The following is a 55,285-nucleotide window of genomic DNA, read 5'->3' as shown; positions in this document are numbered from 1 at the left end:
ATTGAATTGATCATGCTGTTTTCGCATGCACCGTTTTATAGTTTTTATAGTAACTATCTCAGCCAGAATGGATTCAGTACCAGTCAGATCGGATTGCTTTGGTCGGTTGGAGTCATTGCTGAAATCATTATGTTTGCCTACGCTACATTCTTTCTGACACGCTGGTCATGGCGTCATCTGGCAATGCTATGCCTGTTAATGACTGGTTTAAGATGGTTGACTGTCGGCATATTTCCATCGTCATTTCTGGCACAGTTTTTTGCCCAGACCATTCATGCCCTGAGTTTTGGTTTATTCCATATGATTGCCATGCGGGTTATTTTTCAGAACTTCTCGGCTGGACAGCAAGGCCGTGGACAGGCACTGTATAGCACCATGTGGGGCTTAGGCGTGGCGAGTGGCAGCATTCTAGCCGGTCGTTATTGGGATCAGGTCGGTGGAACATCAATCTTTATTGCTGCTGCGCTGTCGACCTTGCTGGGCCTGTTGCTGGTATTTGGCTTACCCAGCAAAGTCGAATTGCAAAAGCAGGTTTAAGATACGATTGAATGATTAAATGCGGATTTTGGAATATTGATTAAACCAGGGCTGAGCCTGTTCTAATTGAGCGGCCAGTTGTAACAGCAAATCTTCACGGGCAAATGGTGCAATAAACTGTGAGCCCAAAGGCAGGTTATCTTCATTCCAGTATAGCGGTACAGACATTGCAGGAAGGCCGGTAATATTGGCTAACTGGGTGAATGGCACCCATTTTAGGTTTTCTTTCACAATCTGGTCGACCAGCTTACCTTGTGCCAATAAATGTGCCTTATTCATTTTTAATAAAGCTTTAAGAATCGGCTTCTGCCAGTTTGGTGTCTTGACTTCGCCATTTTTGGGTGCAACAGTGGCCGTGGCTGGTGTCAGGTAGAGATCATAATCATCAAAGAAATGATTCATCTGGGTCACATATTGTCCCCAGTTGGTCAGATTTTGGATATATTCAATTGCCGTCGTTTTGGCACCAAAAGCAGCTAGCGCCAGAGAATCCAGTTCAAAATCGCCTGATCTGGATGGATAGCCTTTCTGGATTTCGTCCAGCATATAAGAAAACTGGCTAAACCACGTCGTAATAAAATCTTTAGCCAGTTGCATGCCATCAATCTGCGGTTGATCCTCAACGACTTCATGACCTAAAGATTCCAGTAAACGGGCAGTTTGTTCTACCGCTTTAATAGCATCTTGAGAAACAGGCGTATCAATGCTGGAACGCGTATTAAATGCGATTTTTAATTTTTTTGGTGGTTGCTGAATCACTTCCAGATAATGTGTATGCGGACGTTGAATCGTAAACAGTGAACTGCGATCTTCACCATGGGTGGCATCCAGCATTGCCGCACTATCCCGAACAGTTTTGGTGAGTACATGTTGAATGGCAGCACCGTGCATTGCCTCACTCATTTGCGGTCCCCACGGCGTACGTCCACGGCTTGGTTTTAAACCAAACAGACCACAGTAGGAAGCCGGAATACGAATTGAGCCACCACCATCACCTGCACCGGCAATTGGCACAATGCCGGCTGCCACAGCAGAAGCAGAGCCGCCTGACGAGCCACCACTGTTATGTCTTAAATTCCACGGGTTTTTACAGCTTCCCCAGGCATCTGGCTCTGTAATGCCTTTAATTCCGAATTCAGGGGTGTTGGTACGGCCAAAGGTCACAATACCTACCTGTTCCCAACGATTAACAATCTCGGCATTGGTTTCAGCGATATACCCGATACGCTTTAAACCCTGACATCCATAAGACGTCGGATAACCTGCATATTCCTGAAACAGGTCTTTGACCAGAAATGGAACTCCAGCAAAGGGGCCAGACAGTTTTTGCTGGGTACGCTGCAAGGCATGCTCATGCATGGGAATAATAATGGCATTGATTTCAGGATTAATATTTGCACTGCGTTCTAAGGCAACTGATAAAAGTTCACTTGAATGCACCTGTTTATTTTTAACCAGTTCAGCCAGTCCTAATCCATCGTATTGTAAGTATTCTTCAAATTTCATCTGCATTCCCTAGCGTTGATATTGTTATAAGGTTGTAGAGGGTTTCAGTTCAGGATGCAAGCACCACCTGATTACGTCCCAAGTGTTTGGCTTGATATAAGGCCTGATCCGCGGTATTGATCAGTTGCTGTAAATCCTGAGAAAGCGGGGCATGTTGATGCGTAATCCCGAGACTCACAGTAATCGATAACGGTGATCCATCAGGTTGATACATTGGCGTTTTAGCTACCAGTTCACGAATACGCTCGGCAATAAACTGGGCCTTAGATGGTTTGGTATCCCAAAGCAAAATCACAAATTCCTCACCACCAATACGCGCAAACAGATCCTGAGAACGTAAATTGGAACGGATGATTTCAGCAAAGTGTTGCAGTACTTTATCGCCCACATGATGGCCAAAATGATCGTTTAAACGTTTGAAATGATCAATATCCAGCATAATCAGGGAAAACTGCACACTCTTGGAATGTTGCAGTAAATATTCACCTTTCTGAAAGAAAAAATGCCGGTTCATGGTACGCGTCAGACTGTCATGATTGGCCAAATACAATACCCGTTTAAACAGATCATTGCGGTTCTGACTGATGATACACAGGATCAGCGGTGATAATGCCAGCATAAATAGTCCGATCCTTAATGAGATATAAATGGTCGAGTCTGCCAACGTATCATGTGTAGTGGCATAGAACTGGGTCAGGCTGTAATACATCAAAATGATTACAAAGGCATTAATAATTGCAATCGTAAAGATGCGATAGGTCAGTGCTGCCCAGATTAAAGCTGCCAACGGATAAAGCAGGGCACCTGGACCGACAAAAATATTACTCAGGATAATACACAGGATTACCGTACCTGCTGGCAGCAGATAACTAAAAGAGTTCTGCTTCTTTCTGCGGTTTTTAAATAAATACTTGAGATCTTTGGTTCTAGGAAAGGCTAGAAAAAGCGGCAGGACAATAATGTAATTTACCATTTCGCCTGTCCACCACAGCCCGAAATCAATCCATAAATTTTCCTTGGTCATAAAGGAATGGGGAAGATTGGGTAAGGTCGCAACGGCAAACACTGCACTGGCCAGGCATCCTGCGAATGCACAGATGCCGAACATATGCACGAAAGTGAAACCAGTATTGTAGTACTTATAGTTGATCTGGAAATATCGGATAAAAAACAGCGATACAATCGTACTAATCAGGTTGGCAAGTGTTAGAAACAGGCTTTGTAATAGATTATTACCTGTTGCCAAATCGGCAAACATGAACGCACAGAAAGCACCTAGCCACCCGCCCATATTGTTTAAATGGGGGAAGCGTAAAAACATGGCCAGTAAGGCAGCATTGGCAGGCCAGAGTATGGCTAAGTAATCCTGTGTTCTGGTCATAATGCCAATCAAACAAGTCACTAAAATAATGAAAAGAATGACCAAGTAGGCATATGTTTCAGGATTCAAGTTCTGGTCTGTGATTCGAGGTATTCGCAAATCTAAGTCCTGTATCTAATTTTTATTTGTGAAATATCACTTTGTTTGGGAAATGCTTTTTACCCAAAAGTACAACTTTATTCTTGGAATAATCTGTTTTTACTTACGTTATCAATATACGTTTGTATACGAAATATATACAAAAAAATTAAAAAAGGAAATCCATGTTTTTAAACTATAATGATAAAAATTTGTTTTATTTCGGTATTTAAACTGATGCAGAGCAGAATATGATCCCGAAAAATATGATAAGTTAAAATTAATTATTAGGATTGAAACGAAGCCTGTGAATATGAAAAAAACCTGTCTTAGCCTTGTCTTGCTCATGAGCTCATCTTGGCTAATGGCAACAGAAAACAATAATCAAACTGCAAATAGTATTGCGAAACCTATCGAAGTTCCGAATACCTTTACCATTAATACCCGTCCTGAAATTGTCGGGCTATGGGGAATGGAAATTCCAGATAATAAGAAATGTGTTGAATACTATAATTTTAAAGGCAATAACAACGTAGTGATTAAAAGCGGTTCAGAATGGACCACAGGGCTGTATGACTATCAGCCTTCACAAGATCCTGCTGCACAGATTCCAGCGCTGATTATGCAGGTTAAATACGACAATAATGAAAAAGACTGTTCCGGTAATCAGGTGGATCAGTCAGGCGAGATTTCGCAGTATTTTGTGAAGTGGCAGAACTCAAATACCATTAATTTCTGTGCCAATGAAAAAGCAGAACAATGTTTTGCTGTGCTTCGACGCATTTTGCCTTGATTGAAGGCTAGATATAAAAAACCGCTGAATTCAGCGGTTTTTTTATTAGATCAATTACTGGATCAAGCTTTTTCTTTGTCTTCAGCACCTTCAAGCTGCTTCAACAAATGTTTTTCCAGATAGTGAATATCCATTGCCTGTTCACAGAAATTTTCATCCTGAAGAATCAGATCTTTGTGTAATGGAATATTGGTTTTCACACCTGTCAGAATCATTTCATCCAAGGCCTGCTTCATGCGTGCTATTGCAGTTTTACGGTCTTTACCATGGGCAATTAGCTTGGCAATCATAGAATCATAATATGGCGGGATGCTGTAACCTGGATAGATATGAGAGTCTAAACGGATACCTGCACCACCTGGCGCATAAAAAGTCTCGATTTTGCCAGGAGATGGCATAAAGTTCGATGGATCTTCAGCGTTGATACGGCATTCGATCGCATGACCTTGAACACGTACATCTTCTTGCTGGATATCCAGACCTAAACCAGCCGCAATACGTAACTGCTGTTCAATGATGTCGATACCGGTGACCATTTCAGTCACAGGGTGTTCTACCTGAACACGGGTGTTCATTTCGATAAAGAAGAATTCGCCTTCTTCAAACAGGAACTCGAATGTACCGGCACCACGATATTGCATCAATTTACAAGCATTGACACAGGCCTCAAGAATGTCAGCACGAGCCTGTTCTGGCAGGTTAGGCGCTGGCGCTTCTTCAAGTACTTTCTGGTGACGACGCTGTAAAGAACAGTCACGGTCATATAAATGGATCGCATGACCATTACCATCGCCTAGAACCTGTACTTCGACGTGACGCGGTTTTTGCAGGAAACGTTCCATATAAACCGTGTCATCGCCAAACCACATTTCAGCATCACGCTGCGCAGCTTGTACTGATTCAAGCAGGGTATCCACACGTTCTACGATACGCATACCACGACCACCACCACCGGAAGCCGCTTTCACGATGAGCGGGAAACCAATTTCTTTGGCTTCAGCAAGCGCATTGTGAATCGTCACCGCATGATCACAGCCAGGTACAGTTGGTACACCCGCTTTTTTCATGGCAATAATCGCAGAAACCTTGTTCCCCATCAGGCGAATATGTTCTGGACGTGGACCAATGAAGATAAAACCAGAGCTTTCTACGATTTCAGCAAATTCAGCATTTTCAGACAGGAAGCCATAACCAGGGTGGATGGCATCTGCGCTGGTGATTTCAGCAGCTGTAATCAGGGCTGGAATATTCAGGTAACTGTCGCTACTTGCGCCAGGACCAATACACACGGCTTCGTCACAGAAGCGTAAGTGCATCAGGTCTTTGTCAGCGTCTGAATAGACACCGACTGTTTTAATTCCTAAAGTTTTGCAAGCTCGGGCGATGCGCAAGGCGATCTCACCTCGGTTTGCAATTAAAACTTTTTGCAACATTATGAATCCCCGAAGTGATTAGGCGCGGTAACGGAAAAGTGGCTGACCAAACTGAATCACTTCACCATTTTTCACCAGAATTTCTTCAATCACGCCGCTTTGAGTTGCTTCAATCGGGTTCATGATTTTCATTGCTTCAATGATACCCAGTGTTTCGCCAGCAGAAACAGTTTGGCCAATTTTTACAAAAGGTGCTTCGCCTGGGCTTGGAGCCGCATAGAACACGCCAACCATTGGAGATTTTTCAACTGCACCACGAGGAGATTTAGCTGCAGGGACGTCAGCTGCAGGTGCAGGCATTGCAGGAACAGCTGCTGCAACTACTGGATTACGACGAGTCAGAGCAATCGACTGATCACCTTCCTTAACTTCAATCGCCTGTAAGTCAGATTCAATCATCAAATCGATGAGCTTCTTGATTTTACGGATATCCATGAGACAGTATTCCTAATTAAGATTGTTTAGAAGATTGTATTTTTTCAATGACATAGTCGAGTGCGGCAGCATAGCCTTTTGCACCTAGACCACAGATCACGCCAATAGCTTTATCGGATAGATATGAATGATGTCGGAATGCCTCACGTGCATGGACGTTAGACAGGTGGACTTCAATAAACGGGATTGCCACGCCAAGAAGTGCATCACGAACTGCAACTGAGGTATGTGTCAGGGCAGCAGGATTAATAATGATATATTGCACGCCGTCTTGTTGGGCTTGATGAATTCGGTCAACAATTGCGCCTTCCCAGTTGCTCTGGAAAGTGTCAAGTTGTAAAGTAGCTTTTTCAGCCTGAGCAGTGAGCTGCTGATTAATATCTTCTAGAGTTAAATAACCATAAACTTCGGGTTCGCGCTTTCCTAGCAAATTTAAATTCGGTCCATGAATAACCAAAATGGTCGAAGTCATCTATGGTGCTCCAGTTAAAAAGTTTCAGGATAGGTTTGCAAGATGTCTACAAACTTCGCCTATTATGGCATGAATTCCTACATTATTTTTATAATTTCTTTGAATTGACATAGAAAAGCATGTACCACGCAGTGGCCATATAATGAAAACTTTGCAAGCATTTAGCAATGTTCAAAACTACCAAATCTTCGTCTTTTACATCATTTTTATATTTTAGATGAATTGGCTGAATTGTTACATTTATGCTGTGTAAGTTAGACCTCAATGTTTATTCATAATTCTTTTAAATTGAGTGTTTATTCGGCAATGGCTGGTCAAAAATAAAAATTATTACTCGAAGTCTCTGCTCATATCAAAAATTGTGGTGATCGGTAAAAGACCGGATTTTCATTAGATTTTTGAATGAATCAAATGTTTATTCTATTCATTATTCTGTAAACTAAAATATCAAACTTGGAATAAAAATCAAAAAGTTATTTGATAAATGGTATGAAGTGAAGTTTAGTATTAAATGGGTTTTATGTCGCTAGTAAAGCAAGTCACACATTATTTTTCTGCAAAAAGAGATAGGCTCATTGCTACTGAACATTGGCTAAATGATACTGGCCGTAAAAGTAAAATTAAAAACTTATGATTCTTCATTAATCTTTTACTGGCCTCATCTAATATTGACGAATGTGCTCAATTTTCTAAAGCTTACCTTTATTTGTCATTCTTTATGTTCACTCAATAACATTGGCAAAATGGCACTTCATGTATAGGCGTTGTTATTCATCTGAATGTTGCCTATGTTTTTAAATGATGAATTTTTAAGCTTAAGAACAAGATGGTATGCGGAATTACAATGATAAATGGGATAGTTAAGTTCAGTTAAAGTGCAATATGAATAGATATTCTGGATTAAAAGCTAATGGTATCTGATTGTATTTTGAACACATATTGATTATATAAGCTATTCAGAATCACAGAATAAAACCCAAGCAGACTTGATAAGCTATAATGAAGATCCCGTCAAAATACTATCGAAGCTGTTATGACACCTGCATGCAAATTATTAAAATCTCAAAAAATTGAATATAGCATTCACGAATATGAACATGATGCCAATGCCAAAAGCTTTGGTTTGGAAGCAGCAGAAAAGTTAGGGTTGGCAGTAGAAGAAGTATTTAAAACCTTATTGGTCACAGATGAGAAGCAGTATTTTGTAGCAGTTCTTCCAGTCAACCATCAGTTAAACCTGAAAAAAGTAGCATCAGCCTTTGGTTGTAAAAAGCTACAAATGGCTGATCCCAAACAGGCAGAACGTCTAACCGGTTATCTTGTCGGTGGGATTAGTCCGGTTGGGCAGAAAAAACGCCTGAAAACTGTCATTGATGCATCTGCAGAACAGCTGAATAAAATCTATGTCAGTGGGGGTAAACGCGGTCTGGATATTGGTTTAAAACCTGCGGACCTAGCTAAGGTTCTAGATGCTCAATTCGTTGATGTATTGGATGTCTAAAGTTCAAAGCATTTTTCAATAAAACTATCTTACTTAGAAGCGTTCATATCAATGGACGCTTCAACTTTTCTGGATTCTTATCTTTCTATTCTGTCGGAAAATTCTGTCGGAAAATTCAGCATGGTTTTTTCTTCATTGTATAGTGGATGATTGAGATCCACGGCCTGACTGTGGATTGAACAAAGATAAAAACAATAAAATAGAAAATATGGAGAATACCGCATGGAAATCCAGAAAAAACGATTATCACGGTTCTGTATGAGCTTGTCCGCGATGGCCATGCTCTCAGTCTTTTCAACTGCACAGGCAGACTCATCTACCTTGCCTCAGCCACCCAATTCCCAGCAAGTTTTCTTTGTAGGTAATAACTGGGATGGAACAGTTACAGTGATTCGATCTTCAGGTGACTTTGGCAAGGTTGGTGTGATCAACATGATTCCTGATCGTAAGGAGCGCCTGAAAGAGATTCACCTCAATCCCATTAAACTGATTGCCTATACCTATATTCAAGCTACTGCGGGTGAAGGTAATGATCAGCTGGTCGACGATATGTACTCCACGCCAGATGGACAGTCAGTGGTCGCATCCCGTCCAAGTTTTGCCGATGTGGTCTCTATCAACATCAAGACAGGCAAAATTAACTGGCGTACTCCAGTTGAAGGCTTCCGCGCGGATCATATGGCAGTTTCACCAGATGGCCAGCGTGTCGCGGTTTCCGCATCTTCCGGAAATGTGGTGCATGTACTGGATATTCATACTGGTAAGGAACTTGGTCGATTTGCGACGGGTGATAAACCGCATGAAAATATCTACTTTGATAATGGCAGAAAAATTCTGAACTCGGCCATTGGTAATGTAGAAACCTCTCTTGATGCGCAGTGGCAGGATTTCACCAAGGGTAAACGCTATATCACCATTGCAGATGCCAATACCCATCAGGTGCTTAAGAAAATTGACTTTAGACCGGCATTGGATGCGTTTGGTCGAAAAGATTTATCTAATTCAGTGCGGCCGATGGTCTTTAGCAAGGATGAAAGTAAACTCTATGCTCAGGTATCATTTTTTAATGGTTTGATTGAGTATGACTTAAACCAGAATAAAGTGACCCGTATTGGGCAGTTGCCAGGTAGCGATAGCATTCCCAAAGATCGTACCAAATGGGTGAATGATTCCCGCCATCATGGTTTATCGATCAGTGCTGATGGTGAGAAGCTCTGTGTTGCGGGCACGATGGATAATTACGCCACCATTGTCGACCGTCAGAGTCTGACTGCCGGAAAATTGATTCCTGCAGGTAAGCCATACTGGGCTACCCGAAGTCCGGATGGCCGTAGCTGTATCATTTCAGAAAGTGAAACGGATGTGGTGACCGTAATTGATTTCGCGACAGGCAATAAAGTGACCAGTGTACCTGTAGGCAATCATCCACAGCGTGTCCGGATCGGTTATGCCCCAGCAGACTGGTCTACACCGTAGCAAATAATGGCTTAAAAAGAGCAATGTGTTATGAACGTTGCTCTAAGCATTGTAGGTGGCATATATGAGGAACAAAACACTTACTTTATATCTGCTGGCGGGAATGTTATTGACCGGTATTCTGGTTGGGATTGCTTATCAGGTTCATAAGGATATCTATAAGGCAGAGTTCAATATACTGAAACCTGATGATCAGATGACTTTTCCAGCAAAGTCACTGATTACTTCGAATTTAAATCCTAAAACAGCTGTACCGGCAAGAACGGCTAGACACTCGGAAGTGGATTCTGAACAGCAGGTCTTATTACAACAGAGAGACCAGCTTTATCTGGATTTTACCCAAATGATGAATGGCTTAAGTCAAGGTGAAAAGCCAGACTATCGCCAGCTAGATCATTTGCTGTTACAACAGCAGAATCTGGTGAATGCTCGGGTCGTTGCTCCGGAAGAGGCGAGAGCTCAAATAGAATTTTTGCAGAAAGTTCTGCCTGAAATCTCTCCACAGCTTGATCAAGCCTTAAATGCATTGGATCAGAAAAGTTTTTAATCTTCCGGTTTAAAGCTTTATTTAGTTGTGAATACAGATCATAGATAAGCTTAATAAGAAAAAGCCCGTAGAAACGGACTTCTTCTTCATTCATTTTTTAGATTAAAACTTATAAGCAGTTCGCCGGTTTCGGGATACCAGCCAGTCGGCTTAAATGGCGTGCCACCAGACCTGTATTAAACTTTTCCTGTAATAAGGCATTGTTAATTTCCGGGTTGACTGTCTTCATCAAAAACTTAATCAACGGACGGGTTGCAGGAGAATGCCCAAACTGCTGATAAAATTGACGGACTGCCTGTAGCACTTCAAAATGCCAAGGAGTAAGTTGAAGTTCCAGTGTATCTGCCAGTACTTGGGCAACGTCTTCATTCCAGATGGTGTAATCGACTAAATGACCATCTTGGTCCAGTTCTAGATTCATATTTGACTCATGGATTATTTCATTGAGATGCAACGACTAAATTTCAGACATAGATCTGCAAATTCGGAGTAGTCGAGTAAAGCAACATTTTCCGATAAAGGTGAGATCAGAATTTCTGCATCATTTCTTAGGATATAAACTTGCGGCAGTTGCTGTACGAAAGCATGGTCCAGATACAGCACAGATTCTCCCATCAGGACCACCTGATCATCTGAAGCATGGAGCTGTGCTAATTGATCAAGGACTGACGCCGTCGCTGCATAATCTGGCTGGATCAGGTAAAGGGTTTGATCTGACATTTATTTATCCTTTGTCCTTACCAATACAATACGTGATCAAATTTTTGAACGAATTCTGAATTGAGTTCAATCAACTCAATCTCCTGCTCGCTTTGCTTTACAAAAGGAGAGTCCTGATTTTTCTGCTCAACCAGAATTGGGGTCAGGTCATAAAATTCGAAACTATCCACCAGATTTGAAGCCAGTTTAAAGGCATGTTTAAGCTGGTCAAACTGGAGCTCAGAACGTAAAAGACTCAAGGCCGCGCCTTGGAGTAATACTTTAACTTCAGCGCCGAAGGTCGCCAGTACCATCGTGGCAGACAGGCTTTCATGCACCTGTAAGCTGTTTAGGTTGGCTTGGGTTAATATAACAAGTACAGATTTCACACAAGATTCCTTTTAAAAGCAACACATCCTGAAAAATGAAGCATCTAGAATTGAATTAGACGTTGTGAGGACTGAACAGCATCAGCAAGCTCGCCTAGACCGACCAATTCAAAACCATCAGCAAGATTATGTTGCTGAATATTGTGACGTTGAGCATTTTCCTGATCTGTAATCCCACGCGCTAAGGCTGCACTGACACAAACAGGTAAGCGGATCTTCAGATCCTGCCAGGAACGTGTGAGATGACGCTGGTCGTCGGGCACCCATTGCAATGCATTTGCGACCGACACGCCATCTTGATAGAAAAATACACGGAAAGCTTCCTGTTTATGTTGTAAAGCTTGGGCGAGTCCAAGCGCATGCCAGGCATAAATAGAAGTCGGTGCGGAGGTAACAAGAATTAAGGTGCTCATCGAAATTCACTACAGGCTTGATCAACGCGGGATGATGATCTTGGCTACAAAGAAAGTAGGTAGTATACAATGATTTTAGATGATCTTTTCTGATAAAAAAACAAAAAATAAAATATAATCAGATTTAATTATAATAAAAACAATAATTTAAAACAGTCTATTAATCCTATCCCGTCACTAAACCATACCCAAAACTGCACAAAATCCCTTCTATATCCTTCCATTTTTTTACTTTACCGATAAAATGCAAAGTAATCTGCACCAAATCTGCACCAATAAAATGAAAATACCCAAACCCATCCAGCGAGGGTCCAGCTGGCGCATCATTGTCACTTTTGACAAGCAAAGATATTCAGCTACCCGAGACACAGCGAAGGAATGTGAACAGTGGGCCTATAATAAATTGCTTGAACTTCGATCTGGTAAAAAGGCAATAGAACAAGGCGAAAAGCCGAATTATCCATTTAGGGAACTTTGTGCTAGATACTATCAAGAGCATGGTCGTCACATGCGATCTGCACGGACTATCAATTTTAAAATTAAAAACCTTGACCGGATTGCACCAAATTTAGCTGACAAGTCTATTTATGATTTCAAGCCTGCTGACATTGCAGAATGGCGAAATAACCGTAAAAAAGAAGTGAAGATAGCAACACTCAGGAATGAACACGCCATTTATTCAGCCGTGTTTACCTATGCCATGAAAGAACTGTTTTTGATTGATTCTAACGTCTGGCATGCGGTCACCATGCCGAGCAAGGAAAAATCCAGAAGCCAGCGTATTACAGAAGAAGATCAAGAATTGTTGCTAAAGGCGTTAAGTTGGGATGGATCCACAACACCAGAAACGTCACGTCACTATGTAGCATGGGCATTTCGATTTGCTCTGGAAACTGCTATGCGTCAGGGTGAAATACTGGCAATGCGTAGGAAGGATATTAAAGAAGGCTTTGTGCATTTACCGATGACAAAAAATGGTGAATCCAGAAACGTGCCTTTATCTGGTGAAGCCAAAAGACTGCTTTCTTTATTACCTAAAGGAACAGATAAACTTCTGCCTATTGATAAACAGATATGTTGTGCTACATGGATGAGAGCAAAAAAAAGAGCAGGGCTTACACATATTAACTTCCATGATTCACGACATGAAGCCATCACTAGAATGGTGAAGGTGAGAAAATTACCGGTTGAAGTGCTGGCCAAAATTACAGGCCACAAAACTATCTCAATGCTGGTGAATACTTATTACAATCCAGATGCTCAAGATTTGGTAGAAATGTTTAACGACAGTGAGAGCTAATTAGCTCTCGGTCTGCCTACTTTAACTTTGGTTGTCAGCAGGTCATGGGCCAACTTTGGATTGTATAGCGCCTTGCCTTGTGTGCCTTGATTGATCGAAACTAATTTTTCTCTAATCGTAGTCACTGACAGATTGTATTTTTGAGCCAGATAGGAAGCTGAAACCAGTTCAACTTCAACCTCTTTAAGCTCCTTCACCGTTGCACCACCGATAGTCTGACCCAGCATAATTTGAGGCGGTCTTTCGGCTTCAACGGTGATGGTGTATCGAGCCATTAAGTTACCTCTTTTAAACTTTGTTGTACTGATTCCGGTAAACCAAACACATCCTTAAAAGCCTGATCAAAACCACCGCTTGCAATGAGTTGATCGATGTTGTTTGCAGGTTGTTCATGCTTTGCGATGTAGCTGCTCAATGCCTGATATATACCGTTTGAATTTCCCTTTGTTACACCGACATGAATCTTGTCACCGATGTTTTTAACTGAAAATTCAACATTCAGATTTGAAGCGTCAATGATTTCCATAAATGGTAAGAATTCGTCCTGATTAAAAATCAGATCAAATGGCATTTCTTTATGCAGCTCATCACACACATAGTTAGCCAATTGAAGTTTGGTTAATTGAATTTCAGTCATTGGCTGGCTCCTTATGTTCAGTGCGAATATCAACACCACAAAAAGGGCAGTGATTCAAAACCACACGGTTTTTCTTAAATCGACCTGCAACAATTTGAAGTCGGGCAGAATTTATTTCACGATGACTCATGCGCTGTGCTTGAATATCACCATATTCATTGCGAGTGACTTCACTTAAGGCATCGCACATATTTAGCCAGTTCCCTGTATTTACGCATTTATCAGTCATTGGCTGGCTCCTGTGGTGCATCTGGTAAAGGCATCCAATGGGTTACATCTGTTACCGACTTGAAAGACCATACAGGCACAAGGCGCACTCCACTAACTTTGTCCCATGTAAGCACTTTCTCATCAGAATCGTTTTCAACTGGTTTTATTTCTTTAGCAACAAACCATTCCGGCACTGCTTGGGCTTTGGCCTCCTTCCATGCTGACCAGCTAAAAAGAAGAGCTGTGATTAATTTTCCACACTTCTTTTCAATATCAGCAGGAACATCAGTACGTTTGATGTATGCTCCAAATTCAAAGAAGGTGTATTGCGCAACATGCTCAAGGCGTTTAAAGCATTCAGACTGCTCAAATTCAGCTTTTAATTTTTCAATATCCATCACGCCACCTTCATAATCTGATTAGCCACAATCTTTGCTAAGTTTTCGCTGGTTTCATTCGAAACATTCGGGCAGCGCAGATGCATTTCATATTCATCAAATAGCACCTGACATGCTGCATTACCTGTTAAATCATTCTTTAAAAACACATAGCTCAGTGATTTGCGTGTACCTTTGCCTGAGAAAGTAGAGCTACCATCTGCAAGTTCTTTCTTGGAATAACCCAGCTTTTCGAGCCACAGCTTAAAACCAGCTTCATGTTTCTTTTTAATTTTGAAAATCATGCCGCAGCCTCCAGTGCTTTACGTAAATAAGGGTCAATATCAGTGGTAAGCATCCATTTCACATAGTCCTTTGGAACCTCTTTTAATGGAGTACCTTTATGTTTGCCATAAGGCATTACATTTGGAGTGCGTACCTGTTCAGATAGGACATGCAATGAATTCATGTCTTTGATACCCAACTTTAAACAGATGTTTTTCAGGATGATGTATGTGAACCAGATGTCATACTTCGCACTGTGAGCATTACGCAGGTAATTACATGCTTTTTCCTTGTCTGAGCTCACAAAATAGAACAGGGCGCTCAGGGTGTGAGTTTCCAGTTCTGGCCATGTGAAACGAGCCAGAGCTAAAGTACAGATCGATTTTTCAGGAACATCCGTACCACATTTACGGATCGCTTCAATGTCGTAATTGATGTTATGGCCAATCAAGCAATCCACATCTTTAGGCAAGCGGAAAGTATCAAAGCTTGGCTTGCCTTCGATGTCAGCTTCCAGGATGTGATGCACTGCCATTGCACCGTAAGCGATTGGCTCAGGACATGAGTAGAACTCATCAAATATCTGGCTTTGATCAAACCCCAAGTTACCTTGCTCAAAAGAGCAAGGTGCGTATGCGATTTCAATAGGGAAACCATTAATCGTATGAGTTTCCGTGTCCAAAATTATTGCTTTCATGCGTTAATAGTTTCCTTTGCTAATTGTTCAATTTCTTGTTGTACAGCTGCCAGTTTGCTGGCTTCAATTTGATTAAGTGCATCAATACCGAGATGCTCACATACGGTTTTTGCATCTAGGCCACGTTCATCGATAAAGGCCTGGAGGTCAGCCAGTTGCTGGTCATTAATGCCAAAGAACTCAACAGGATCTACCCAGACCTTGCGTTCTTTATGGAATTCGCACTTCATTTCCTTGGCACGTTTGACCAGTTCAGCCCGCATGTTTTTGTAATAAATATGCTGGTCATCAATTGACTCAGTAAGCTGGTTTAGATCGCTGGCATACTGAGCCTCAGCACAGCTCTGGATCCAGTTATCTAAATCTTCCTGAGCCTTCATTGATGCCAGTTGTTCAGGTGTCATGGTATTGATGTGGTCCTTGGCCTGCTTGATGAGATCTGCCAGGAAAGACGGATTCGCTTTTAAGTCTGGAACCCATACCTCACCAGTTTCACCGCCTAAACCACCTGCATTTTTGGCATGGTGAGTAGGGCAAGGTCTAAAGCTGATCACACGTTCATGTTTGCCTTCACCTGTTTGCACAGTGGTGAGATAACCCATTACATCTGCAATGCGGTACAGCTCATTACGGTTCTTACCACCCAGATCTGGTCGGTAAATTACCTGGTCACCGTTCTGATCTTCTGATGCATGGGCAATGAAAACGACGTCTTTACCTGAAGCAATTAATGTGTTCACGTATTGCTTGAAGATGTTATTGGCCAAGCCTTGGGCTTTAAGTTTTAAAGAGCCATCTTTTTGCTTGTTCGTGCTGTTTAGCAATAGATGGGTTTTAATGCTTTCAAGCATTGCACCTACCGTATCAATTACAATAGTGTTGAACGGAGCTAAATCGCCAGGTGTTAAATTTGCTACATCAGCCCACTGATTTACTTGAACTACAGCACCGCGACGCAGTTCGCCAGTACGGTGAGAACCTTTATCGAAGTCGAATGAAATTGCTTTTTCACCGGTGAAACCAATAGATGTTTTACCCAAGCCCGGATCTGCGTACAGATAAACGATAATGGCTTGAACCAATAGCGGTTGATCCGCTGGAATAATATTAATCGCCATCTCAACGCACTCCTAGCTGACGGTTTTTGCGTTTAAAGTTCTTATAGTCCTCAGACCCAAAGAAGCCGGTACTTTCTAAAACTTGATGTCGTTTATTTTTGCGCATGGCGACTCGCGCATTTTCCAAACCATCTAGAATCCACTGTGGAGCTGTAGACTTATCCATCTTCTTCAGAGAGCCGTCAGGCTGGATAGAGTAAATCAACGTATTGCAGAAATAGTCAGCAATAGTTCCTGAGCTTTTGATACGTAAAGCGAAGTAGCTCACCCGATTTTTACCAACCCTGTAAATCTCAAGTCCTTCAAACGTCTTGATGTATTCAGAGAAGTAACGATGAGTTGAGCCAAACTCTACTGGCATTGGAATGACAGGTAGTTCATCTGCTTTGAATTGCAGGAAACCAGTGTAAAGATCAGCAAAATTAACTTGTGCTTGGTCATTAAGCGGGGACCAATCATCAGAGCCATATTCACACCAGTAAACCAGCTGGCCATTCAAAAGTGCTTCAAAGATTTGGTCGGCAGATTTAAGAATCATGACTGCACCTCCACCAGACGGTGTTTCATGATATAGCCAGCGATCATTGCGTTGATTTCGCGGTGATCCTGATAATCAGTGAAGTCGTTATAAGAATTGCCATTGGCATCGAATACCTTGATTTCACCCAGTTCTATCACTTCTACATTAGTGAACTCGGAACCCGGCACACCGTAGTCGTCTGGATGTGCTGCAACTTCAAACGAAGTGATTTCCAAACGAAAGCCATCAAGATTCAAGATTGCTTCACCGCGTACATCGTCCAGCATTTTTAAAGAGACTATGCCGTATTCAGACTGAATGTTTTGAGCTGGAGCTGCTTGGCTAGTGCCAAAGTCAGCATGCCAACCAAACGCTAATGCGCTTACAGTTAAGGCAGTAGCAACAAGAGTTACCTTGAAGCTATTGTGTGGAGTCAATTTTGCATTCATAATAATTTCACTCACAGTTAGGTTGTGGGTCATGCTCCAGGTTGTTAGCGCAACGCTGGAGCTTTTTGTTGTCTGTGAATGTAATTTAGTATTTACTAAATAAACTGTCAATAGTAATTACTAAATAAATTTGGTGAAAATTAAGTCTTTGCTAATTTTTATGTTTTAATAGACAAAAGAAAACCCATCACAGGGATGGGTTGTTTGGAGTTTGTTATGGATAAGCTAAATTACTTGACAGTAGAAAGCCTGCAGCATGATCCGCGTGCTCATATGGTTAATCGTTTAATTTTTAATGGCGTTACAGAAGCAGAGGTGCTGATTAGTGTTACTGATAAGCTCTTAAATTTTATCGGAGAAAGTGGATTGTTTGATAAAGCCACACAGGATGAGAGGGCTTTATCAAACTGGCGCAAGGATATGGTTGATCGCTTAATGCTTCAAGGTCTTACAGACGCTGAGGTTATAATAAATACCGTAAATAAACTTTATGTTTTTTTGGTTAAGCAATGAATTAAGCGTGATTGATATTTAACTTATTTAAGGTAGGTGAAAATAGTCGGATCTTTTTCAAAGTATAAGATGCTGTACTTGTTACCACGTGATTGTAAATAATTCTGAATATCTGCCAATAAATTAGAGGACTCACTTAAATTAAAAATAAATGAATTTAAGCTAATGCGCTCAAAACCAGAAATTTCTCTCCTGTTGAAACTTTTAATTTCCTCATCAGAGATATTGAGACCATTAATTATAAGCAAGGCTTTCATTCTTTTCTCCACCCGATCCAAGAGCCGCTCGGGTTCGCGTTTTTTATTAATTAGTCTCAGGTGATTTGCTCAGGGCTTTATCCTGATACATTTTTTCATCTGCCTCTATGATAGCTGCTGATAGACCGTATGTGGGATTTCGCATTGCAAAACCAATTGCAGCACTAATGCCAGCTTTTGCAATAGCAGTTTGAATTCTGGTTGCAAGTTTATCCGCATTTTCTCGGTTGGTTTCAATACTGAGTACAGCAAACTCATCACCACCTAGACGAGCGACAATATCATTATTGCGTACAGTGTTTTTGAGGGTTAAAGCCATTTTTTGAATGAGTTCATCACCTGCAGCATGCCCCAAAGTATCATTGGTGATTTTGAGGTCATTAAGATCAATCATGAGAATAGCAACAGGGTGACCATATCGCTTGCAGCGCTTTTCTTCTAATACAATTAACTGGTCCCAAGCACGACGGTTAAAAAGGCCAGTCATGGGATCGGACAATGCCTCCATTTCAAACCGTTCAGCTTTACGTATGTACTTAGCGGCTTTTAATTCAGCTTGAATATTATAGCTAAGCACTTGTGCTAGCAGCTCAAATAATGGAGCTTCCTCGACCAGATTTTTAGATTGAGGTTCAGGATCGATTGCACAGAGAGTGCCAAAAAGGGACCCATCTTCTTTATACAGAGGTTGGCCGATATAGGCTTTAATTGGGACTAAGTGATTTATAGGTGCGTCTACGTAAACTTGAACATCGGGCGAGTAAGGGGCAATGCGGGGCGCATTATTTTGTACCATGTGTGAGCAGAACGAATCTGCCCATCGAAATACTTGTCCTGGCTTAACGTTATAGCCATTATCTTCACTTAGTAACACAATCCAGTCATCACCTTCAGTACGGGTAATCATCCATAACTTAAATCCAAATCGTTGAGATAAGAATTTTAAAATAGCTTGGCCAGTCTCTTCGAAATTCTTAAAGTTAATATTATTCATTAAGTTAGTCCGTATTTGCACTAAGAGAGATATGGAAAAACAATTTTTAGACTACAGCGTCATATATTATAATTTTAAACTGATTAGCTCACTAATTATTCAAAAATTTAATTCACTTTACTTAAAATTTCTAGAAATTCCATCGGTTAATAAATAGAAATATTACTTCATATAATAAAAAGACAACCCACCAATGGGGTGGGTTGTCCTAGAGCAATAATCTTATTTTTTGTATTCAGTAATACTGATAGGTTTGTCTTTCATAAACTCTACAATACCTTCACCAGCTTTGAAGTGAATTGAAACGCCGTCATCATTGGCCAAACGCATACCACTTCCTGAAATAGCTCGTTTAAGGTGATAAACCTTGCCAGAATTATCTGTCATTTCTGCAGTTTCAAAATTATCTGAAGATTTCAATTCAACTGTAAGATCCATTGGACCAGTAAAGTTAATTACCTGAGTTTCAGCTGGAGTATTGCTCACAACTTTTTCTTGCACCACTTCGTTTTTTGGATTTGAAGTACAGCCAGTAATTGCTAATCCTAACAATGCTGCGCCTAACAGATATTTCATTGAGACTTACCTTTCTATTTATGAATCATAGGTGTCTTTATACTAATTGTTATAATGTAGCGTTTAAAGACAAGGTTACACTTACCTTACATAAAGAAAAAACCACCGCTGGGGTGGGTTAGTAGTGCTTTACTTTGTTATTACAGGCCTTGCCATGGTTGGCCTTGAACCTAGTGTAGTAGGGCGATATTTCAGTAGGAAGAAACGTCTAACATTGGATATTGCTTGTCTGCTTGTAGTGATCTAGAACTAGATCCATGTCAGCCAAGAGCACTGTCTCACTGTATTCACCTGGTGATAGCTTAAGTAAATTAGGCATATAGTTGTTTTTATATTCATGCGGATAGTCCCTACAAAGAATCTTTACCCGTACCTCTTGAGTGGTGAACTCTGAATCAAGCTTTTCTATGTATTTACTAAGAATGTTATCTGAGTTCTCAAGAGCTGCTGTGGTTGTGATTGGGTCTATATCTTGACTTGGTTGCTTCTGGCAGCCGGTAAAAGCTAAAGACAAGAGTAAAGTGATAAGTGTAATGTACTTCATAGTTATAGTTTTATTGTTATTGGAGTTCGAATTATAAGTCAGTCTGAGAAAAAGAAAACCCACCGCTGGGGTGGGTTATGGAAACAAAATGAAATTATAATTTTGCTTTAAATTTCTCAATTTCTTGTAATAGGTTTGATTTCAATGCTGGATTATCTAAGGACTGTGTAAGTATTTCAATCATTTCAAGCAGGGAAGCTGTAGGCATTATAAGAGTTAATTTTTCATTTAATTGCTGGAGATGTGGCTCTTCTAAGCCGAAAGTTAAACGAGCTACATTCGCACCCATTGCCAAACTACTCATTTTATCAGCATAGATTGTTTGATGATCTATACCTTTTTTATGCTGAAGATTTTCTACTTTTTCAAGTTTTATGTTTTTACTGGACACGAGAATATACCTCTACAATACTTTTGTTTGTTAGTACATCAAAATTAATTGCAATACTATTAAATTCATTAATACCACTTAGAGTAACGATAGGTTCAGTTACTGATTCGCTTTCCGGGAATCGAATAAGGCTAGTTGAAATTGCAGGTTGCTTAGATGGTAACAAAGTAATATTTCTAGCATTAGCTAAATCCCTTATCCCGCTCGGATTAGAGCGTGCTAATCGTAACGCGGAATCCATTGGAATACTTTGCATCAAGTCATCATTCTCATACTTGGAAAATGCGACAGGGCCTCCACCAAAAATTGCACCAGCATCTTTTATTGAAAGACCGAGCAACAAACGAATTCGCTTAACCTCTATAGAACTCAGTAAACCATCTACTTCTTTTTGAAATTTAATCATTGCACGTTTATTTTGACGAAGCTGATGACTTGTAGCGGTTTGAGAAAAACAAACGTCACATTCTGAATAACAAAGATCAAGCTCTGCTGAAGTGTGCTTATAAGTGTGAAGCTCTTTCTCAACTTTAGTCTTGAGAGTACCCATTTCACATATTGGGCATACCATTTTTCTATTTGTCATTTACGTGTACCTAGTAGCTTAAGTGACATGAAAAAGTACATATTAGTTTCCCAGCTTTATTTATACAGAACTTCAAGAAGTAATATACATCCAGATCCTTGTAAGAGGATTCATTATATTCTTTCCGGTTAAGCTCATAACTATCACATGCGAACCATGGGCTCTCAGGGCTAGTTTCACACCATTCAGAGTCAATATATCTACCTTTTTGTAAGGTATCCATAATCAAAACTTTTAAATCTTGGTCATCAAAACCTAAACGCTGGAGATCAGCGATACTCTTACGAGTCATCGTTTTAGGTAAACTGCGTTTTAAAACCTCAAGCACTTCATCCGGTGGATTCAAAGGTCCTTGGGTTTGAATTTTCCTGCTTGATGATGAGTCACTTGGAGGTGAATCACCATATTTGCTTAATACAATTCTTACCATAATGGTAACTTACCCATAAGATAACATTAATTTTGATTTAAGATAACTATTTTTTGTATTCCATTTTTCAAGGAAATTCTATAAAAATAGAAACTTATGATTTATTTCACTTTAATTTATATATTTCTATACAAACTAACAACCTTACCCAAGCCGCATATAGCGGCTTTTTATTTCCACAAAGTCACCGGTGACTTACTTTTTTATTAATACTTAAAGTCTTTATGGTGCTGAACCACGACACCAATGATTGAAATTTCGATCTGAGATGAATTGTAAGTAGGGAAGTCTGGGTTTAAGGGAACCAGCTCAATAATATCCACCCCATGCTCATTGACCCCAACAACACGGTATTTTTTAAATGTAGTCATTGCTACACCATGCTGAATTTCCTGAGCAACGACTAATGAACCAGGTTTTGGATCTAAGGCTGCATCTACAACAATTTCATCACCTGGCATAAATTCAGGTGCCATGCTCAGGCCATCAATTTCTAACGAAAAAACGGCGTTTGGATCTTTGCCTTCATAACTTGTATATGTTTCATCTTTTGGATGAACGCCGTCGTATACAACTTCCCGCCATATACCAGCTTGGACAAAATCTAATACCGGAATCTTCCTTAGTTTTCTTCTAGAGGGTCTTACATTTGAAACTGGCGCAACTTCTGTAGCTTGTGTTTCTGCCGACTCCCTATCTAATGAACCCGGTTCCCATCCAACCTTTTTCTCAAGATTACGAGCCGCACGCTCACCAAAACTCCCATGACCTTTCACAAGTTGAGATATATAGCTTGGATTAAGGTCGTAATGCTCACAGAAAGCAGCATCCGAAGAAAAACCCTCAGATTTTAATTTGGCATCAATAGCCTGGCGCAAATTAGCGCGTCTTAAAGAAATTATGTCCATTTAAGTATTTCACAGACTTTTTAGTAAAAAGTAAATTCGCAAACACTAAATGTTTATTGACTTATTAAGTGATAAAAATTAGTATTTACTAAATTAATTAGTAAAGGAGATTAAAATGTCTTCTTCTCAAACAACCGAACTAAAAAACTATCTAAGTCAATTAACTCTCAGTGAGCGAAAAGCATTCGCCAAGCGCTGCCAAACATCAATTGGTTACTTAAATCAAATTATGTATGGCAACAGCAAGTGCGGGGCTTCTCTGGCAATCAAAATTGACAAGGAAAGTAACGGTCGAGTGAGTTGCGATTTATTGTGCCCAGATGTGGATTTTGACTACATCCGAAATCAAGCTTTATCGCTCACTGCTTAAACCAATTATCAACCAGTAAGCGTTTTTAATAAACGTGAACTTAATCAAGGTGTTCACATGGATATATCCAAGGAAAGTAAAACCGCGCTACACAAGATGATTCACCAATCAAATGGGATTACACCTAAAGAGATTGCTGATGTTGTTGGTGTGTCTCATAACACCATTTTGAATTATGCAAATCCAAACATGGAAAACCATTTGCCGAGCCTAAAGGCATTTGAAGCAATGCTGACCTATACACAAAACCCGGCTTCTTTAAAAGTGTGGGCGCACAAATTAGGTTTTGCATTAATGCCGGTAGAGCAAGCGGAAGGAAAAGATCATCAACTAGGTGTTCTTGAATCACTGCTTGGTATGAATGTTGGGAATGGTGCAGCAAATAAGCAAGTTTTATCTGCTCTGGAAGATGGTGTGGTGACACCTACTGAAATGGATGAGACAGATCGCATCCTGGAAGAAATTGAACACAAAATTCAATCTTTGCGTAAAGCCATGAAAGGCGAGTGTGCAAAGTATTTATCAGCTCTACAAATGGAAAAAGCCTGATGGTCTAGATCAGGCTTTTCCGGTTGTTCACTAACGGTCGAGGAAAGTAAACATGAATATGTTAGCACAAGGAAATTTTAACATAAACGAAGTAACGATGTCATCACTTGAGATTGTTGATTTCATTAATGAATATCGCGCAAAAAGTGAAACCAATCCGGTGCAACTTCGCCATGATCACTTTATGGCAAAAGTGCCGAAGGTTTTGGGTTTAGAGGGTCTCCCAAAATTTAGGGATACCTACATTAACCAACAAAATGGACAAACCTATCCATGCTATCGCTTCCCAAAACGCGAAGCCTGCCTTATGGCTATGTCATATAGCTATGAGTTACAAGCTCAAGTCTTTGATCGTATGACTGCAATGGAAGAAGCACTTAAGGCAAAAAATAGCTTTGACATCACCAATCCAGCACATCTGCTTCAAGCAATCGAAATTCAAGCCAAGCTCAATATTGAGTTAAGTGAAAAAGTAGCAGTACTCGCACCTAAGGCTGAGGCACTGGAGACCATTGCTGATACTTCTAACACTTATTGCTTACGTGAATGTGCCAAAACAATCGGCATTAAAGAATCTGAACTCATCCAGCTACTGATTAATAAGAAATGGATCTACCGTGATTCAGATCGCAAGCTCCAGCCACATGCCCAATATGTCTTAAACAAGGTTTTCACCAATCGTACGTCACCAGTAATTGTTAATCGCAACGATGGCAAAGAACGAGTGTTCCTGCATATGCGTGTCACTGCGTTTGGCCTGACTCGTATCACTGGCTTGGTAAACAAAGTACGTAATACAAAGCAGGTGGCGGCATGAGCGTGGAAGTCAGAATTTCTAGTATAGATCGTGATAATAAAACGGTCATCGTTGAGGCATACAACGGTAACTCCAAAATATTCAGAAGCCCAATGAAATACAAGCAAGAAACCAAAAAGAACTTTGAGTCAATCTTAAAGAGAGAACTTAAGGCTTTTAGTTCTGCTGTCTGGGGGGGGCGAGGGTTTCACATAGTTTATTTATTCAGGTTGGAGGGTGAGTAATGCATAAATATTTACACCATATTGGTGACTTCATGCGTGACACCGTGCATTTAACTGCTCTGGAAGAATGTTTTTACCGTCGAGCACTTGATTTCTATTACCTGAATGAAGGTCCTTTACCTAAAGAAACCCAGTCGGTTTTTCGTCGGTTACGTGCATTAACCGATGAGGAAAAACAGGCAGTCTTAAATGTGTTAAGTGATTTCTTTACTGAAGAAGATGATGGATTTCACAACAAGCGTTGTGACTCCGAAATCAAAGGTTATAAAGAAAATGTTCAAAAAAACCGTGAAAATGGGAAGAAAGGTGGTCGACCTCCTAAAAAAAAGGAAGATAGCAACCCAAATGAAAGCGATTTTGTTGATTCTGAAAACCCAGAAAAAACCCAGTCGGTTATTTTGGGTTGTGAAAATGAAACCCAAAAAAACCTTAACCATAAACCATTAACCAATAACCAATTTATAGATAGTAGTAGTAATACGCGCGAGCAAGATTTTCCTTTGCCACCAATTCGGTTTTCTCAATATCAACCTGAGGATCACAAACGCTATTCAGTTCTTGAATGCGTGAACGTGTATCCAATTCATTACGACTTCATTGAACTCGGAAAACAACGCAATCCTGAACTACCAGAACAGGATCTGATTTCCATGTTTACCAACTTCGGTGATTTCTTTTCAGCGAAGGCGGATAGCAAAAACACTCCAAGCCTATGGCTGGTGAAATGGTTTACCTGGATTCAAAACAACAAAGACGAAGTACGCCGTCAGCGTGAGGCTAAGTCTCAACCTCAAAAACCAAAATCTTTTTCAGGTGCAGCAAGCCGTACTCAAAACGAAGTTAGCGACTGGATATCTGAAATTGGCAGCAATGATCAACCAGCAATGCGTGATGTGCATGAAGTGGAGGGTGTGAAATATGCTTAACGAATTATCTCAACAACAAACTACTCACGCTGTACAGCAATTCAGTGAAACGGATGCACGTAAGCTGGTTGAAGACATGCTTCTGATGTATGGCAAGAAGTTCACGGATCAGTGGTCAGGTTTGAAAAAAAGCCAGGTGATTGAGAAGTTTGTCGAAAAGCTTTCTGAGCTGACTTATGAGCAGTTTCTACGTGGATTGAAACGTCTGGATACAGCTGAATGGCCGCCATCGATTCCTGAGTTCAAAAACTGGTGCAAAGGTGTTTATGAATATCAGACTCCGGATGAAGCATGGCTACAGGCACTGAACTATGAAAAATCAAACCGTGTTTGTCGCATCAATCGCATTGCCCGGGAAGCATTCTATGCAGTGGTGGGTCCATACGGCAGCTTAAAGCCTACCGATACTGTGCATAACGTATATTGCAGTGTGTACAAGCGACTGATCACAGAAGCCAAAGAACGCGGTGAGCCTGATGAGAAACTGCCAACAGTTAAACAGCTGGCTGAACCAAAGCAGCCTGATGAGATAGATCATCAACCTGTTCCAAACGAAGTAGCTCAGCAAGCGCTTGAAGAACTTAAAAAGCGCATGAATGTAAAAAACCGTCATGTGCCAGCACTCCAGCGTTTACAGGTGAAGCTGACTCCAATAGCTGATCCATGGCCAGATCCTTTCAATGATCCTGAAGCGTACTTGGAGAAATGTGAAATGGATGGGGTGAAGGTGCCTAAGGTTATTCGTGAGCAGTTGGGAGGTGGGGTGTGAACATACCTAGCATCCAGCGTTTCGAAGAAATCAAAGATATTCTGGTGTATGTGGCTTTCTCTAAACATGAAGTCACATCAGCAGAGCTTGAAGAGCATGTATGTGACAAAACTAGATCTTCTTTAAATCAAAAATTGCGCGGTCTGGTTCAGGCAGGCTACTTGGCTTTTAGATGTAATCACTGCACCAGATTGTATGTGGCCACAGAAAAGACCAAACAGCTATTTGGAGTGCGTGCTGTGGGGGATGCATGACCAGCTACTCAATCGCTGAATACAAAAAAATGGTTAAAGCCACTAGACCGAAAGGGCGCTCCACACGCCCTAAGGTGAAAGGCGAAAAAGTACCGAATGAGTTTGAAGCGAAGCTGGCTAGAGAATTAAAGACATTAAAAATTAAGTTTGAGCAGGAGTTTTATTTTCATCCTGATCGCAAGTGGAGAGCAGATTTTCACTTAATTGATAAAAAGATTCTGGTAGAGATTGAAGGCGGGATATGGAGCGGAGGAAGGCACACAAGGGGTAAAGGCTACCTTGGGGACATGGAAAAGTATAACGCAGCAACAATGATGGGTTTTCAGGTAATACGGTTTAGTACAGATCAAGTGAAGTCAGGTCACGCGATCCAGCAGATAGAGAAGATGGTAGGGGAAATACGATGAATGCAGCAGTAACGATTATGCAGGCGACGAATTGGGGCAAGTTTAGCTTTGAAGACTGGTCACGTCAGCTTGGGGCTTGGATTAATGGTGATAGTGAAGTAATGGTGATGGTTGTAAAGACTATGCCAACCAAGCGCATTACCCAGAAACAGCGTGAAGATTTGCTTGCGATGTATATGCGTGATGAATCACTGATTGATCGTCTACGTGTGCGCCGTACAGGTACATGCTGTCAATTAGACAATAATGAGGCACGTGCAATTCATAAGCTATTTTTGGATTTGCAATCTATTGATGATGAGATTGTTCAGGAATGGATTAGTGTCATCTGGTCACACTATGTGATGAGTAGTTCTATTCGGGATATTGCTGAGAGCAACGATACCCACATTGCACAGATTCAACAGGATATTAAGTGCGGATTGGCCTTTATTAAATCGCGTTATCCTCACTTTAAATTTGACAAATTTGCCAAGAAAGAAGCGAGTGAAAAATGTGCTTGACGTGTATATACGGGGTATGCGATATTCGTGATATAGTGACCGAAGTGTACATTGATGCATTAAGTTGATTTAAAAGCTCGCCAAATGGTGGGCTTTTTTATTGCTTAAAATTTCATAAACCAACAACAGGAGACAGCCATGAAAGACGGTTACGGCTTAGGCTGAACATTTGATTAGGTGTGCGCGCACATTTCAACTATACGCCCAGCGTGCTCACCAGATTTTAAAAGAAAGCAAATCTGTCATAGATAGCGCATTACCGGAAATATTGCGCTGAGGCATCCGGTGGTTTGCTTTACTTATGAGATCACAAGGAGATCCACATGCTCCAATTCCTAAAACGCCTATTCTGCTTTCATCACTACGATTACCAGTCTGATATTTTCGTTCAGGTTGAATGTAGGAAATGTGGCAAATACAAGAACGATTTCACAAATTAATAATTAGCCATGTTGGCGCAAAGACCCTGCTGTATTAGCGGGGTTTTCTTTTCTTATTGGTGATATCCATGACAGACAAGGTACAAGCTAAACAAGACTTAGAATTTTGCAGTGCTGAGCTGTCTAAGTATCAGAACCTCAGTAGATCAGGATTAACGCTCAGTGAACTACATGCAATTGACGGCATCATGATTAAGCTGAAAGAACGTATTAAGAATCTGCGGTTCGCTTTGTATGGATCCTAAACACTATAAAAAATTAACCGATAAAGACCCAGTAAAAAATAAACCTCGTAACAGACCACTACCTAAAGCTGGTGAGAAATACTTAGAAGCATTCGATCGACTGAAAGAAATTCTTGATCGAATGGAAATCAAATATGAAGAGTATTTCCATTTTAAAACCACTAAAAACTGGCGCTTTGATTTACACCTGGTTGGCTACCTTACTTTGATTGAAATTGCTGGTGGTCCATGGTCTGGTGGACGTAAAGGTAAGTTGGCGACTAAAGCTTGGAGCATAGATCGCTATGACCATGCTGAAGAAATGGGATATCGGTATACACGCTTCGAAGTATCAGATATCTCATCATCCAACAGGGCTATACAGTGGCTTAGAAATTTAAAGGCATCACATGGAACAGTTCAGACCATTCCCACCGACGGATCTGATTGATCAGGCCGAGGCAGAGGAAGCTATTCGCTTGGCACCTGCACCAGAGCTTAAAGAATGGGTTGTGAAGAATTGGCTCACTTTAGGTGGAGAATTGCATAACCCAGATCATGATCATATTGCTGAACTACTTCACGACAATGATGAGTTCCTTGCATTCGCCTGGGCTTCATCTGCCGCTCTAGCGAAAAAACGTATGGTATTAGGCCAGTGTGAAAAGGTTATGTTTAACGTGGGTGGCTGGAAGAAAGCACGCCAAGAACAACAGATGCGAGACTGGTTTAGTTTCGTACCTCAATATCTGATTACCGTTGACGCTACTTATTGTGAACAAGCTACAGATCGAGACTTCTGCCGGTTGATTGAGCATGAGCTTTATCACATCGGTGTAGAGCGTGATGAAGATGGCGAAATCATTTATAGCGATGTAACTGGGCTGCCTAAGCATTACTTGGCTGGCCATGACGTGGAAGTGTTCTTTGGTGAGACTAAACGATGGGGAGCTGATGATTCAGTGAAACGTCTCGTTGAAATTGCCAAGAATGCGCCGTTTGTATCTGAAACAAGTATTGCTGCGTGTTGTGGGAACTGTGTCATCGGTTAAATTTTTTTGCCTACTTTGCATGACGTAGCATGACAAAAGGGGGATTTATGGCAGCACTTAAAGAGCCTGTAAAAATATTTATTGTTCAAGCTCTTGCATGCCGTGATACCCCTCAAGAAGTTGCGGAGTTGGTCAAGCAAGAGTTCAACATCGAAATCGATCGTCGTCAGTGTGAAAACTATGATCCGACTAAATACGCGGGTCGCAATCTCGGGAAAAAACTTGCAGATCTATTCAACCAGACTCGTAAGAAATTTGATGAAGGTTTGATAGATATTCCAATTGCCAGTAAGTATTACCGGCTTAAGCAATATCAGAAGCAACTTGAAAAAACCAAGAATGCAAAATTAGCACTCAAGATTCTTGAACAGGCTGCTAAAGATGTAGGTGGTCAATTCACTAACAGACAAGAAATTACGGGTAAGGACGGTGAAGCATTACAGACTACAGTTGTCCATGCTACTCAAGAACAGGTTGAAGCTGCGGTGAAGAAGGCCCAAGAGGAATATTAAATGGATCTGCAAACACAGGTTGAAAAGAAGCTGTGTGAGGATGAGCATTTATATTTCACCCGGCGATTCTTTAAGCCCCGTATGGGCTTTAAATTTACGGTGAATTGGCACCATGTTTATATCTCATGGATTATTGATCAGGTGATAGCTGGTGAGATTGCGAACGTGGTCATCAACGTTCCACCAGGCGCGGGTAAAACTGAACTGACAACTAATTTAATCCCGCGAGGTTTGGCTCTAAATGCTCGATCACGGTTTTTGTATTTATCCTTTTCTCAATCACTAGTTGAGGGTGTATCAGATACGGCGCGTGACATTGTGAAGTCCAAAGACTATCAGATGATGTGGGATTTAACGGTTTCCAATAGTACTGACTCCAAAAAGGAATGGAAAATTACAGTTGAGGACTACGATGTAGGTCATGTCTATGTGGCCTCCATGGGTGGACAGGTAACAGGACGGCGCGCAGGAACACTGGCTGATGATGGCTTTACAGGTTGTATCATTATCGATGACCCATTAAAGCCAGAAGATGCTTTCAGTAAGATCAAACGAGATGCCGCCAATCGCAAGTTACTTAATACGGTGAACTCACGTAAGGCCAAGTCTGATACACCCATCATCATGATCATGCAGCGCCTGCATACTGAGGATCCAACCAATTTCGTCATGACAGGCAATTTACCTGGTGAGTGGACTCAGATATCCATTCCGGCTTTGATTGATGATAAGTACATTGAAACACTGCCAGAGCATATTCAAAAACTGGTACCGCGAGATGCAGAGCGTGATGAGCAGGGTCGCCAAAGTTACTGGCCAAAGAAGGAATCACTTCAATCCTTATTACAGCTTGAAAAGGGTGGTAAGGATAAAGAAGGTGCCACAGTATCCCGTTATACATTCTCCAGTCAGTACATGCAGCAGCCTAAGAAATTAGGCGGTGACCTGATTAAATCTGAATGGTTTGGATTCTATAAAGATATTCCAGAACTTCAGTGGCGTGCTGTCCTTGTCGATACCGCTCAAAAGACCAAAGAGCACAATGACTATTCCGTATTCCTACTTGTAGGCATGGGGATTGACGGCAAGCTGTACTTGCTAGATCTCTTGCGCGGTAAATGGGAAGCACCAGAACTTAACCGCCAGGCTAAAGCATTTCTGGATAAGCACAAAGAGTACACCTGGCATACCAAACCTATCCGCTACATGAAAGTAGAAGATAAGGCATCTGGTACCCAATTAATCCAAACACTCGGCACTTACTCCGGTGTCGCTGTGATTCCAGTCCAGCGTAATACAGACAAGCTATCCCGTTTCATGGATGTGCAGGTCCATCTCGAAGCAAACTATAAGGATAAACCGGAAGATCGTTTTGTGATGGTACCTAAAGATGCTCATTGGATCGGTGAATTCTTTGAAGAATGTGAAGCATTCAATGCGGCATTTACCCATGATCATGACGACCAAGTAGATACGCTAATTGATGCGATTGAAGATGCAGTAATTGCGATTAATTACAGCCCTCCGGCTGCATAAGGTTGAGTTATGTCTAAGAAAAGGAAAAAACCTGAGAATGCAAAACCTGAAGCTGGTGCACTGTATTCTCATGAAGCTGAACAGGCTTTAATCAGTTATCTGACCAAGATGCCAGACGGCGATGAAGTACTTCGAAAAGCCGGGGTCACACGTCCACGATTGAAAGTCATGATGTATGACGATGAGATTTATCAGGCTATTGAAAAACGCCAGGATAAACTTGAGAGCGCATCATGGCGTGTAGAGCCGATGGACCGACCGGAATCTAAAATCATTATGGAGCATTTACGTGAGTGGTGGTCTGAGATTCTCTTGGGTGCGCAGAATGCTCGCTGGTACGGATATTCTGTATTAGAGGCAATCTATACCAAGCCTGAGGAACCGAGCCTACATATTGATGGCAATACCATTACGCCGTTTATTGGTTTTAAGTGGATTGGTGAAAAGCCAATGCAATGGTATGAGCCTAAGAATGATGGTCGTCTGATGCTGCTGGCTAACTACAATACAACTCGGCAGGATCAGGAGGTTGATCAGCGCTTCAAACACTTTTTGACACGTTGTAAATCTACTTATGAGAATCCATTAGGTGAGGCTCTTTTAAGTCGACTGTACTGGGTCTGGTTCTTCAAAACGTCTGGCTTTAAGTTCTGGGCCAAGTTCGTTGAAAAGTTTGGCTTACCAATGCTGGTTGGTAAAACTGCCGGCAAGACGACAGATATGCGTGATGCACTACTTAGAGCACATGCCAGTTCGGTAATTGCTTTAAGCGGTACAGATTCGGTAGAGATCCAGACAGCCAATACCAATGGCAACGCATCACAGACATTCGAAACTTTTGACAAGAACCTTGAGCGCCGTATTCAAAAGGTAATTCTGGGTCAGACTCTCACATCTGGTACCGATGGTTCTGGATCTCGTGCCTTAGGTGATGTTCATCTTGAGGTTCAAAACTCAAAGTACAAGGCCGATGTGCGAATGATCATGCCGACGATCCAAGCCATTATTAATGCGCTATGCGATATCAATGGCTGGGAACGACACCGGGTCATCATTGGTGAAGAGAAGTCACTGGAAGAACCTAAAGCGGATCGTGATGTGAAGTTAAAGAATGCCGGTGCAGTCTTAACGCCACAATACTTTAAGCGTGAATATGGTCTGGAAGATGGTGATGTGATTGAACAGCCTCAAACTGGCTTCAATCAATTCACTGCACTACCTCGCCAGGCATTCAACTTCAAGGCAACAGCAAACAAGCTTTCACCTGAACAGCAGGAAGTTGAAGAGCTCACAGATGGCCAAGATGAATTGCAGCTACTTAAGCCGGACCAAGTCAAGGAATTGATATTCAAGTCTGATAGTCCAGAAAGTCTGGCTTATAACCTGATGCAATTAATACCTGATGCAACTCAGACACAGTTCACAGCTAATCTGGATCAGGCTTTATATGCTGCAGATGTGTTGGGATATGTGACGGCTCAAAACGGGAAGTAAGCTATGCAACCAGTCACGTTTCTTGAGGCACTTCAGTACGCCCACAGTAAAAAGATCGTGCTGCCTGATGAGTTTTATTCAATGGACCTTAAGACCCGACAGATGGCAACCACGGTTAGCTTTCTATCGAGTCTTGAGCAGGTTGAAACCGTCATCAAGGCAGTGAATAAATCCATTGCCGACGGTGGTACCTTTAAGGATTTTCAGAAGCTAATTGAAGAATCTGAAATCATTCTGCCAAGGCACTACCTGGATAATGTATTTCGTACCAATATTCAAAGTGCTTATGGTCATGGCCGTTGGCAGCAACAGCAACGGAATAAGGTTAAACGACCTTACCTGATGTACTCGGCGATCAATGATAGTCGAGTGCGTCCAAGTCATTTGGCCTTGAATCGGATTGTATTGCCGATTGATCATCCATTCTGGCTGACACATTACCCGCCGTTGGGTTTTCGTTGTCGCTGTACTGTAGTTGCTCTGACTGAGAAGCAGGCATTGAAATACGGCATTACGCCAGATGATCAGTTGCCTGAGATAGCTGAAGCCTTAGATTGGAGTTCTCATCCATTGCAGTTTGGTGAACTTGAATTGCTGGTAGATAAAAAGATCAGCACTTCAAGTCTGGATAAAGAATATCTTCTCGAGCAGAAAGAGGTAATCAAGGCTGAATGGACGGCGAGTAAAAAACTCACAAGACTATTTGCTCCAATGGATGATAAAACTCGGGACCTGTTCGATACGGTGGCTAATACGGTTATTCCACTTGATCCCAGCATTCGACCAAGTGCGATTCGGACTTTCCTTGATTATGTACAGGGGAATGATTCAGCACTGACCAGTTACTTAAACTCTGCTACAAGCTCTCTGGCTGATGATGTGCTTAAACGCTGGCTTAGTACCGATATGGCAGCTATTCAGACTGTGGCAAGCAATACGGCTTCAACTGTGGTGGGTGCTGCGACACTTCAGCAGGTAGCTGCGTATCAGGTAGGGCAGACAATCCAATTGAATGCGCCGTTGCTGATGGCTGATACAGCTTCAGATATCGCAATTAAGATTGAGAATGCCAAAGGATTAGGTATTGATCTGGATATGCTGAATGCTGGTAACGGTGTACTGATTCCGATGGGATTATCATTTGAAGTGGTTTCGATTGAAACAGTTGAAGGGCGGGTGGTTTATACACTCAAGCCTTTGTTGAATTAGTTTTTAAAATGAATATGACCGCCTTCAGGGCGGTTTTTTTATGGAGCATGAAAAATGCCAAAAGAAGAGGAACATAAGCCGAATCAGTATTGCTTCCAAGTTGGAAACTTAAATGTCGATCAAGCTGAAGAAGGCAAGAAGAAGCGGACTTTCTCCGGTGTTGCATACAGTGGTGAAGTTATTACCGATCATTGGTATTGGGATCGAATCATCTTTGATCTTGATTCTATGCAAATTAAAGGTCGAATTCCTGCGTTACTGGATCACTCAACCCGGCAACGTGCTGGAGCCATCAATAGCCACAGCATTGATCACCAGAACGGCCTAACAGTTTCAGGCGATCTAATGAGTAATGAATTTGGTACTCAGGTTGCTCAGGACTCTGACGATGGCTTTCCGTGGCAGATGTCAGTGCGAATTGAACCCTCTGCGGTCGAAGAAATTCAAGCAGGTGCATCAGTCACTGTAAATGGAAAAGTGCATCAAGGGCCTATCACGGTTTTCCGTGGTGGTCGTATTCGTGAGGTGTCTTTCTGTGCTTTGGGTGCGGATGACAATACAAACGCAGTGGCGGCAAGTCACTCTCCAAAACAATTTAATCAACCAGAGGACACAAACGTGACCGAATTAGAAAAGGCTCAGGCCAAAATTACCGAATTGGAAGGTCAGGTGAATACTCTGACTGAACAAAACAAACAATTCGCAGCAGCAAAACGTGAAGCTGAAATCACTGCATTAGGTAAAGACCTGGGCAAAGAATTCAGCGCTGAAGATATTGAAGAAATGAAAAAGCTTGATGATGGTGCATTTGCATTCTCAGCTAAGCAACTTCGCCAATTTTCTGCAGGTAGCCAGCAGCCACCAGCTACACCACAAACACAACAAACACCAAGTGTGAATCCGGCATTTGCTCACTTGTTCACTCATCAAGCCAATCCGGGGCAGGGTGGCCAGTCGAATAATACCGACACTCACAAATTCACTTCTGGTGCACAAGCATTCGCAGAACAAAACAAGGGGAAATAATTCATGAGCCAGGTTATTCCAAACATTACGGTTCAGTCTAAAAAGCTGGTCCTAGACAATGAAAAGTTACGACGTGCCAATGCCAAAGTAACTACCGCTACAGCCTATAAAAAAGGCGACTTACTTACACTTTCAGATGCAAATGTACTCACACACGCTACTGATGAAAAAACATGGGATGTGATTTGTGGCCAAGACGTTACGGCTGCAGAAGCCACAATCAAGGCCGCTGATGGAATCGAAATTCCGGTCTACTACGGCGGGGTTTTCAGTATTGAAGCTGTATCGCTTAATGGGACTTTGCTTGCTGCTGAAGAATATGATGCAGCGCGTGCACAGGCAACTAAAAACAAAATCGAACTTTCTAAGGTGTAAACAACATGCCACAGTCTTTTAATCTTGAGGGCACTCCGCTCGAACTTCTTGATGTGGGTGAACTCGCACTGATTCACTCGAATTACCGTCCGATGGATACCTGGCTTTTAGACAGGCTTTTCCCAAATCGCCCGTTATTCACCCGTGATGATGTACCTTTGGCTGAAGTATCAGCTGAACATGATCTGGCACCACTGGTATCACCGCAACAGCCTGGTAAGCCATTTGATACTACTCAATCTGGTGAAGTACGCCACGTTAAACCGGCTTACTACAAGCCAAAGAACCAAGTCACTCCGGCAGAAACTTTTGAAATTGCCTTGCTTGAGCGCTTACGTACTGCAGGTATCATCTCAACTGGTAACCAGCGACTATCTGAGCAAGAGCAAATGATCATTGCTCAAATCTCAGTGATGAAGCGCAACCATGATGCGATTGATAACTCAGTCATGATGATGGCTATCGATTTACTGAAAAATGGTAAATACACGCTTCACTCAGATGATTATGAGCTCAACCTGGTGGATTACCGTCGTGATGCGTCTTTGACATATACGCCGTTGGTCAAATGGAATGAAGCGGGTGCCAAGCCAGTAACGGATATTCGCACCATGCTTGAACGTCAATTGGCTGCTGATGGTGGTGAAGCTAAGCTGTCTGTTATGTCTGGCTTGGTTTGGGCGGCTCTCTGGAATAATGAAGAATTCAAAAAAGAATTCATCACGCCATATGCGGGTATTTCTGTTCCAGTGAATCCAAGCTTTGGTGTAAAAGAATCAGCAACCTTCAAAGGAACCTTTGATGGAATCGAATTCTGGGTATATGACGCAACTTACCGTAACAAGGGTCAGGTGAAGCGCTTTATTCCTAAGGATTACTTCTCATTGATCTCCGATACCAATGGTTCAGTTGCTCACTGTAAGATCAAAAATATGTTGGCCAACGGCGTTGCTCAGCAGTACTTTGACCGTCAATGGTACTGTGAAGATCCAAGCGGCATCATGCTGATGACCGAATCTGCTCCACTGGTTGTGCCGTCTAATAAGAACGGTGTCGTTGGTGGTACTGGCTTTATCACTCTATAAGGAGCAAGACATGCCGAAGTACACAGCAAAACAATCCATCGGGCATTTTATGCCAGGTGATGAAATCAAAGGGCTTGAAGCTAAACAACTTCAGGCCCTTTTAGCATCTGGGGCTATTGAAGAATATCAAGAGCCGGAAGAACCTAAGGCGGATGGTTCCGCTGCACGTTTAGCTGAACTTGAAAAAGCCAATGCTGAACTAACCGCAGCAAATAAAACCTTAACTGAAGCCAATCAGGCAGCAGTTGCGGACAAGGCCAAGGCTGATCAAGAAGTTGCTGAGCTAAAGGCAAAAGTGGCTGAACTTGAAAAGGTGAAACCTGCCGCAAAACCTAAAGCCGGTGAAAAACCTGCTGACGATGCCAAGTAGGTGATTTATGTATGCAACACGAGAGGATTTGGTGGCTCGGTTTGGTATACATGAGATGGAAAATTTAGAAGCAATGCAATCAACTAATGACGCGGTTGAAAATGCATTACAGGATGCTGCAGAGGAAATCGATAGTTATGTCGCGGTTAGATATGAGCTACCGTTACCAAGTATACCAAGCACATTAAAACGAGTAGCGTGCAACATTGCACGCTATCGTCTTTACTTTCAGCGACCCACGGAAGAAATTGAGAATCGCTATAAAGCAGAGATTGATTTTCTAAAGCGGGTAGCTGACGGTAAAGCTATTCTAAATATCCTTAATACTGAAAACCAAGTGACTGATGAAAAGCCAGTAAATAAACCATCAACAGCACCCATCGGCACAAGTTACACCGGTGGTGTATTTGGTGATGCCATTTTAGACATGATGCCCAGTATGAAGTGAGGTGCTTATGGCTTTTGCGATAACCATTCAAGCTGATAGTTCACCGATTGAAGCAATACTTAATCAATTAGGTAACTTTGAATCATTAAAGAACCAGCTGTTTGATGAGATTGGTGCTGGACTTGTGGATAGTGTGCAGCATCGTTTCTTAACAGGTACTGATGTAGATGGGAACCCGTGGAAGATTTCATGGCGTGCACGTATGCAGGGTGGTGAAACGCTTCGAGATACTGGCCGCCTGATGAATTCCTACACACACAATGTTCTTTCAAATGGTGTGGAGGTGGGTACAGATGTTGCGTATGCACCCCATCTGCATTACGGCGCAACAATCCTACCCAAGAATGGCCAATACATTACATTCGCAGTTGGTGGCCAGTATCGAAAGGTTAAGCAATCCATTATTCCACCTCGGACTCAGCTTGGTATTGATGCTGAAGATGAAGTCATGGTTTTAGACATTGTCGGGAGTTTTATCGATGAGCACCTTCTTCGCGGTACGTGATGAGATCGCAAACAAGCTGAAGGAAATTCCAGAACTTCTAAAGATCTATACGCCGTTGAATTCAGTTATGGTCACCGAGATGTCACAAGTCACGCCATCTGCGCATGTCAATTTTGTCCGTATTGACAAGAAAGCCAGTGCAGGTCGTGGAAGTATCAATCAGATCGGTCAGCAATGGGCGGTCACGGTGGCATGTCGTAATGCTCAATCTCAGATGACTGATGGCCGAGCGGTGAGTGATGAAGCTGGGTTGTTAACCGAGAAGGTCATTCAATTACTTTCCGGCTGGCAGCCTCAGGCATCACGAACGTCACTAGAAATGATCTCGGTTCGAGATGGCTACAGTCCAGGCTTTGCATACATCACGATTATTTTTGAATCGCAAAAATTCATTTAGGAGCCAGTCATGGCAAAACAATACAAAGCATTGCAGCCTGTAGGCCGCTTTCAAAAAGGCGATGTGGTCGGTGGGCTGAGTGATGCACAAATCAAAAAATTACTGGCAGATGGTGTCATTCAGGAACTACCTGAACCTAAAGCTGCTCCAGCCAAAAAAACTACAGGGGATGAAAAGTAATGGCTAAAGAATATATTTCGCTGCAAGGTAAGTTTTACCTGTCAGAACTTGTGAATGGTGTTGCTAGTGCAATGCGCCATTTGGGCAACGTGCCAGACTTTGAGTTAGAAATTGGTGCTGATGTTGTTGAGCATAAAGAATCAACCTCTGGTCAGCGTACTACTGACTTCACCATGATCAACGCAACGTCAGTGAATTTCACGGGAACGCTGGAAGAAACTGATCCAGAAAACCTTCAATACATCCTGTCTGGTATGAATCACGCCGTAGCGACCACTACAGCGACAGATGTATCACTGGGTACTGTGGTGGCCGGTAAAGAAATCAAACTGGATGGTTATAACCTGAAAACGGTTTCATTCAAGGATTCAACCACTGGCACAGCTAAGACTGTTGATCCAGAGAATTACACACTGGATGCTGTATTTGGTACTGTGGTTTTCCATGATGTATCAGATCTGACCATGCCGATCTTAGCCACCTACACCACTGGTGCAGTGACTAATACCACTCTGGCATCCGACTTTGAAAAAGAGTATGAGCTTTTCTTCAAGGGCATCAATACCGCAAATGGTAAACACATGGCTGTACGTTTATGGCGTACCAAGAAGTCGCCAGAAACCACTTTCCCACTGATTCATGAAGAACTTGGTCAGTATGAAATCTCTGGTCAGGCTTTATCTGATGTAACGAAGCAAGCAGATCCGGCATTAGGCTTATATGGCCATGTTGTGACGATTCCGGCAGCGTAATAACCTCATGCAGGCACAAAGAACTCCACGGCGCTATGCGTCTTTTTTTGTGCCTGTACTTTTTATCAATGTTATAATTTAGGCAGAATTATAAGCATTGGTGAGAAGAATGAATAAACTAAATTTCGACAACATTGACCAGATACCCGTTGTACACGTAAGTGTGAAAAGTGCAGGTGACGAGACACTTATAAAATATGAATCAAATGATGAAAAGCTTCTTGAAGAAGTTGTAAGTAGTATTGATAAGAAAGTTTTTATTGTTGATGACCTTCTGCGCCACTGATAAAAGTACAAGTAGATAACCACTCTCCGGAATGGTTTTTTAATACCTCATGTTTTGTAATATTTTGTTAGTTTAATTAGCGCTCAATAGGGCTATAAAAGATATTCAGTTCACGTTGAGAATAAAACTGCTATGACTAAAATAGAAATATTTGTCTCCATCCTAGCCGTAATAATTATTTCTACTTTTATTTATCTTGTATGTCAGTAAGTTAGTAAGCTAAGAACCGCCTTTAGGGCGGTTTTTTGATAAGTGGAAGTTCCACTTGGCTATATAGGGTCAATTTTAAAAAGACTTAAAATAGTAAAACATAACTTTACAAATCCACTCTCCCTAGGCTTTAGATAAGATTGAAAATTAATGTAAAGTGCTGCCCTTAATACATGGGGATATTATGAAAAATTTAAGCTTATTCTTTTTTATTGTGATTTTAGCTGGGTGTGGACACAAGGGATCTAACGGTCAGCATCTTGATTTAGAAACAAGCAAAAAGGAACAGCTTGAATTTGCAAAAGAAGCTACAAAAAAATTCATTCCCAACCCTGATTCGGCAAAGTTCCGCAATCAAATAGGAGAGTGTGGAGAGGTAAGCTATAAAGAAGCAGATAGTGATTATGTTCCCTTCCAGCGTTTTATTGTGCTTTCAAAGGATATAGTACTTGTAGAAAATCAGACGGATCAAAAGCAATTTGAGTTGTCATGGAAGAATGGTTGTACGCCAAGCTGGAAGTAATTAAAAAGCCCTTTAATTAAGGGCTTTCTTTTATTCACCAGATGATTCAGATTTTTGATCTTTTTCATTTCCATACTCTAAAGCAACCTGTTGTGCTTCAGCTGCGGCAGTGGCTTCTATTGGAATCGAGTCAGCTGCGATAGCCACGGTACCAGTAAATCCCATTAAAGCTAAGATTAGAATTTTCGAATACTTTTTCAATTGAATTTCCTCTACGTTTCTAAGACTTAATTTCAGTGTAGAGAATGATTTAAATCACGGATGTATCAGCTATGTCGGGATATGTAAGATACTCAGGTCTAAAGTTATAGGTTTCTAGGTTTGCGTAAGAATGCTTTTCGGTTGAAACTTTTTGTTGAGTTGCTTAACGAAATGTTTGAATGCTTCAGTAGGTAGTTACACTCTAAAGAAACTTCCCTAACTTCTAAATCTTTGTAACATCCAATAATTTTTTTGTAATCTTTATGTTATTAATTGTATGCTTTGCTTATCATATGAATGATGAAAAGTGGAGCTCCGAAAATGCTGACCAAAGCCGAAATCGTTGTTGTCGTTCTAATGATAGTAGCCTTAATTCTCATCGTTTATGAGATGGGGCAAGGTCGTAATTGGGCTTTATAGAATTCAGCCTTTATTAAAGTTAAAAGAAAAGCACCTCCGGGTGCTTTTTTAATGCCTAAAATTATCTCGAGACCCCATCATGAATGATTTTTTCTTAGCAACAAATCGCAGCATCCGGATTAATGATATCGAAGTCCGCCAGATCCAGATAAAAGACTTTGACACCTGGGCAATGCATGCTGAAGTATTGAAGAATTTCATCAAAGACCAAAATCATTCAGATGAAACTTTGACGGCGCTATTTAAAGCTCACGGCGTGCAAGTCATTTCGACTATTGGCTGTGTAACTGATCTGGATAATGAATCACTGGTAGAACTTGCCGCTGATGAACAGGTATTTAAGGACCTACTTAAAGCTGTGCTTCTGATTAACCAGGCTTATTTCAAATACGAAAAGCCAAAACGCGGCATTAAAAAGAAAGATGACTCTACTTGGTTTGATTCATTCCAGTTTCTGGTATCAATGGGCCATCAGCATAGTGAAATCATGGAAATGACCTACGGTGCATTCCAGGGCTATGTTAAGGCAGCAAATAAGCTGTATAAGCAGGGAGTCTTCAATAACGCTGTTGCAGCACGTGTTGCTCAATCCGACAAAAAAGGCTTTGAGTCGTTCAAGAAAGAAATGGTTTCTGATTGATCAAGTAGCACCCTAAAGTTATGATAGGAAAATAATAATTTAGGGGTGAAATGTGAAATATTTATTATTAGCTTTGTGTTTAGTGTCGGGGTTTGCTTTTGCTGAGAGAACAACTACCAGTATTCGTACTCCATCTGGTGACCTGGTAAAAATTGGTGATAGTCATCAATCTCTAAAAGACAAATTAGAAGTTAGGGGCCCAAAACACTATGTGCTTGATGATGGCAAGCTATATTGTGCAGCTACTGAGTATGTAAAAGAAGTGGATTTGCAGGAATACACCATCATTTTATGTCGCGACAGAATTGTAAAAATCTTATGGCGTAATATTTAAGAGGGATGCCCAATGAAATACTTAATCATTGGCCTTTTAGTTTTGGCATCCGGTATGTTTTATTTTATGCATCAAAGTAATAAAGCATCGGCTGAAAGATTAAAGCAGGCGGAGATTGCTCACCAGCAAAAATTAGAGCGGGAAAAGATTGATGCCATTAACGCTGAAAAGGCTGCTGAAACAAGAAGGATAGAGGCTGAAAAAGCTAAACTCTTAAAGGCTGAGGAAATTAAACTTATTTCTGAAAAAAGCGATAATGAGTTCAAACAACAACAGCAAGCTAAACAAAAAGAAATCCAGAATAAGAAAGACATGCTGGAAAAGTACATGAAAATTACTAACAACTGGACACGTGCAGATCTAATCGCTGGGTCTACAGCTAGAATATCACTTGGTAATCAAGTAACGGAATTAAGAAAGATAAGAGAAGAGCTTGTAGAAGAAGAGTTTTATTCATGCCTTGATCCAGCTAAAAAGGATCTTTTGGAGGCTATGGACTCAGCAATTTTTAATTATGTTTATTTTATGCAAAATGAGATAAGACTATGGGAAAAGCAGGCTAAGGAAAAGATTAATTACTATAATAAATTAGCATCTTCTCTTGAAACATATACTGCATGTAAACAGGCCATATAAGAAAAAGCACCCTAGGGTGCTTTTTTAATCCCCAACTCACACCCGCTTCGGCGGGTTTTTTATCGCCTAAAATTTAGAGGTCAGCATGTCTGGTAAAAACTTAACTTTTAAGCTGGTGATGGATGCTGACACAAAAGCATTTGTTTCTAATATGCATCAGTCAGAAAAAGCAGCAAAAGAAGCATTTGCAGCACTTAAAGAAGGCTCAGCCAGTGTTGTAGGTGATACCAGCAGTGCGACAAAAGAGGTAGACCAGCTTGGCAACCAATCCCAAGAAACCGCCCAACAAATAAAGCAGCTTGATAAAGAATTAGAGGCAACATCACAAGAATTACAGCAAACAGAGCAAGCATCTAAAGGTGTCTCGGGAGAGTTACAGGGCTTAAAAACCGGCTTTAATGCTCTAACCGGGGCTTTAGCTGCTCTTGGTATTGGCACCACGGCAATGGAAATTGCACAGACTGCCGATGAGTATAAAAACCTATCTGGTCGTCTATCAATAGCAATTGGAGAGCATGGCAATCTACAAAAAGCCATGAATGATGTTAAAAATGTTGCCATTAATACCAACTCCAATTTAACCGCAACTGGTGATCTATATTCTCGACTAACCAAGATCGGCCAAGAGATGAAATGGCCTCAAGAGTAGGCGTTAGCATTAACTGAAACAATTAACAAAGCCATTCAGGTGGGCGGTGGATCTGCCACATCCAATGAAGCAGCTATTACCCAGCTTAACCAAGCACTAGGTTCAGGTGTACTTCGTGGTGATGAATTCAATTCAATCATGGAGCAGTCGCCACGATTAGCTCAAGCACTGGCTGATGGGCTTGATGTAACTACCGGTAAATTGCGCGAAATGGCTGGTGAGGGGAAGCTTACAACTGATGTGGTAACGAACGCTTTGTTGAGCCAAAGTGAAGCAATTAGTGCTGAATTCGCTAAATTCCCCACAACAATCGGTGCATCAATTGAAAACTTAAAAACAGCTTGGACTATCTACATTGGTGAGGCTGATGCAGCAACTGGAGCAAGTGCAAAAGTTGCTGAGGCTATTAAATTTGTAGCCGAGAACCTAGATACGATTGTTTCTACATTGATGTTGGTTGGACAGGCATTTGTTGCTTACAAAGCTTTAAACATCGGCCTGATGTTCTTGGATAAAGCGAATAGCGTTAAGGCTGCATCATTAGCCATTACTCAAGAAACAACTTCGGTTGTAGCCAATACACAAGCACAAATAGCTAACGCTAACGCAACTAGAGCCACAGCAGTGGCTAAAGGGCAGTTAGCAACATCAACAGCCACAGCGACCGCTTCTGCCGGTACAAGCTTGATGGGCTTGGTAGGTCGTCTAGGCACATTGGGTATTGCCATTACCTCTCTTGGTGTGATGGGTGCGGCAACAGTTGGTATGCTTACCCCGCTTGGCGAGTGGATGGGGGAAGCAGCTGCTAAAGCCATGGGTTATGGTGAGGCTATTGAGAAACTTGAGAAGCAACAGCTTCTTGAGACAGCACAAGCCAAAGTTGCAGCTGAAATTAAGGCAGAGCAGGCAGCTGCCGCAGAGAAAGCGCGTGATAAGACCTATCAACTCACAGAAGAGTCAAAAAAACTAATCACTGAATTTGATGAGTTAATCAAAAAGGGGGAGCCAACTAAAGAGGCATTGGAAAAAATTTCCAATGCTATGAAGTTTGACTCAACTAAAGGTATTAATGACTCTATTACAGCCCTGATCGCATTGAAGGATCAGGGTAAAATTACAGCTGATGAGTTGCAGGTAAGTTTAGGAAAAGCACTGGATGGCAAAGACCTGCTTGTGTTTGAAACCAATGCACGTGCAGCCTTTGCTGGAACTTCAAAAGAAGCGGAAAAGAATGCTCAAATTACTGAAGCTGTAATGAAGGCAGCCTTGGAGCGAACAGGCTTAAGCACAGAGCAGCTACAAGGTAAATTTTCACTTGCTTTTCAGGCCGCGTCTAATGATGTGCAAATCATCCTGAATAACCTTGATTTATATAAGCAAAAGGGTATCGATACTGGTTTAGCTTTAGCATCCAATCTTAATAAGGCTATTGATACAGCCCAGACCCGTGCTGAACTTGATTATGCAAAAAGCTCATTAATTGCACTTGAAAAACAAGGTTTGATCACCGGCGATCAAGTGGCTCTTGGCTTAAGCAAAATTGAACAGAAAGCTAGTCAATTGCCAGCTGCATTAAATCCAGTGCTGGCTGCCTTCGCTGCTCTAGGGCTTAAAACTAAAGACCAACTTAATGATGCTGCCATTAGTGCTCAGCGAAACTTTGATGTTGTAAGTAAAAGCGGACAAGCCACTGCTGATGCTATCAAGCAGGCTTATACACAAATGTTGAATGCTGCGCTTGCTACGGGTGACAAGGCTCAGATTGCATTAGTGCAAGCAAGAGCAGCAAGTCATGGCTTGCAAGTAGAAATTAGCGAAAATGGCAAGGCCACAGTCAAAGCAATGGACGACTGGGAAAAGGCCAATCACCGTGTTAAAGACTCTGCACGTGGTATTGGTGATGGTTACCGCCATGCAGGGCAAATTGCACGTGAAGAAGCCAAATCTTCTACCGAAGCCTGGGCAGATGCAGTTTCTAAAGCCAAGAGTGATTTCAATAAGGAAATGAAGCGTCAAGGCGAAGCATTGAGTAAAGGAATCTACGAATATGATTCTTACACCAAGTCTGATGTGATTTCACAGCTGAAAAGCAAAGGCTATGACGATAAAGAGGCTGAAAAATTGGCTTCTACCATCTGGTCCAAGGCTATGGCCGCTGATCGTGATGCTAAAGCTGAAGGTCTTGGAAAGGAAAGCAGCGTGGCAATGAAAGCATTGATCAATGCTGAATTTGATCGAGCTGCAGCCAATGGAATAACCACTCAGCACGGAACCAACAAGATCAATGAATTGCTTCGCAGTATCAATGTGGCTTCAACTGGTTCCAGTAGTTTGAGTGACTATGCGCCGTCAATTCCTTCTGTGTCATCAAATGCTGCTACACAAAGCATTAAGGAAAGTGTGAATTACAACATTCAATTCGGAGGTCAAACCCTATCCCTTACAGGTGATGCAAGCCAAAAGGATGTAATGACCAATCTGGTAAATCAATTAAAAGGTATAGCGAAATCAACATGAAACTTATTCGCTTAGCAACATCAGAGACCGTCCCATTAGAGGACGGTTTTTTATGGTCTGATGAATTCTCATGGAAGGCCATTGAGCAGAATCAAGCCTATACGATGGATGGTTCTCTGATCATTCAGGAAGGCAAAAAGAAGTCTGGTCGACCAATCACCTTGCAACCGGCAAATCCGGAAATGGGCTGGATCAAATTGCGTGAATTACGGACTGTTCGAGAATGGTCCATGTTGCAGAACGAAGTTTTCAGACTGCAGTTTGAGCAGCCGCATGACAATCGAGAATTCATAGTCAAATTTAACCACCAGGATGGAGCTTTAGAGGCTGCACCGGTGAAAGGGATTCCAGCGGTATCACTGGATGATTATTACAACGTGACATTACGCTTTACGGAGTTAAACGATGGCGATTGAAACTAAGGATTTAGTAATTTACAAGTCTGAACGCTTGACTGACAACTCAGATGGCGGTGGTAAATACTCTGGCGTAGTAGTTCAGGATGGTATCAGTAACAACCTGTTCAATGATGTGTCTGAGATGGATCGAACCATGGGCGATGTATCCATGCTCAAGATCTTTCCTGCTGTCACCACTGAAGACACTGATCTATTAATGGGTGCCACTGTTTTTGTATCTGAGCTACCAGAAGATCCAAACGTATCGGCATTGCTTTTCAGTACCAAAAACTGGACGGATGAACGCCAGTCTGCCCAGAACCGGGTGGAAAACTATCTAGCCAAAGGCGGGCAGATTGCTGGCACACCACTCGATACCCATTGGCAGGGCATGTCATCACTGCAAGTAGCCATGTTTCCGCAAGAAACTGAGTCATCAGTAGGTGACACGATTGTTCTGATTAGTGATGAAGGTAAGGCCTTAGAGCGTGAGCAGTATGTGCGTATTACCAAGGTTGAAACCCGTACTGCAATCATGGTCATCGATGGTAAAAATGTTGAATACAAGGTTGCCACGTATTCCTTGAATGATGCTCTTGAAGTTGATTTTGTGGGCCTTTCAGCACGCCAGTGGTACAACGGTGAGAAATCAAAAACCATTATCCGCGATACTATTGTGGCGGATACCGGCCTGTACTATTCATCTACAGCGCTGGCATCTGATGCCAATGTGGGTGAATTTACGGTCAATGCGAAAAGTATCTTTGCCCAGCTGATTCCATCAGCCCAGACAGAAACTCCAATTATTGATGTGAATGCTGCAGGTGAAAGTGTGGTGCTGGTTGCAGGTAACGAAGGCACCATTACAGCCAGTTATCCAAACATGGTAATTGGTGTCAGTCAGAATCTGTATATCGGCTCAGCTGTGATTCCTTCCAGTGTTTCTTTCACGGTGCAAGGTCAGCAGATTACTGATCAGGGTGGTTTACTCAAGAATACGCAAGGCACACAAGTTGGCACGATTGATTATCAACGTGGTTTGATTCAGTGGACTGCGGCAGCACCGGCTGGAACCTCAAGTTTAAATATTACGTTCAAGCCAGCCGCTGCACCGAATCAGTATTATCAAAGTCATGCAATACCAGTAACTCAAAATAATCAAAGTACCAACTGGACCGGAGTTTTAATTCCAATTCCTGCACCTGGTGCACTTTCGATTTCATACATGTCGCAGGGCAAGTTCTACGAACTTAAAGATGATGGATCGGGTCAGTTAAAAGCTGCCAGTCCGTCTTTTGGTTCGGGCATGATCAATTATGAGACCGGTTCGTGGTTATTGACCACTGGCGCACTGCCGGATGTAGATACGCCGATCCTGCTGAACTGGGGTACACCAATTGTCACCTTCGTACGCTCAAATTTGAGTGTGGAAAAAGCTGCGTTTGATTTTGAATTGCTGCCTGGTGTTTTACCTGGTGTGACAATCAGCTGGGTTCTTGAAGGTGTTTCAAAAACAGCCACTTCAAATGCACAAGGAAAGTTCACGGGTGATGCTGCAGGTGAAATTAACTATTCATCCGGCAAGGGTAAAATTATCCCGCACAAGCTACCGCAAAAGGGCACTAGTTTTCAGATCGTGTTTAATTATGGTGAATCACTAAGCCAGACAAAAATGGATGTTGCGCCAACTGGGAATCAAAAATTGACATTCACCATTGGCACAGGAGCTTCAATTCAGCCAAATAGTGTTGAACTTGAAATCCCAGTCAAAAACATGAGCGGGTCAATCACTGGGTTAGTTAAGGTGACAGATATTCCAGTAAATGCTTCATCTGGAAATTTGGTAAATGAACGCGGGGTTGTTCATGGAGTGATTAACTATGCAACGGGAGTTGTTGAAGTCACCCCTATTGGTACCGGTTATAAGTTTGTCCAGCAATTCCAACCAATGTTATCAGCTACCTATACCGGATCCTAATTAAGGGGGGCATTATGTCTTTTTATTCACCACAACCAAGCAGAATTGAAAGCACAACAGAGGAATTGAGGGCTTATTCACCTGTCGATGTGATCGTTAAGTATCGCGATACATCCGGATCTAATTCATCTACTGCAACCATTACAGCAGATAAGTTAAAAATAGATCTTTCCTCTGGCTTTGATGAGCAGATCTTGACAGGCTCAGCGCGCTTCAAGTTGGGTACCGACACCTTTGTGGATCGTACCGGTTTACTTTACCGTAATGTGAACCCATCTAATAATAGCGGCATTCAATCAGGCGCTATTCAGTATGGTACCGGTATTGTTGAAATCGATTCCTGGACACCGAATACAGATAACACGATTACCCTGGAATCCTTAACTACCACAACCGACTTGTTGCCAGTCAATAAGATCAGCTTTAGAACCCCAATCATGCCGATCCGGCCACAATCGTTAACCGTGGTGGTAGGGACGATTGAATTTGGACAGCTGACACTGACCGCTGACGAAAATGGCGTGATTGAGACCAGTCGGGCGCATGGCCAGGTCAATTGGGAAAATGGTTTTGTTTCGATTTACTTTTACACCAAAACCAAAATCACTGAAACCAACCGGGCTGAGATTGAGGCGAATGACTGGTATGACCCGTTGCTGGAATACCAAGAGGGGGCTGATACTTATATCAATGTTCCGGTCTGGGTCGATGCTTCATCAGTACGTTATAACGCCGTAGCCTACACCTATATTCCGCTAGATTCCGAGATTCTAGGTCTGTCCGCAACACGATTACCGATTGATGGCCGGGTGCCGATCTTTCGTGTTGGTGGTATTGGTATTATCAGTTCAAGCAAAGCGCAAGAGCTGCCAAGTGCGATTGCAGGTACTACATACGATCTGAATGATCAGCGTATTTCATGGGCGGAACTTGAAGATACCAATGGAACGAAAGTAGCCTTCGATTTGTACACGGTTGATTATGATTATGGCCGTGTGACATTGGGTGGTGACTTCGCACTGGGCAATCTGGTTGCACCACTGACAGTGAAATACCGCTATCAGGATATGGGTCTGATTCGTGACGTACAGATCAATGGTCAACTGACATTCACTAAACCTTTAACGCATAACTATGATGCGGTGGATACTATTGTTGGTTCTGCCTTAGTCATTGGTGATATGCAGGCGCGTTACACGCGAAAATTTGTGCAAGGCTCCTGGAGCAATGCTTGGGCAGATGAGCCAAGCTCGAGCATTTTGGCGAACTACAATGATTCGCTCTATCCACTTCAGGTCACCAATAAAGGTGCGATTCAAGAGCGTTGGGCATTGATCTTTACTGATGCACAATCGTTTCGATGCATTGGAGAATACTCTGGCCAGATTGGTACTGGCACCATCAATGCAGATTATGCTCCGATTAACCCAGTGACCGGTGTGCCTTATTTCACGATTAAGAAAGAGGGATGGGGTGCAGGTTGGGCAAACGGTAACGTCTTGCGCTTCAATACAGTGGCAGCAAACTTCCCGGTCTGGGTGATTCGTACAGTGAAGCAATCTGAGCCTACCGTCATGTCGGATCAATTCCAGATCATGCTGCGTGGTGATATTGACCGCGTTATTTAAAAGTTAAATCAAATATGGCCGCTTATGCGGTCTTTTTTATGAGTGAATAAAAATGGCGACAGATGTAGATGTTCAATACTTTAGCCACTTAAATGGCTTAACCCTTGGCAATAACTGGGGTGACTTAATTCGCTTGCTTGATAAAGCATTGGTGACAGGCATTGATTTTACTCAAATCACATCGGCTTCAATTGATGCTCAAGGTGATGTGCATATCACACTATACGCAGCGCATAATGCCATGTTACTTCAAGTGGTTGAGTTATTAGATTTTGCGCCAAGCTCACTTAATCAGAAATACAGAATCAAGGGTGTACCAAGCGCAACCGAGCTGATTCTAAAACCAAAAACCGCAATTACTGAAACTAGCATCACAACAGTTGGCGCAGGAAAACTAGCGCCACTAGGTTATGAAATTATTTTTCGTGATACAAACGATGTTAAGCGTGTTTATCGTGCAAAAAATCCAACGGCACAGCATCCGTATATTCGTATAGATGAAAGTTTGACAAGTCCAGATGGTACAACAGGTGTATATACACCAACTTATGCAAAATATGCCATGGTCGGTTTGCTTGAGCACATGGAACATATCGATGATTACGAAAATCCTGATGTGCAGCAATTACCATTTGACCCTGCTAACCCTGCAAAAAATTGGAAAATTACGGGTACAGGTACAGGTGTTGTAAGAGGGTGGAGTCGCTGGTATTGGGGTCATTTAGCGGGAATTAATAGCAATTCATCAGATATTTATTCTGGAAATGGCGGTGGTTTTACTCTTGTTGGGGATAAAGATGCTTTTTACGTGCAGCTGAATCGCAATAACGGTAATACCGAAAAAAACATAATAGGTTGTGGAATTTACAACCCAAGCCTACAAGTAGAACTGCCTTGGTTTTTAATGAGCACGCTAACGAGTAATACTGCTGGCACAGGTTATGCTTTATATAATATTGTTGGAGCGTTGCCATTAGTATACAGTGATAACGCTTCGCGGTTTTTTACCCCAAGGGTTGATCTTCTTGGTGCGTCTTTACAAGCACACACTCTTGCTAAACCCATTACACCGGACACATCCTACAGGATGCAGGCTATATACGGTGCTACTCAAATAGCACCCCTTGAGTTTCCGTTTTCTGACACAGAAGGGTATTTGCGTGGTGTATTAAAACATATACATTATGCGGGTGGCAGTCTCAGACCCTCCCAGACCACACCCCACCTAAGTGATTCAAGTATGTATGTCTGTGATAGTTTATTTATAGCATCAGGCAATAATAGTGCAACTCTGTATTATTTAGGGGAACTTGAATGAAACCATGCTCTCGGAAACCAAGGGAAATCGCGACTTTTTTTCAAAGCATTCCAGTCGGCCCAATAGTTGCAAAAATCCAAGGCTCAACCAAAAAACTTGGTCAGCAATATCGAGATGCAACTGTAGTGCTCTATAGCAAAGCTAATCTACTACCAATTGCAGTGCGCAAGCCTGATCAAAATGGTAATTATCGTTTTTTAGGGCTAAATACAGACCTAAATACTTTCATTGTTGCTTTTGATAAAAAACAGCAATTCAACGCCGTCATCCAAGATAACGTGGTGCCAAAATGAGTAAAACTTCAGTCAATGCTCGGCTTGCTATGATTCAAGCCTTTGCAAATTTTATGGATAACGGTAGCCAAAGTGCTACCGTTATTTTTTATGAGGGTGTGCAACCTGCCAGTCCTGCAATTGCAGCAGACCCAGCCAAAGCTCTAGTAACACTGACATTTCCAGAGCCTTGTATTAAAGAGGTCACATCTGCTTACGTGGAACTTTATCCAACCAACACAGCAACCGTGATTAAAACAGGCACAGCAGCATGGGCGCGTATTTATAGTGGGGCTGGTGAAGTCGCTGCCGACCTCACTGTGGGTACGGATATTGCGCTGGCGAATACCAATCTTGCGCTAGGCGGGTCATTGCAAATTAACTCATTTAAGATTAGATCATAGGTGAAACATGGCTAGTATTCGTTTAGAGTTTGCGCAGTTCGGACATTTTGATTCGTTTGATATTATTCGCTCGATGACCAGCATGGCTGGTGTTGCTGATATGGATTTACCGCCACCAATCGCTACAGGTATAAAAACCATGTACTATGCGGACACAGATATTGTCGAAGAAACCACGTATTACTACAAAGTTCGGGTGTGGCGCGGTGCAACATCGTTTGTTAGTAGTGAGGTGAAAATACTTGCAAATATTTATTGGGAGAAGTTCAGTTCTTTATTGCATTTTAATGGTGCGAATAACTCAACTGTCTTTACTGATGAAAAAGGGACACTATGGAGTCGAGTCGGAAGCCCATACATCTCAGCAGCTCAAAGTAAATTTGGTGGTGCGAGTGGTCGCTTCTCAAAAAACAATTACATTCAATCAACAGACATTAGTGCTTATACTTTTTCTGCAATAGAAGATTTTACTGTTGAGGCGTGGGTATACATACCCACAGGAGCGACCGTGATCGGTGGCGGTATTCCGATTATTTGCGTCGGGGCGCAAGATGTATCGTCGAGTGGTGGTGGTTGGAATTTACTCTTAATTGATGAAGCTAACGCATCGATCCGGCTTGAGCGCGATAATACAAACGGTACCACACAGGAGGTCAGATTTAATATCGGCTCAGCAATACCAAGAGACACGTGGATGCATATTGAATGTGGGCGGAAAAATGGGGTTACCCACGGATTTTATCAGGGCGAGTTGATTGGAACATCGGCGGTGCACAACAACATTCCATTCAACTCGCCCAACATTCGTCGAGTTTCTATTGGTAGTGGTGATGGTGTGAATCAGTCTAACATCTACTGTTTAGATGGGTTTATTGATGAGCTGGCTGTTACTAAAGGTGTTTGCAATCACACCAAGAGCTTCACACCAAAAACTACGCCCTTTACAAGTGGTTAAGGTGAAATATGGCAGACATATATGAGCACGATAAACCATACTTGCTAACAGCGAAATATCAAGAAGCACCGGAGCCTTCAAATCTGTCTGTTTCGTATGATTTGCATGCAATATACGATGCATCCTCAAGTGGTGGTCAGTCCAATAACGCTATCATTGATATAATTATTAATACCGCAATTACTTTCGAGGTTATTGCGGTATTTAGCGAAAATACCGATGCTATTAGTCAGATCGATACGGTTTTAGGCACCAGTTTTAGCTTTGAGATTGTTGCTGAATTCGCTGAAAACCTGTGCACCATTGATACGGTTTTAGATACCGCATTTCAATTTCAAATTGAGGCTGTATTCGACATTAATCACATCGTCGGGGTGTCTTATGCGTTTGATGCCAGTTATCAAAAGGCAATCGCTGCTTTAAGTGTCACGGAAATACCGTGGGCAAAACCAATTCTAAGAGTCTCAAATGAGGCTCTTTTTTATGACCAAGGTTTGGTAATTTCTAATCAAGTGGATATTTGGCATGAGCAAGCAGGGTCGTTAAATCGCGCGATCAGGTCGCTACATGAGCAAGCAACCGGTTTAGGCTCTGATGCTTATGTGATTTGGGAAGAAGGTGATAAGCGCTTTATTCATCAGCACTATCTGCATGAAGAAACGATCAAACTGCGCCATAACCGGGAAACGGTCTGGCAGGAAATGATCCGCCGGCGCAAGACTTTTACCTATTCCCATGAAGTCGCCCCAGTCTTTGAGCATCGTTTTTCATTTGAATGGGATAAAAGCCTTGAGATTGTTACCAAGTCGGATTTGCCTTGGGATCAAGCTAAAGCGATTCATTACCGAAAGCATCCGGCGTTACCTTGGCCAAAGCCCGAATTACCCAAATATGAAGGCAGCACAGATCTAAATTTTATCTGCTTATGTCATGACGTTGATTCACACAATATTATTTTAAATTTTGGTGCAGATGACTGTATTCCAGCACTGCCGAACAGAAACTGGTGGTATATCGTGAATACATTAATAGCCGAGCGACTAGACACCGGCGAGAAGATTCAAGTGATTGATGGCAGCTACAGTACCAGCCGGTCTCAATGGTGCTGGACCTATTCCATCACAGTTGCTCATACGGAAAAAGAAAAGCTGCAGCCAATAGATGGTCAGCCGGTGATCCTGAAAGTCACGATCAATGGTTTTGAACATCATATTCTGCTGGAAGATCCAGAAGAAACCCGACGTTTTGCCAGTGTTCTTTACACTTACCCAGGGCGAAGCGTTACAGCGCTGAACTCAGATAAATATGGACCAACACGCTCATTTATCCAGGACAATGAACGAACTTCTGTACAGCTGGTACAGGCTGAACTAGATCGAGCGAATAACGATACCAACTTGGATTGGAAGCTGATTGATGAATGGGGCTGGATCGTACCGGTTGAAAGCCTGAGTTATGCAGAACTTGCGCCAATTGATGCAATAAAGCAGGTGGTTGATGCAGGTGGTGGCTTTATCTATAGTCAAAAAGCAGGGAATACACTGACGATTTTACCCCGGTATCAGAAAGGATATTGGGACGCGATGACCGTGGATGACTACGATATTTTATTGTCTGAAAGCTTGGTGATGCAGCAGAACATCAAGCAGAACGATGAATACATTGCTGACTTTAACGCCATCACCGTAGTGAATAGTCGTAGTGGTGAGAGCCTGAAAGTACAGCAAAGAGGAACTTCTGGAGACGTGCCACTAGAAACAGTCACGGGGCCGTTATTTAATGTGGTATCGGGTGCGAGTTACGGTAAGAACGAATTGGTGAAAGCCAATATTCAGGAATTACATACTTTCTCAGATATTCCGGTCAGTCAGGAAATTGGTGAGATGCTACCTGGTAAAACCATTGCTTTTAATGGCCAGTGGTGGGGTGTAATTGATTCAGTTTCAGGCAGCTTTTCACATGAAAAGGTCAATGAAACTATTACCGTGGAGCGTATCAGCCGTGAGTAATCCATTATTTGAATTGCGAAAACTCTTGAATCCGACCCATGCAGAATATATTGGCACCATTACATCAGTGAAACATCCAGAGTATCGGGTACAGATTGACGGTGGATCTGGTCCGGTACTATGTACGTCCGGTACAGCCTACAATTTAGGTACTAGAGTATTCATTTCAAACCAGGTGATCCTAAGACCAGCACCTACTGGACAGCATTCAGAAATAGAAGTCTAAACTCAACCAAATAACAGCACCTTTTTTAGGTGCTTTTTTATTATCAAAATCAGGGGGCGCAATGTCCAACGACTATTTGTCTGATCCACCTGCAGCCACATCTGGACAATTACTTGCGATATCAGAAAGTATCAGCCAACTGCGCCAAGAGATGCGTCAGGAAATGCGAAAACTCGAAGATGTGCCGCAAAAAATTGACCGTATGAGCATGCAGTTCGATCAACTTCAAGAGAAACAACAAAACCTTGATAGCAATGTGCAAAAGATCCAGAAAAATCTTGAAGATGATTTAGATAGAACAAAATCAAGCCTTCGAGATGAGATGAAGCAAATCCGAGTGGATGCTGAAGTCAAACATAAGGAAGTTGATATGCAGATCCGGGTGCTGCATGAAAGTAAAACTAAGATTGATAGCGTTACTAATCTGGTTCGCTGGGGCGGCATTGCCATCATCGGTGTATTTGCAGCTGCCTGGAATAATCAAACTGCTAAAACTGACACCGTGAATGCGCAAGCAATGGCGAATAGTCAAAAAATACAAGTCCTTGAAAAACAATCTGATCAACTTTTAAGAACAGTTGAAGAAATCCGCAACAAACTTTATGAAAGAAACTATGTGAGAGGAAATGATGAAATTAATTAATGAAAGTGTATGGAAATTTGATTCAGTAAAATACGGGAGGGCGTTCAAAATTCTGTGTCAGTAAATTTGACTAGATTTTAATTATATCATCTAATCGACCTTCAAAGTAAATGGATAATTGAGTAATCGTTTGTCCCCATTCCTGAATAGGCATTGTCCATT

At 41.9% G+C, this 55,285-nt stretch carries 73 protein-coding genes and 1 pseudogene (1 of these 74 cut by a window edge); 47 read left to right on the top strand and 27 right to left on the bottom strand.

The window, feature by feature from the left end:
• Positions 1-537: the final stretch of an MFS transporter gene (locus FTV13_RS05420; RefSeq protein ID WP_179992474.1), read on the top strand. Its footprint begins 630 nt before the window's first position; the window shows 537 of its 1,167 coding nt (coding positions 631-1,167); the start codon falls outside the window, past its left edge; the stop codon is at positions 535-537.
• Positions 538-552: 15 nt separating this feature from the next.
• On the opposite strand, the gene FTV13_RS05415 is transcribed toward FTV13_RS05420, so the two are convergent.
• Positions 553-2,043: an amidase gene (locus FTV13_RS05415; RefSeq protein WP_179992475.1), complete on the bottom strand. Its 1,491-nt coding sequence runs from the start codon at positions 2,041-2,043 to the stop codon at positions 553-555.
• Between the two features lie 49 nt (positions 2,044-2,092).
• The gene (locus tag FTV13_RS05410; protein ID WP_179992476.1) at positions 2,093-3,523 is read right to left on the bottom strand and encodes a diguanylate cyclase; all 1,431 of its coding nucleotides are present in this window, start codon (positions 3,521-3,523) and stop codon (positions 2,093-2,095) included.
• A gap of 325 nt (positions 3,524-3,848) precedes the next feature.
• Here FTV13_RS05410 and FTV13_RS05405 point away from each other — a divergent pair, with 325 nt between their 5' ends.
• Complete coding sequence (locus FTV13_RS05405; RefSeq protein WP_034171190.1) at positions 3,849-4,295, top strand: hypothetical protein; 447 nt, start codon at positions 3,849-3,851, stop codon at positions 4,293-4,295.
• Between the two features lie 62 nt (positions 4,296-4,357).
• Here FTV13_RS05405 and accC read toward each other — a convergent pair whose 3' ends face one another.
• Genes accC through aroQ form a run of 3 tightly spaced genes read right to left on the bottom strand, consistent with a single transcriptional unit; the run spans position 4,358 to position 6,635 of the window.
• Positions 4,358-5,728, bottom strand: coding sequence for an acetyl-CoA carboxylase biotin carboxylase subunit (gene accC / locus FTV13_RS05400; protein WP_175967543.1), 1,371 nt, complete (start codon positions 5,726-5,728; stop codon positions 4,358-4,360).
• Between the two features lie 18 nt (positions 5,729-5,746).
• Positions 5,747-6,163 (bottom strand): acetyl-CoA carboxylase biotin carboxyl carrier protein, encoded by a 417-nt coding sequence (gene accB / locus FTV13_RS05395; protein ID WP_004785952.1) that lies wholly within the window; start codon positions 6,161-6,163, stop codon positions 5,747-5,749.
• Between the two features lie 16 nt (positions 6,164-6,179).
• Entirely contained in the window at positions 6,180-6,635 is a 456-nt protein-coding gene (gene aroQ, locus FTV13_RS05390) for a type II 3-dehydroquinate dehydratase (protein ID WP_004785950.1), read from the bottom strand.
• 1,033 nt (positions 6,636-7,668) lie between these two features.
• Here aroQ and ybaK point away from each other — a divergent pair.
• The 3 genes from ybaK to FTV13_RS05375 all read left to right on the top strand — a co-directional run bounded on the left by ybaK (position 7,669) and on the right by FTV13_RS05375 (position 10,159).
• On the top strand, positions 7,669-8,136 hold the full coding sequence (ybaK, locus tag FTV13_RS05385; RefSeq protein ID WP_159122961.1) for a Cys-tRNA(Pro) deacylase: 468 nt from the start codon (positions 7,669-7,671) through the stop codon (positions 8,134-8,136).
• Between the two features lie 222 nt (positions 8,137-8,358).
• A complete protein-coding gene (locus tag FTV13_RS05380; protein WP_034705621.1) occupies positions 8,359-9,612 on the top strand; it encodes a YncE family protein in 1,254 nt (417 codons plus the stop codon).
• 64 nt (positions 9,613-9,676) lie between these two features.
• Complete coding sequence (locus FTV13_RS05375; RefSeq protein ID WP_179992477.1) at positions 9,677-10,159, top strand: hypothetical protein; 483 nt, start codon at positions 9,677-9,679, stop codon at positions 10,157-10,159.
• 109 nt (positions 10,160-10,268) lie between these two features.
• Here FTV13_RS05375 and FTV13_RS05370 read toward each other — a convergent pair whose 3' ends face one another.
• The 4 genes from FTV13_RS05370 to tusD are packed head-to-tail and all read right to left on the bottom strand — an operon-like array spanning position 10,269 to position 11,660.
• Positions 10,269-10,580, bottom strand: coding sequence for a TusE/DsrC/DsvC family sulfur relay protein (locus FTV13_RS05370; RefSeq protein WP_034705617.1), 312 nt, complete (start codon positions 10,578-10,580; stop codon positions 10,269-10,271).
• Between the two features lie 14 nt (positions 10,581-10,594).
• A complete protein-coding gene (locus FTV13_RS05365) occupies positions 10,595-10,879 on the bottom strand; it encodes a DsrH/TusB family sulfur metabolism protein (RefSeq protein ID WP_125279645.1) in 285 nt (94 codons plus the stop codon).
• Positions 10,880-10,896: 17 nt separating this feature from the next.
• Positions 10,897-11,247, bottom strand: a complete 351-nt coding sequence (locus tag FTV13_RS05360) for a hypothetical protein (RefSeq protein WP_005235449.1) — start codon at positions 11,245-11,247, stop codon at positions 10,897-10,899.
• 44 nt (positions 11,248-11,291) lie between these two features.
• Positions 11,292-11,660: a sulfurtransferase complex subunit TusD gene (gene tusD / locus FTV13_RS05355; RefSeq protein ID WP_166135495.1), complete on the bottom strand. Its 369-nt coding sequence runs from the start codon at positions 11,658-11,660 to the stop codon at positions 11,292-11,294.
• A 280-nt stretch (positions 11,661-11,940) separates the two neighbouring features.
• Between tusD and FTV13_RS05350 the strand changes: the two genes are divergently transcribed.
• Positions 11,941-12,960, top strand: a complete 1,020-nt coding sequence (locus FTV13_RS05350; RefSeq protein ID WP_034171182.1) for a site-specific integrase — start codon at positions 11,941-11,943, stop codon at positions 12,958-12,960.
• On the opposite strand, the gene FTV13_RS05345 is transcribed toward FTV13_RS05350, so the two are convergent.
• Genes FTV13_RS05345 through FTV13_RS05305 form a run of 9 tightly spaced genes read right to left on the bottom strand, consistent with a single transcriptional unit; the run spans position 12,957 to position 17,286 of the window.
• Positions 12,957-13,235 (bottom strand): hypothetical protein, encoded by a 279-nt coding sequence (locus FTV13_RS05345; RefSeq protein ID WP_034171181.1) that lies wholly within the window; start codon positions 13,233-13,235, stop codon positions 12,957-12,959. The genes FTV13_RS05350 and FTV13_RS05345 overlap by 4 nt on opposite strands.
• Complete coding sequence (locus tag FTV13_RS05340) at positions 13,235-13,597, bottom strand: hypothetical protein (protein WP_180011293.1); 363 nt, start codon at positions 13,595-13,597, stop codon at positions 13,235-13,237. Before FTV13_RS05340 ends, FTV13_RS05345 begins: the two co-directional genes overlap by 1 nt.
• Positions 13,590-13,826, bottom strand: coding sequence for a hypothetical protein (locus FTV13_RS05335; protein ID WP_180011291.1), 237 nt, complete (start codon positions 13,824-13,826; stop codon positions 13,590-13,592). The genes FTV13_RS05340 and FTV13_RS05335 overlap by 8 nt, the downstream gene beginning before the upstream one ends.
• Positions 13,819-14,205, bottom strand: a complete 387-nt coding sequence (locus FTV13_RS05330) for a hypothetical protein (protein WP_180011289.1) — start codon at positions 14,203-14,205, stop codon at positions 13,819-13,821. The genes FTV13_RS05335 and FTV13_RS05330 overlap by 8 nt, the downstream gene beginning before the upstream one ends.
• Positions 14,205-14,489: a hypothetical protein gene (locus tag FTV13_RS05325; RefSeq protein WP_257218490.1), complete on the bottom strand. Its 285-nt coding sequence runs from the start codon at positions 14,487-14,489 to the stop codon at positions 14,205-14,207. The genes FTV13_RS05330 and FTV13_RS05325 overlap by 1 nt, the downstream gene beginning before the upstream one ends.
• Positions 14,486-15,166 (bottom strand): putative quorum-sensing-regulated virulence factor, encoded by a 681-nt coding sequence (locus FTV13_RS05320; protein ID WP_180011286.1) that lies wholly within the window; start codon positions 15,164-15,166, stop codon positions 14,486-14,488. The genes FTV13_RS05325 and FTV13_RS05320 overlap by 4 nt, the downstream gene beginning before the upstream one ends.
• Positions 15,163-16,284 carry an ATP-binding protein gene (locus FTV13_RS05315; protein WP_180011285.1) on the bottom strand — a complete coding sequence of 374 codons (1,122 nt, stop codon included), beginning with the start codon at positions 16,282-16,284 and terminating at the stop codon, positions 15,163-15,165. Before FTV13_RS05315 ends, FTV13_RS05320 begins: the two co-directional genes overlap by 4 nt.
• A 1-nt stretch (position 16,285) precedes the next feature.
• A complete protein-coding gene (locus FTV13_RS05310; protein ID WP_180011283.1) occupies positions 16,286-16,822 on the bottom strand; it encodes a hypothetical protein in 537 nt (178 codons plus the stop codon).
• The gene (locus FTV13_RS05305; RefSeq protein WP_257218489.1) at positions 16,819-17,286 is read right to left on the bottom strand and encodes a hypothetical protein; all 468 of its coding nucleotides are present in this window, start codon (positions 17,284-17,286) and stop codon (positions 16,819-16,821) included. Before FTV13_RS05305 ends, FTV13_RS05310 begins: the two co-directional genes overlap by 4 nt.
• A gap of 183 nt (positions 17,287-17,469) precedes the next feature.
• On the opposite strand from FTV13_RS05305, the gene FTV13_RS05300 reads away from it, so the two are divergent.
• Entirely contained in the window at positions 17,470-17,766 is a 297-nt protein-coding gene (locus FTV13_RS05300) for a hypothetical protein (protein ID WP_180011280.1), read from the top strand.
• 23 nt (positions 17,767-17,789) lie between these two features.
• Here FTV13_RS05300 and FTV13_RS05295 read toward each other — a convergent pair whose 3' ends face one another.
• The 8 genes from FTV13_RS05295 to FTV13_RS05265 form a co-directional block, all read right to left on the bottom strand.
• A complete protein-coding gene (locus tag FTV13_RS05295) occupies positions 17,790-18,023 on the bottom strand; it encodes a hypothetical protein (RefSeq protein WP_180011278.1) in 234 nt (77 codons plus the stop codon).
• A 46-nt stretch (positions 18,024-18,069) separates the two neighbouring features.
• A complete protein-coding gene (locus FTV13_RS05290) occupies positions 18,070-19,017 on the bottom strand; it encodes a sensor domain-containing diguanylate cyclase (RefSeq protein WP_180011276.1) in 948 nt (315 codons plus the stop codon).
• A 222-nt stretch (positions 19,018-19,239) separates the two neighbouring features.
• Positions 19,240-19,593 (bottom strand): hypothetical protein, encoded by a 354-nt coding sequence (locus FTV13_RS05285; protein ID WP_005104451.1) that lies wholly within the window; start codon positions 19,591-19,593, stop codon positions 19,240-19,242.
• 208 nt (positions 19,594-19,801) lie between these two features.
• Positions 19,802-20,137 carry a hypothetical protein gene (locus FTV13_RS15740; RefSeq protein WP_257218488.1) on the bottom strand — a complete coding sequence of 112 codons (336 nt, stop codon included), beginning with the start codon at positions 20,135-20,137 and terminating at the stop codon, positions 19,802-19,804.
• 94 nt (positions 20,138-20,231) lie between these two features.
• The gene (locus tag FTV13_RS05280) at positions 20,232-20,528 is read right to left on the bottom strand and encodes a hypothetical protein (protein ID WP_106105089.1); all 297 of its coding nucleotides are present in this window, start codon (positions 20,526-20,528) and stop codon (positions 20,232-20,234) included.
• Positions 20,518-21,114, bottom strand: coding sequence for a type II toxin-antitoxin system MqsA family antitoxin (locus tag FTV13_RS05275; protein WP_106105090.1), 597 nt, complete (start codon positions 21,112-21,114; stop codon positions 20,518-20,520). The genes FTV13_RS05280 and FTV13_RS05275 overlap by 11 nt, the downstream gene beginning before the upstream one ends.
• A 10-nt stretch (positions 21,115-21,124) precedes the next feature.
• The gene (locus FTV13_RS15590) at positions 21,125-21,544 is read right to left on the bottom strand and encodes a hypothetical protein (RefSeq protein WP_213065516.1); all 420 of its coding nucleotides are present in this window, start codon (positions 21,542-21,544) and stop codon (positions 21,125-21,127) included.
• A gap of 206 nt (positions 21,545-21,750) precedes the next feature.
• The gene (locus FTV13_RS05265) at positions 21,751-22,452 is read right to left on the bottom strand and encodes a LexA family transcriptional regulator (protein ID WP_180011273.1); all 702 of its coding nucleotides are present in this window, start codon (positions 22,450-22,452) and stop codon (positions 21,751-21,753) included.
• 115 nt (positions 22,453-22,567) lie between these two features.
• Between FTV13_RS05265 and FTV13_RS05260 the strand changes: the two genes are divergently transcribed.
• From FTV13_RS05260 to FTV13_RS05140, 25 genes are all read left to right on the top strand, one after another.
• On the top strand, positions 22,568-22,822 hold the full coding sequence (locus FTV13_RS05260; protein ID WP_180003580.1) for a YdaS family helix-turn-helix protein: 255 nt from the start codon (positions 22,568-22,570) through the stop codon (positions 22,820-22,822).
• Between the two features lie 57 nt (positions 22,823-22,879).
• Positions 22,880-23,371 (top strand): phage regulatory CII family protein, encoded by a 492-nt coding sequence (locus tag FTV13_RS05255; protein ID WP_180011271.1) that lies wholly within the window; start codon positions 22,880-22,882, stop codon positions 23,369-23,371.
• Positions 23,372-23,423: 52 nt separating this feature from the next.
• Positions 23,424-24,188 carry a phage antirepressor KilAC domain-containing protein gene (locus FTV13_RS05250; protein WP_180011269.1) on the top strand — a complete coding sequence of 255 codons (765 nt, stop codon included), beginning with the start codon at positions 23,424-23,426 and terminating at the stop codon, positions 24,186-24,188.
• 223 nt (positions 24,189-24,411) lie between these two features.
• Positions 24,412-25,338: a YdaU family protein gene (locus FTV13_RS05245; protein WP_180011267.1), complete on the top strand. Its 927-nt coding sequence runs from the start codon at positions 24,412-24,414 to the stop codon at positions 25,336-25,338.
• A complete protein-coding gene (locus FTV13_RS05240) occupies positions 25,331-26,107 on the top strand; it encodes a hypothetical protein (protein WP_180011265.1) in 777 nt (258 codons plus the stop codon). Before FTV13_RS05245 ends, FTV13_RS05240 begins: the two co-directional genes overlap by 8 nt.
• Positions 26,104-26,361 carry a hypothetical protein gene (locus FTV13_RS05235; RefSeq protein WP_034703025.1) on the top strand — a complete coding sequence of 86 codons (258 nt, stop codon included), beginning with the start codon at positions 26,104-26,106 and terminating at the stop codon, positions 26,359-26,361. Before FTV13_RS05240 ends, FTV13_RS05235 begins: the two co-directional genes overlap by 4 nt.
• The gene (locus FTV13_RS05230) at positions 26,358-26,768 is read left to right on the top strand and encodes a DUF559 domain-containing protein (protein WP_180011263.1); all 411 of its coding nucleotides are present in this window, start codon (positions 26,358-26,360) and stop codon (positions 26,766-26,768) included. The genes FTV13_RS05235 and FTV13_RS05230 overlap by 4 nt, the downstream gene beginning before the upstream one ends.
• Positions 26,765-27,271: a hypothetical protein gene (locus tag FTV13_RS05225; protein WP_180011261.1), complete on the top strand. Its 507-nt coding sequence runs from the start codon at positions 26,765-26,767 to the stop codon at positions 27,269-27,271. The genes FTV13_RS05230 and FTV13_RS05225 overlap by 4 nt, the downstream gene beginning before the upstream one ends.
• A 674-nt stretch (positions 27,272-27,945) precedes the next feature.
• Entirely contained in the window at positions 27,946-28,386 is a 441-nt protein-coding gene (locus FTV13_RS05220) for a hypothetical protein (protein WP_180011259.1), read from the top strand.
• On the top strand, positions 28,346-28,987 hold the full coding sequence (locus FTV13_RS05215) for a putative metallopeptidase (RefSeq protein ID WP_180011257.1): 642 nt from the start codon (positions 28,346-28,348) through the stop codon (positions 28,985-28,987). The genes FTV13_RS05220 and FTV13_RS05215 overlap by 41 nt, the downstream gene beginning before the upstream one ends.
• 47 nt (positions 28,988-29,034) lie before the next feature.
• Positions 29,035-29,499, top strand: a complete 465-nt coding sequence (locus FTV13_RS05210; protein ID WP_005236588.1) for a DUF2280 domain-containing protein — start codon at positions 29,035-29,037, stop codon at positions 29,497-29,499.
• Positions 29,500-31,035, top strand: a complete 1,536-nt coding sequence (gene terL, locus FTV13_RS05205) for a phage terminase large subunit (RefSeq protein ID WP_180011255.1) — start codon at positions 29,500-29,502, stop codon at positions 31,033-31,035.
• A gap of 9 nt (positions 31,036-31,044) precedes the next feature.
• Complete coding sequence (locus tag FTV13_RS05200; RefSeq protein ID WP_180011253.1) at positions 31,045-32,529, top strand: DUF935 family protein; 1,485 nt, start codon at positions 31,045-31,047, stop codon at positions 32,527-32,529.
• 3 nt (positions 32,530-32,532) lie between these two features.
• Positions 32,533-33,738, top strand: coding sequence for a phage minor head protein (locus FTV13_RS05195; RefSeq protein WP_180011251.1), 1,206 nt, complete (start codon positions 32,533-32,535; stop codon positions 33,736-33,738).
• Positions 33,739-33,792: 54 nt separating this feature from the next.
• Positions 33,793-34,764 carry a hypothetical protein gene (locus FTV13_RS05190; protein WP_180011249.1) on the top strand — a complete coding sequence of 324 codons (972 nt, stop codon included), beginning with the start codon at positions 33,793-33,795 and terminating at the stop codon, positions 34,762-34,764.
• A gap of 3 nt (positions 34,765-34,767) precedes the next feature.
• Entirely contained in the window at positions 34,768-35,139 is a 372-nt protein-coding gene (locus tag FTV13_RS05185) for a hypothetical protein (RefSeq protein ID WP_180011247.1), read from the top strand.
• 5 nt (positions 35,140-35,144) lie between these two features.
• Positions 35,145-36,224 carry a major capsid protein gene (locus tag FTV13_RS05180; RefSeq protein ID WP_180011245.1) on the top strand — a complete coding sequence of 360 codons (1,080 nt, stop codon included), beginning with the start codon at positions 35,145-35,147 and terminating at the stop codon, positions 36,222-36,224.
• 10 nt (positions 36,225-36,234) lie between these two features.
• A complete protein-coding gene (locus FTV13_RS05175) occupies positions 36,235-36,594 on the top strand; it encodes a hypothetical protein (RefSeq protein ID WP_180011243.1) in 360 nt (119 codons plus the stop codon).
• A gap of 7 nt (positions 36,595-36,601) precedes the next feature.
• The gene (locus FTV13_RS05170) at positions 36,602-37,042 is read left to right on the top strand and encodes a gp436 family protein (protein WP_180011242.1); all 441 of its coding nucleotides are present in this window, start codon (positions 36,602-36,604) and stop codon (positions 37,040-37,042) included.
• A gap of 7 nt (positions 37,043-37,049) precedes the next feature.
• Positions 37,050-37,547, top strand: a complete 498-nt coding sequence (locus tag FTV13_RS05165; RefSeq protein WP_180011240.1) for a phage virion morphogenesis protein — start codon at positions 37,050-37,052, stop codon at positions 37,545-37,547.
• The gene (locus tag FTV13_RS05160; RefSeq protein ID WP_180011238.1) at positions 37,522-37,944 is read left to right on the top strand and encodes a hypothetical protein; all 423 of its coding nucleotides are present in this window, start codon (positions 37,522-37,524) and stop codon (positions 37,942-37,944) included. The genes FTV13_RS05165 and FTV13_RS05160 overlap by 26 nt, the downstream gene beginning before the upstream one ends.
• A 9-nt stretch (positions 37,945-37,953) precedes the next feature.
• Positions 37,954-38,124 (top strand): hypothetical protein, encoded by a 171-nt coding sequence (locus tag FTV13_RS05155; RefSeq protein ID WP_162835337.1) that lies wholly within the window; start codon positions 37,954-37,956, stop codon positions 38,122-38,124.
• Positions 38,124-38,876, top strand: a complete 753-nt coding sequence (locus tag FTV13_RS05150) for a hypothetical protein (RefSeq protein ID WP_180011236.1) — start codon at positions 38,124-38,126, stop codon at positions 38,874-38,876. The genes FTV13_RS05155 and FTV13_RS05150 overlap by 1 nt, the downstream gene beginning before the upstream one ends.
• 109 nt (positions 38,877-38,985) lie before the next feature.
• Positions 38,986-39,162: a hypothetical protein gene (locus FTV13_RS05145; protein WP_180011234.1), complete on the top strand. Its 177-nt coding sequence runs from the start codon at positions 38,986-38,988 to the stop codon at positions 39,160-39,162.
• A 394-nt stretch (positions 39,163-39,556) separates the two neighbouring features.
• Positions 39,557-39,895: a hypothetical protein gene (locus FTV13_RS05140; RefSeq protein WP_180011232.1), complete on the top strand. Its 339-nt coding sequence runs from the start codon at positions 39,557-39,559 to the stop codon at positions 39,893-39,895.
• Positions 39,896-39,925: 30 nt separating this feature from the next.
• On the opposite strand, the gene FTV13_RS05135 is transcribed toward FTV13_RS05140, so the two are convergent.
• On the bottom strand, positions 39,926-40,096 hold the full coding sequence (locus FTV13_RS05135; RefSeq protein ID WP_005262212.1) for a hypothetical protein: 171 nt from the start codon (positions 40,094-40,096) through the stop codon (positions 39,926-39,928).
• Between the two features lie 499 nt (positions 40,097-40,595).
• Here FTV13_RS05135 and FTV13_RS05130 point away from each other — a divergent pair, with 499 nt between their 5' ends.
• From FTV13_RS05130 to FTV13_RS05065, 15 genes and pseudogenes are all read left to right on the top strand, one after another.
• Positions 40,596-41,156 carry a hypothetical protein gene (locus tag FTV13_RS05130; RefSeq protein WP_180011230.1) on the top strand — a complete coding sequence of 187 codons (561 nt, stop codon included), beginning with the start codon at positions 40,596-40,598 and terminating at the stop codon, positions 41,154-41,156.
• Positions 41,157-41,208: 52 nt separating this feature from the next.
• Positions 41,209-41,490 carry a hypothetical protein gene (locus tag FTV13_RS05125; protein WP_180011228.1) on the top strand — a complete coding sequence of 94 codons (282 nt, stop codon included), beginning with the start codon at positions 41,209-41,211 and terminating at the stop codon, positions 41,488-41,490.
• Between the two features lie 12 nt (positions 41,491-41,502).
• Complete coding sequence (locus tag FTV13_RS05120; protein WP_180011226.1) at positions 41,503-42,126, top strand: hypothetical protein; 624 nt, start codon at positions 41,503-41,505, stop codon at positions 42,124-42,126.
• Between the two features lie 85 nt (positions 42,127-42,211).
• The gene (locus tag FTV13_RS15735; RefSeq protein WP_257218487.1) at positions 42,212-42,775 is read left to right on the top strand and encodes a hypothetical protein; all 564 of its coding nucleotides are present in this window, start codon (positions 42,212-42,214) and stop codon (positions 42,773-42,775) included.
• Positions 42,776-42,790: 15 nt separating this feature from the next.
• Positions 42,791-45,292: pseudogene (locus tag FTV13_RS05115) on the top strand (tape measure protein); the annotation flags it as partial.
• On the top strand, positions 45,289-45,708 hold the full coding sequence (locus FTV13_RS05110; protein WP_180011224.1) for a hypothetical protein: 420 nt from the start codon (positions 45,289-45,291) through the stop codon (positions 45,706-45,708). The pseudogene FTV13_RS05115 and the gene FTV13_RS05110, both read left to right, overlap by 4 nt.
• Entirely contained in the window at positions 45,698-47,668 is a 1,971-nt protein-coding gene (locus tag FTV13_RS05105) for a hypothetical protein (RefSeq protein WP_180011222.1), read from the top strand. The genes FTV13_RS05110 and FTV13_RS05105 overlap by 11 nt, the downstream gene beginning before the upstream one ends.
• Positions 47,669-47,682: 14 nt before the next feature.
• A complete protein-coding gene (locus tag FTV13_RS05100) occupies positions 47,683-49,296 on the top strand; it encodes a hypothetical protein (protein ID WP_180011220.1) in 1,614 nt (537 codons plus the stop codon).
• 52 nt (positions 49,297-49,348) lie between these two features.
• On the top strand, positions 49,349-50,614 hold the full coding sequence (locus FTV13_RS05095; RefSeq protein WP_180011218.1) for a hypothetical protein: 1,266 nt from the start codon (positions 49,349-49,351) through the stop codon (positions 50,612-50,614).
• Positions 50,611-50,907 (top strand): hypothetical protein, encoded by a 297-nt coding sequence (locus FTV13_RS05090; RefSeq protein WP_180011216.1) that lies wholly within the window; start codon positions 50,611-50,613, stop codon positions 50,905-50,907. Before FTV13_RS05095 ends, FTV13_RS05090 begins: the two co-directional genes overlap by 4 nt.
• Positions 50,904-51,290 (top strand): hypothetical protein, encoded by a 387-nt coding sequence (locus tag FTV13_RS05085; protein ID WP_180011214.1) that lies wholly within the window; start codon positions 50,904-50,906, stop codon positions 51,288-51,290. The genes FTV13_RS05090 and FTV13_RS05085 overlap by 4 nt, the downstream gene beginning before the upstream one ends.
• Positions 51,291-51,297: 7 nt before the next feature.
• Positions 51,298-52,245: a LamG-like jellyroll fold domain-containing protein gene (locus FTV13_RS05080; RefSeq protein WP_180011213.1), complete on the top strand. Its 948-nt coding sequence runs from the start codon at positions 51,298-51,300 to the stop codon at positions 52,243-52,245.
• A gap of 8 nt (positions 52,246-52,253) precedes the next feature.
• Entirely contained in the window at positions 52,254-54,254 is a 2,001-nt protein-coding gene (locus FTV13_RS05075) for a hypothetical protein (protein WP_257218486.1), read from the top strand.
• Entirely contained in the window at positions 54,247-54,480 is a 234-nt protein-coding gene (locus FTV13_RS05070) for a hypothetical protein (protein ID WP_180011301.1), read from the top strand. Before FTV13_RS05075 ends, FTV13_RS05070 begins: the two co-directional genes overlap by 8 nt.
• A gap of 61 nt (positions 54,481-54,541) precedes the next feature.
• On the top strand, positions 54,542-55,123 hold the full coding sequence (locus tag FTV13_RS05065) for a hypothetical protein (protein WP_180011211.1): 582 nt from the start codon (positions 54,542-54,544) through the stop codon (positions 55,121-55,123).
• Positions 55,124-55,285: the final 162 nt, after the last annotated feature.

This window comes from Acinetobacter sp. YH12235, from assembly GCF_013417705.1.
In the GTDB taxonomy this organism is placed as follows: Bacteria; Pseudomonadota; Gammaproteobacteria; order Pseudomonadales; family Moraxellaceae; genus Acinetobacter.
This window is presented reverse-complemented; position numbering and strand designations above follow the sequence as displayed.

Coding starts and splice junctions, on each gene's coding strand:
- FTV13_RS05285 (WP_005104451.1), bottom strand. CDS start 19,593: ATGAAATATCTGTTAGGCGCAGCATTGTTAGGATTAGCAATTACTGGC.
- FTV13_RS05090 (WP_180011216.1), top strand. CDS start 50,611: ATGAAACCATGCTCTCGGAAACCAAGGGAAATCGCGACTTTTTTTCAA.
- terL (WP_180011255.1), top strand. CDS start 29,500: ATGGATCTGCAAACACAGGTTGAAAAGAAGCTGTGTGAGGATGAGCAT.
- FTV13_RS05210 (WP_005236588.1), top strand. CDS start 29,035: ATGGCAGCACTTAAAGAGCCTGTAAAAATATTTATTGTTCAAGCTCTT.
- FTV13_RS05145 (WP_180011234.1), top strand. CDS start 38,986: ATGAATAAACTAAATTTCGACAACATTGACCAGATACCCGTTGTACAC.
- FTV13_RS05200 (WP_180011253.1), top strand. CDS start 31,045: ATGTCTAAGAAAAGGAAAAAACCTGAGAATGCAAAACCTGAAGCTGGT.
- FTV13_RS05080 (WP_180011213.1), top strand. CDS start 51,298: ATGGCTAGTATTCGTTTAGAGTTTGCGCAGTTCGGACATTTTGATTCG.
- FTV13_RS05150 (WP_180011236.1), top strand. CDS start 38,124: ATGGCTAAAGAATATATTTCGCTGCAAGGTAAGTTTTACCTGTCAGAA.
- FTV13_RS05160 (WP_180011238.1), top strand. CDS start 37,522: ATGAGCACCTTCTTCGCGGTACGTGATGAGATCGCAAACAAGCTGAAG.
- FTV13_RS05300 (WP_180011280.1), top strand. CDS start 17,470: ATGGATAAGCTAAATTACTTGACAGTAGAAAGCCTGCAGCATGATCCG.
- FTV13_RS15590 (WP_213065516.1), bottom strand. CDS start 21,544: ATGGTAAGAATTGTATTAAGCAAATATGGTGATTCACCTCCAAGTGAC.
- FTV13_RS05095 (WP_180011218.1), top strand. CDS start 49,349: ATGGCGACAGATGTAGATGTTCAATACTTTAGCCACTTAAATGGCTTA.
- FTV13_RS05180 (WP_180011245.1), top strand. CDS start 35,145: ATGCCACAGTCTTTTAATCTTGAGGGCACTCCGCTCGAACTTCTTGAT.
- FTV13_RS05185 (WP_180011247.1), top strand. CDS start 34,768: ATGAGCCAGGTTATTCCAAACATTACGGTTCAGTCTAAAAAGCTGGTC.
- FTV13_RS05085 (WP_180011214.1), top strand. CDS start 50,904: ATGAGTAAAACTTCAGTCAATGCTCGGCTTGCTATGATTCAAGCCTTT.
- FTV13_RS05215 (WP_180011257.1), top strand. CDS start 28,346: ATGGAACAGTTCAGACCATTCCCACCGACGGATCTGATTGATCAGGCC.
- accC (WP_175967543.1), bottom strand. CDS start 5,728: ATGTTGCAAAAAGTTTTAATTGCAAACCGAGGTGAGATCGCCTTGCGC.
- accB (WP_004785952.1), bottom strand. CDS start 6,163: ATGGATATCCGTAAAATCAAGAAGCTCATCGATTTGATGATTGAATCT.
- FTV13_RS05130 (WP_180011230.1), top strand. CDS start 40,596: ATGAATGATTTTTTCTTAGCAACAAATCGCAGCATCCGGATTAATGAT.
- FTV13_RS05330 (WP_180011289.1), bottom strand. CDS start 14,205: ATGGATATTGAAAAATTAAAAGCTGAATTTGAGCAGTCTGAATGCTTT.
- FTV13_RS05195 (WP_180011251.1), top strand. CDS start 32,533: ATGCAACCAGTCACGTTTCTTGAGGCACTTCAGTACGCCCACAGTAAA.
- ybaK (WP_159122961.1), top strand. CDS start 7,669: ATGACACCTGCATGCAAATTATTAAAATCTCAAAAAATTGAATATAGC.
- FTV13_RS05345 (WP_034171181.1), bottom strand. CDS start 13,235: ATGGCTCGATACACCATCACCGTTGAAGCCGAAAGACCGCCTCAAATT.
- FTV13_RS05100 (WP_180011220.1), top strand. CDS start 47,683: ATGTCTTTTTATTCACCACAACCAAGCAGAATTGAAAGCACAACAGAG.
- FTV13_RS05225 (WP_180011261.1), top strand. CDS start 26,765: ATGAATGCAGCAGTAACGATTATGCAGGCGACGAATTGGGGCAAGTTT.
- FTV13_RS05230 (WP_180011263.1), top strand. CDS start 26,358: ATGACCAGCTACTCAATCGCTGAATACAAAAAAATGGTTAAAGCCACT.
- FTV13_RS05310 (WP_180011283.1), bottom strand. CDS start 16,822: ATGATTCTTAAATCTGCCGACCAAATCTTTGAAGCACTTTTGAATGGC.
- FTV13_RS05340 (WP_180011293.1), bottom strand. CDS start 13,597: ATGACTGAAATTCAATTAACCAAACTTCAATTGGCTAACTATGTGTGT.
- FTV13_RS05065 (WP_180011211.1), top strand. CDS start 54,542: ATGTCCAACGACTATTTGTCTGATCCACCTGCAGCCACATCTGGACAA.
- FTV13_RS05240 (WP_180011265.1), top strand. CDS start 25,331: ATGCTTAACGAATTATCTCAACAACAAACTACTCACGCTGTACAGCAA.
- FTV13_RS05190 (WP_180011249.1), top strand. CDS start 33,793: ATGCCAAAAGAAGAGGAACATAAGCCGAATCAGTATTGCTTCCAAGTT.
- FTV13_RS05105 (WP_180011222.1), top strand. CDS start 45,698: ATGGCGATTGAAACTAAGGATTTAGTAATTTACAAGTCTGAACGCTTG.
- FTV13_RS05120 (WP_180011226.1), top strand. CDS start 41,503: ATGAAATACTTAATCATTGGCCTTTTAGTTTTGGCATCCGGTATGTTT.
- FTV13_RS05295 (WP_180011278.1), bottom strand. CDS start 18,023: ATGAAAGCCTTGCTTATAATTAATGGTCTCAATATCTCTGATGAGGAA.
- FTV13_RS05220 (WP_180011259.1), top strand. CDS start 27,946: ATGGATCCTAAACACTATAAAAAATTAACCGATAAAGACCCAGTAAAA.
- FTV13_RS05380 (WP_034705621.1), top strand. CDS start 8,359: ATGGAAATCCAGAAAAAACGATTATCACGGTTCTGTATGAGCTTGTCC.
- FTV13_RS05265 (WP_180011273.1), bottom strand. CDS start 22,452: ATGGACATAATTTCTTTAAGACGCGCTAATTTGCGCCAGGCTATTGAT.
- FTV13_RS05140 (WP_180011232.1), top strand. CDS start 39,557: ATGAAAAATTTAAGCTTATTCTTTTTTATTGTGATTTTAGCTGGGTGT.
- FTV13_RS05110 (WP_180011224.1), top strand. CDS start 45,289: ATGAAACTTATTCGCTTAGCAACATCAGAGACCGTCCCATTAGAGGAC.
- tusD (WP_166135495.1), bottom strand. CDS start 11,660: ATGAGCACCTTAATTCTTGTTACCTCCGCACCGACTTCTATTTATGCC.
- FTV13_RS05245 (WP_180011267.1), top strand. CDS start 24,412: ATGCATAAATATTTACACCATATTGGTGACTTCATGCGTGACACCGTG.
- FTV13_RS15735 (WP_257218487.1), top strand. CDS start 42,212: ATGTCTGGTAAAAACTTAACTTTTAAGCTGGTGATGGATGCTGACACA.
- FTV13_RS05375 (WP_179992477.1), top strand. CDS start 9,677: ATGAGGAACAAAACACTTACTTTATATCTGCTGGCGGGAATGTTATTG.
- FTV13_RS05155 (WP_162835337.1), top strand. CDS start 37,954: ATGGCAAAACAATACAAAGCATTGCAGCCTGTAGGCCGCTTTCAAAAA.
- FTV13_RS05260 (WP_180003580.1), top strand. CDS start 22,568: ATGTCTTCTTCTCAAACAACCGAACTAAAAAACTATCTAAGTCAATTA.
- FTV13_RS05275 (WP_106105090.1), bottom strand. CDS start 21,114: ATGACAAATAGAAAAATGGTATGCCCAATATGTGAAATGGGTACTCTC.
- FTV13_RS05165 (WP_180011240.1), top strand. CDS start 37,050: ATGGCTTTTGCGATAACCATTCAAGCTGATAGTTCACCGATTGAAGCA.
- FTV13_RS05365 (WP_125279645.1), bottom strand. CDS start 10,879: ATGTCAGATCAAACCCTTTACCTGATCCAGCCAGATTATGCAGCGACG.
- FTV13_RS05350 (WP_034171182.1), top strand. CDS start 11,941: ATGAAAATACCCAAACCCATCCAGCGAGGGTCCAGCTGGCGCATCATT.
- FTV13_RS05325 (WP_257218490.1), bottom strand. CDS start 14,489: ATGATTTTCAAAATTAAAAAGAAACATGAAGCTGGTTTTAAGCTGTGG.
- FTV13_RS05370 (WP_034705617.1), bottom strand. CDS start 10,580: ATGAATCTAGAACTGGACCAAGATGGTCATTTAGTCGATTACACCATC.
- FTV13_RS05405 (WP_034171190.1), top strand. CDS start 3,849: ATGAGCTCATCTTGGCTAATGGCAACAGAAAACAATAATCAAACTGCA.
- FTV13_RS05315 (WP_180011285.1), bottom strand. CDS start 16,284: ATGGCGATTAATATTATTCCAGCGGATCAACCGCTATTGGTTCAAGCC.
- FTV13_RS05415 (WP_179992475.1), bottom strand. CDS start 2,043: ATGAAATTTGAAGAATACTTACAATACGATGGATTAGGACTGGCTGAA.
- FTV13_RS05075 (WP_257218486.1), top strand. CDS start 52,254: ATGGCAGACATATATGAGCACGATAAACCATACTTGCTAACAGCGAAA.
- FTV13_RS05335 (WP_180011291.1), bottom strand. CDS start 13,826: ATGACTGATAAATGCGTAAATACAGGGAACTGGCTAAATATGTGCGAT.
- FTV13_RS05290 (WP_180011276.1), bottom strand. CDS start 19,017: ATGAATAATATTAACTTTAAGAATTTCGAAGAGACTGGCCAAGCTATT.
- FTV13_RS05255 (WP_180011271.1), top strand. CDS start 22,880: ATGGATATATCCAAGGAAAGTAAAACCGCGCTACACAAGATGATTCAC.
- FTV13_RS05320 (WP_180011286.1), bottom strand. CDS start 15,166: ATGAAAGCAATAATTTTGGACACGGAAACTCATACGATTAATGGTTTC.
- FTV13_RS05175 (WP_180011243.1), top strand. CDS start 36,235: ATGCCGAAGTACACAGCAAAACAATCCATCGGGCATTTTATGCCAGGT.
- FTV13_RS05305 (WP_257218489.1), bottom strand. CDS start 17,286: ATGACCCACAACCTAACTGTGAGTGAAATTATTATGAATGCAAAATTG.
- FTV13_RS05250 (WP_180011269.1), top strand. CDS start 23,424: ATGAATATGTTAGCACAAGGAAATTTTAACATAAACGAAGTAACGATG.
- aroQ (WP_004785950.1), bottom strand. CDS start 6,635: ATGACTTCGACCATTTTGGTTATTCATGGACCGAATTTAAATTTGCTA.
- FTV13_RS15740 (WP_257218488.1), bottom strand. CDS start 20,137: ATGAAGTACATTACACTTATCACTTTACTCTTGTCTTTAGCTTTTACC.
- FTV13_RS05170 (WP_180011242.1), top strand. CDS start 36,602: ATGTATGCAACACGAGAGGATTTGGTGGCTCGGTTTGGTATACATGAG.